The following is a 44,399-nucleotide window of genomic DNA, read 5'->3' as shown; positions in this document are numbered from 1 at the left end:
GTGCAGAGTCTGTTCTTGCTTAGCACTCAAAGTCACTGGATAGCGAAGAGGACGGCTCATACCTCACTATGACAAATTCAAAAACGCTGTACTAGGCCTCTACAAGCCCACTCCGCCGCAGCAGCGCCTCCGCATCCGGGTCCCGCCCCATGAAGTCGCGGTACAGCTCGGCGGCGTCCTTGCTGTTTCCCTTGCTCAGAATCGTGTCCACGTACGCCCGCCCCGTTTCGCGGTTGAAGATGCCCTCCTGCGCGAAGCGGGAAAAGGCGTCGGCGTCGAGGACTTCCGCCCACTTGTAGGAGTAGTACCCCGCTCCATACCCGACCGGGCTGGAGAACAGGTGCCCGAACTGCGCAATGCGGGCGTAATCCTCCGGCAGCGCGTAGGGGTAAAAGCGGGCCATGATGTCGCGGGCAAAGGTGACCGGATCAGCCCCCACCGCGTCGGAGTCGAAGGTGACGTGCAGCTCCAGGTCCACCGTCCCGAAGGAGAGTTGGCGCATGGTACCGTTCGCTGCGCGGTAGTTGCGGGCTGCGACCAGCTTCTCGAACAGGTCGTCGGGCAGGCGCTCGCCGGTCTGATAGTGCCGGGCGAAGAGGTCCAGCGCCTCGCGCTCCAGCACCCAGTTCTCCATGATCTGCGAGGGCAGCTCCACGAAGTCCCACGCGACGCGGGTGCCGCTGAGGCTGCGGACCTCCACGTTCGACATCGCGTGGTGCAGCAGGTGGCCGAACTCGTGGAACACCGTCTCGACCTCGCGCACCGAGAGCAGCGCAGGAGTGTCGCCCGAGGGCGCCGTCATGTTGCCGCACATCAGGCCGAGGTGGGGCTCGACGCCGTCCTCGCGCGGGCCGCCAGTCAGGAAGGCGTTCATCCACGCGCCCGCCCGCTTGGTGTCGCGGGGGAACCAGTCGGTGTAGAAGGAAGCGAGGTGCGTGCCCGCCTCGTCGCGGATGTCGTAGTAGCGCACCTCGGGGTGCCAGCCGGGGGCCTGCGCTTCCGTGACCGTGATGCCGAAGACGCGGCGGCAGATCTCGAACAGGCCCGAGAGCACGCTGTCCATCGCGAAGTAGGGCCGCAGCGCCTCCTCGTCGAAGGCGTACTTGGCCTGCCGCTGCTTCTCGGCCCAGTAGCCCACGTCCCAGGCTTCCAGGGCCGGGGCGTCTGCGCCGACCTGGTCGCGGTAGAAGGCGTCCAGCTCGGCATTCTCGCGCTCGTAGAAGGGCCGCACGCGGGTTTCCATGTCGCGCTCGAAGGTCAGGGCGCGTTCGCCGCCGCCCGCCATGCGGTCTTCGAGCACGTAGTCGGCGAAGTCGCGGAAGCCCAGCAGCCGGGCCTGCTCGCGGCGCAGCCGCAGAATCTCGCCCACCAGTGGGCGGTTGTCACGGCCCTCCTGCGTGCCCACCGAGTTTTGCGCCAGCCACAGCTCGCGGCGCAGCTCGCGGTCGTCGGCGTAGGTCAAGATGGGCTCCAGGGTGGGCAGGTGCAGGGTCAGGCGGTGACCCTCCTGGCCGTGCTTCTCGGCGTCGAGGCGGGTCGCTTCCTTCACGCGCTCGGGCACCCCGACCAGCCGCTCAGCGGGCACGTACAGCTCAAAAGCGGCGGTGGCGTCCAGCACGTTCTTGGAAAAGTCGTTGGTGATCTGCGCCAGCCGGGTGTTGACCTCCAGCAGCCGGGCCTTCTGGTCTGCGGGAAGGTCGGCCCCCTGACGGCGGAACTCGTCGATGGTGAGTTTCAGGTGCCGCGCCCGCACGGGGTCGAGGCCGCGCCCCGCTTCCGTTTCGGCAAAGCCCTTCAAGGCCGTCCACAGCCCCGGATGCAGGCTGAGGTTGGTGTAGAACTCGGTCACCTTGGGCAGAATCGCCCGCTTGGCGGCCTGCCACTCGGGGCTGGTCACCACGCTGTCGAGGTGTCCGACGATCACGCGCACAGTGTCGAGCTGCTCGGTCAGCGTGTCGAGGTCCGCCATGAAGTCCGCGTAATCGCGCTCGCCCGCCCGCGCCAGCGTGTCGAGGCGCTCCTGCGTCTGCGCGAGCAGCGTGTCCACGGCGGGTTCGGCGTGCTCGGGACGAATCTGGTCGAAGGGAATGCGGAAGCCGACGTTCAGCAGCGGGTTCTCACTCTGAACGGGCGCGGTGGGCGCTTGCGTCATGGCCCTGAGTATAGGCAGCCCTGCCGGGGGAGCACTGCGCCAAACGGCGGATATCCGGCCACCCGCGACCTGTGCTGTTCTGCCCCATGGAACGCGCCGCCCCGCCCGCCCGACTCTCCTTTCAACCTGCCGACGCGGAGGGCTTTGCCGCCGCCGTGAACGCCGCGACCCCCGACGCGCCGATCTCCGCCGCCGACCTGCGCCGCCTCGACGCGGCCCGTGTCCCCGGCGAGCACCACACCCGGCGCCTGGCTTGGGAGGGCGGGGAGGTCGTAGGTGCCCTGGAAAGTGAGCTGCCCCGCATGGACAGTTTCGTGGGCTGGCTGCAACTCGTCGTCCACACCCTGCGCCCCGACGACGCGGTGCGGGAAGCGCTGTGGGCCGAGGCGGTGGCGACCGTCACGGCGGCGGGAGCCCAGACCGCCGTGACCCGCGTGAAGGAGGGCAGCCCCGACCTTCCCTTCCTGCTCGCGCGGGGCTGGCAGGAACACGACCGGATGTGGCCCAGTACCCTCGACCTGCGGGCGCTGGACTTTGCCGCCTTTGCCGACGAGGAGGCGCGGGTCCGGGTGGCCGGGTTCCGCCTCCTCCCCCTGACCGACCTCGGCCCCTGGGATGAGGCGCAGCAGCGGCGCTACTACGACCTCACCATTGCCCTGCTGATGGATGTGCCCAGCGCCCGGCGCATTGAACCGTGGCCCTTCGAGGTGTGGCAGCGACGCTTCGGGAATGGCATTGAGCGCGAGGGGCTGTTCGTGGCCGTCACCCCAAATGGCGAGTGGGTGGGCACCAGCCAACTGGCCCAACCTCTCCCGGCCCGGCCCGGCACCCTGCACAACGGCCTGACCGGAGTGCTTCCTGCGTGGCGCGGGCATGGGCTGGGACTGGCCCTCAAGCTCGCGGCGGCGCGGGCGGCCCTCGCACGGGACTACACCCACTCGCGCACGAGCAACCACCCCGGCAACCGCCCCATGCTCGCCATCAACGGGCGGCTGGGCTTCGTGCGGGAGGCGGCGACGGTGACGCTGATTCGGAGCCTGGAGGCGGTCAGTTAGCCCTGGTTCTCCAGCAGCATCGCGTCCCCCAGCGAGTAGAAACGGTAACCCTCCGCGAGCGCCGCGTCATAGGCGGCCCGAATGCGCTCCTCTCCGGCAAAAGCGGCGACCAGCAGCAGCAGCGTCGAGCCGGGCAGGTGCAGGTTGGTGACCAGCAGGTCGGGCACCCGCACCCGCGTCCCCGGCGTGATGAAGATGCGGGTGTCGCCCTCGCCGGGGCGCACGGTGCCGTCCTCCTGGGCGCTGCTCTCCAGGGCGCGAACGGTGGTGGTGCCCACCGCGGCCACGCGGCGGCCCTCGGCCTTCGCCCGGTTGATGGCGTCCGCCGTCGCCTGCCCGATGGTGTAGCGCTCGGCGTGCATGACGTGGTCCGAAACCGGCCCGGTGATGGGCTTGAAGGTGCCCGCCCCGACATGCAGCGTCACGGCCACGCGCTCGATGCCCCGCGCCTCCAGCCGATCCAGCAACTCCGGCGTGAAGTGCAGGCCCGCTGTGGGCGCCGCCACGCTGCCCGGCTCGCGGGCATAGACCGTCTGATACCGCTCGCGCCACGTCTCGTCCGAGTCGCCCGCCGCGATGTAGGGCGGGAGCGGCAGCCGCCCGATCTCATCCAGATGCGGCTTGATGTCGTACTCGAACCGCAGCAGCCGGGCGCCGTCCTCCAGCACGCCGACGACCTTGGCTCGGTGCTCGCCCAGCCAGAGTTCGTTCCCGGCACGTTTCGCAGGCTTGAGGTAAGCGGACCAGACGTTCGCCTCTTCCTCACGCAGCAACAGCACCTCGATCTGGCCGCCACCCATCCCATTCACAACGGGTTTGCGAGCCATCACGCGGGCCGGAATCACCCGGCTTTCGTTGAAGACGAGGAGGTCGCCGGGCCGCAGGAGGTCGGGCATTTCGCGGAAGATGTGGTGCCCGATTCTCTCCCCGACCATCATCAGCCGCGAGGCGTCGCGCGGTTCGGCCCCGGTCTGGGCGATGCGTGACTCGGGCAGCTCGAAGTGCAGCCGGGCGAGGACGGCGTCGGGATCAGGCCGCACGGTCAGGCCTCGTCACTGCTGGCTTTGGCTCCATTCTTCTGGCGGGCGGGCATCAGCGCCCCGTCGAGGTCGGGCAGGTGGGTGAAGCGGTCGGCCGCGTCGATCAGCCGCTGCGCGGTGTGCTCGCGGAAGGCGATCACCTCGACCCGCTTGCCGCGCTCCTGCAAGACCTCCACGATGTCGGTGAAGTCTCCGTCGCCGCTGCCCAGCACCACCACGTCGAGGTGGTCCATCAGCCGCACCATGTCGGCCACGATGCCCATGTCCCAGTTGCCCTCGTAGATCGCGCGGCCATCCTGCGCGACGTGGTGCAGGGTCAGGTTCATGCGCCGGACCTTGTACCCCAACGCCGAGAGCTTGTAGATGAAGGGCCGAGCGGTCGCCTCGCCCTCGCGCTCGACCGTGTACGAGATCGCGTGGACGAGTTCGCGCCCGGCGACCGCCTCGCGCAGGATCGTCTCGAAGTTGACCGTGCGCTCCAGCAGGTCGCGGGCCGAGTGGTAGAGATTCTGGGTATCGATAAAAACGCCCACGCGGGGGCGGGATACGACGTACTGCATTGAAAGTCTCCTGTTGGGTGGGACTAAAAAAAGAGAGGGCCGAGGGCAAAGCTCCCCAACGTGGAGAGCCGCCGCAGGATAGGACAAATCGGCAGAGGCGTGCGCCCGGTTCAGCTCCGCGCGACCAGCCAGCCCAGCATCAGCGCCAGCGCGACGACACCTCCCGCAACCGCGATAAAGGGCCGCCAGGACGCCCCCTTCTCGGCGACCGGGAAAGCCGCCACGTCCAGCCCAACAGGAACGCGAAGCCGCCGAGCAGGGCAGCCAGCACCAGACGCAGGGCGGAACGGGGAGTCATAGGGCAGTGTCAGCCTGCTCCAGCGCGGGTAGACGACCCCTGCGTCCTCTGCTTGTCCGTGTTCAGCTGAGTGGCCGCTCAGAAGGCTGACGCGGGGGCGGCCTCCTAACCAACCCCCTCCCCTCCCCGGTCCCGCGCGGGTAACGTGGGGGCATGACCAAGCCAGCCACCTCCCCGGCATTGGAACAGGCCCGCGCCGCCTACGACGCCTTCCGGGCCAGGGGCCTGAAGCTCAACATGCAGCGCGGCCAGCCCTCTGACGCCGACTTCGACCTCTCCAACGGGCTGCTCACGGCCCTGGGCGAGAACGACGTGCAGATGGACGGCCTCGACCTGCGGAATTACCCCGGCGGGGTCACGGGCCTGCCCTCGGCGCGGGCGCTGTTTGCCGGGTACCTCGACCTCAAGGCCGAGAATCTGGTCGTGTGGAACAACTCCAGCCTGGAACTCCAGGGGCTGGTGCTGACCTTCGCGCTGCTGCATGGGCTGCGCGGCTCCGGGGGCGGCTGGATTCACGGGCGGCCCAAGATGATCGTGACCGTGCCCGGCTACGACCGCCACTTCCAGCTCCTCGAAACGCTGGGCTTCGAGATGCTGACGGTGGACATGCAGCCCGACGGCCCCGACGTGGAGGCCATCGAGCGGCTGGCGGCGGGGGACCCCTCGGTCAAGGGCGTGCTGTTCGTGCCGACCTATTCCAACCCCGGCGGCGAGAGCATCAGCGCCGAGAAGGCGCGGCGGCTGATGGGCGTGCGGGCGGCGGCCCCCGACTTCACGGTCTTCGCGGACGACGCCTACCGGGCGCACCACCTGTCGGACACCGAGCGCGACGAGCCGGTCAATCTGGTCACGCTGGCCCGCGACGCCGGGCACCCCGACCGCGCCTTCGTCTTCGCCTCCACGTCCAAGATCACCTTTGCGAGCGCGGGCCTGGGCTTCGTGGGCACCAGCGAGGACAACGTGAAGTGGCTGTCAGGGTACCTCAACGCCCAGAGCATCGGCCCCAACAAGGTCGAGCAGGCACGGCACGTCAAGTTTCTGGAGGGCTACCCCGGCGGGCTGGAAGGGCTGATGCAGGCGCACGCCCACTTGATCGCCCCCAAGTTCCACGCGGTGGACGAGGTGCTGCGGGCCGAGCTGGGCACGGAGGGCGAGTACGCGACGTGGCGGGTGCCGCGCGGCGGGTACTTCATCAGCCTGGATACGGCCGAGCCTGTCGCGGCGCGGGTGGTCGAACTGGCGGACGCGGCCGGGGTCAGCCTCACGCCCGCCGGGGCGACCTATCCGGGCGGGCAGGACCCCACCGGGCGCAACCTGCGCCTCGCGCCGACGCGCCCCCCGCTGGAGGAGGTCCGCGCAGCGATGCAGGGCCTCGCGGCGTGCATCCGGCTGGCGACGGAGGAAGTGCGGGCGGGGCGGGGCTGAGGCTGGAGGGACCCCTCACCCCGTTGCTTCGCAGCGCCCCTCTCCTCTGGTAGAGGAGTCAAACAACCTTCTCCCTAGAGAAATGGCCTCGCGTAGCGAGGGGGAAGGGGTTCTCTGTCATTCCACCCTGGAAGTCACCCGCCCTTGCGCTCCCACCCTCCCCGCGCGACCATGGCGGGGAGATGCCCACCCGTTATGCCGGAACCCCCCAAGACCGCGCCGCGCTCGACGCCTACATCAAGCTGTGGCGGGCCGCGCACGCGGTCGAGACGACGGCGCACCGGCACCTCGCGGAGCACGGCCTGACGGTGAGCCAGTTCGGGGTCCTCGAAGCCCTGTACCACCTCGGGCCGCTCAGCCAGCGCCAGCTCGCGGAGAAGATTCTGCGCTCCAGCGGCAACCTCACGCTGGTCATCGACAACCTCGAGCGCGACGGCCTGGTGCGCCGCGAGCGCGACGCCCACGACCGCCGGGTCACCAACGTCTTTCTGACCGAGCCGGGCGAGGCCCTGATCACGCGGGTGCTGCCGGACCATGTGCGCGGCATCCGTGAGGTCTTCGCCGGACTCACCCCCGACGAACTCGGGCAACTTGCGGCCCTCTCCCGCAAGCTGGGGCGCTCGCTGATGGGCGAGGCGGCCGACCTGACGCCGACGGCCCGGCGCTGACTTCCTTCCCCAGCCAAACCCCACCCGGCTCACCCAAAATCGTTCAACATTGAACTATAATGGGGACATGACGACGTTCTCCCCCATTCCCGGCACCAGCCCGGTCCAGGGCCTGCATCACGTCACGGTGATGGCCTCCGACCCGCAGCGCAACATCGACTTCTACTCGCAGACGCTGGGGCAGCGGCTGGTCAAGGTGACGGTCAACTTCGACGACCCCGGCACCTACCACCTCTACTACGGCGACCTGACCGGGCAACCGGGCACGATCATGACCCACTTTCCCTGGCCCGGCGCCAAAAAGGGGGTGCGCGGCAACGGCGAGGTGGTGGCGACCGCCTACAGCGCCCCGCGCGGCAGCGAAGGGTACTGGGAGGCCAGATTGCGCGAGCAGGGCTTCGCGCCGATCCGCTCGGAACGCTTCGGGCAGTCGGTCCTGACGGTGGACGACCCCGACGGCACCTGGGTCGAACTGGTGTTCGAGGACGGTGGGGCGGTGCAGCCCTGGCCCGCCAGCCCAGTCCCGGCTGAGCATGAGCTGCGCGGCTTTCACTCGGTGACCGCGTGGGTGCGCGACACGGGCGCGGTGCGCGAGTTGCTGGTGGGGCACCTGGGCTTCACGGAGGCCGGGAGCGAGCCGGACCCCGAGGGCACCCGCACCCGCTTCCGGGGCAGCGGCGACGGTGTGGGCCTGTACGTGGATGTGGTGGAGCGCCCCGGAAAGCCGCGCGGCACCTTCGGCGCGGGCAGCATCCACCATGTCGCCCTGCGGACCCGCGACGACGCCGAGCAGGAGGCGTACCTGACGGGCCTGACCGAAGTCGGCTACCGACCCACGCCTGTGCAGGACCGCCAGTACTTCCACTCCATCTACTTCCGCGAACCCAACGGCGTGCTGTTCGAGATCGCCACCGACGCGCCCGGCTTCCCCGACGACGAGGCGGTGGAGGAACTCGGCAAACACCTGAAGCTCCCCGCGTGGTACGAGGACCGCCGCGCGACCATCGAGGCCCACGTTCCGAAAATCGTGAACCGCGAGTATGGCACCACGCTGGGCTCCCGTGAACTGGGCGCCGCCGTGCCCGTCACCGAGTCGGGGGAACCGGGCATCGAGGTGCACACCGCTGGGCGGCCCCTGGGGGAAGCGCGGGTGGCGGCAGTGCTGCTGCACGGGCGGGGGGGAACGGCCCCGGACATCCTGGGCCTCGCGGACGAGCTGAACCTCAGCGCCTTCGCGTACCTTGCGCCGCAGGCACCGGGGAACACGTGGTATCCGCTGTCCTTCCTGGCCCCGGTGGAGCAGAACCAGCCGCACCTCGACCGGGCGCTGGCAACCGTGGACGCCGTGCTGACCGAGCTGGAGCGCCAGGGCATCCCGCCGCAAAAGGTGGTGCTGGGCGGCTTCTCGCAAGGCGCCTGCCTCGCGCTGGAGTACGCCAGCCGCTCCGGGCGGCCGCTGGGGGGCGTGGTGGCGCTGAGCGGTGGGCTGATCACGCTGGACAGGGCGGGCGACCTGTCGGGGGTCCCGGTCTTCATGGGCGTGGCGCCCGACGACGCCCACATCCCCCTCTCGCGCTTTCAGGAGAGCGCCGCGCACCTGCGCTCGCGGGGGGCAGCGGTGGACGACCGGGTGTATCCGGGCCTGGGGCACTCCATCAACAAGGACGAGCTGGACGCGGTAAGGACAATCATGCAGCGGGTGGTGGGGCAGGTGTAAGGGAAGGGGGCGCGGAAGAGACCACTCCGCGCCCCCTTCCGTTCCGCCCCTACCGCAGCCGCGCCGCCACCGGCACCACGTCCGCGTTCGGTCCCTCGAAACCCGGCGTGTAGGCCCGCACGATGAAGACGGCGCGGTTCCCCTGCACGTAGGCGCGGTCCAGGGCGTAGCGGGCGGCGCACTCACGCCCCGGCGGCAGCGTGCGGTCGCTGTGGATGACCTGATCGCGCACGGTCAGGGTGAACCCGGCTGGCCCCTCTCCGGTCGGCAACATCTCGCCCCAGCGGCAGCTCGACCCCACCGGCCGCACGCTCAGGCTGACGGGCACTGGGACGCTCCAGAGGCGAACAGGCCGAATCAGCGCCGTGCCCGCCTCCACCCCCTCCGTCCAGACCGGGGCCATCACCGGGAAGGTCCGGGCGTAGACGGGCCGGGCCACCCGCGCGGGATTCAGGGCGTGCAGCCTCAGCACGCCCGCCTCCTGCCGCAGCAGCCGGGCCACGACTGGGGCCGGGTCGGGCGAGTCCGCCTGGGCCTGGGCGCGGCGCAGCACTGCCCCCGTGGTTGTGCTGAGCACCCACAGCCGGGCCGCCCCAAAGCCGCTGCCGTCCAGACTCCCGGCCTCCACGACGAGGGCGCGGGTGCCGTCTGGAGAAAACACAACCCGCTCCACGTCCAGGCGGTTGCCCGCCCCGGCCATGCCCAGCAGGGCCAGCCCCAGACCCGCGAGCAGGCGGCGCACCGCATTCACCGGAAGCGCACGGTGCCCAGTACCCGCTTGAAGAGGGCGTCACTCTTCGCGAAGCGGGCGGCGCTGTCCGTGACCTGGAAGGAATAGAGGTTCTTGGCCCCATTGCCGAACCACACCCGGATTCGCAACTCGCCGCCGCTGTGCTTGAGGGAATAGACGCGTTCAGAGCCGCGCACGCCGCCGTAGGTGCTGTTCTTGCCGCCGATCAGGCGCAGACTTCCGCCCGCCCCCTTGACACCCGCCTCGAAGTTGCGGAACTCGGTGCCGATGTCGGGGACCTTGCTCCCCTTGTTCAGGAACAGGAAGCGCATCTGCGTGGCGGGCGGCTTCTGCGCCGACACGATGCTGACGCCCTGGGCGCCGTCCCCGGCCTGGAAGCCGTACCAGTCCTTGGGAAGTTGTAGGGTAAAGGGCAGGCGCTTGTCGTCGAGGACCACCAGGGTCTGCGCTGCCGCCGTCGCGGGGAGGCTGGCAGCCAGGGAAAGGAGCAGGGCACGCTTCATGACGTCAGCCTAGCGGGCCAAGGTGAGCGCCGCGCCCCCGGGAATCGTCAGGAATCCTTCTTGTTCGTCTTGCCGCCGCCGCTCTCGCTGCCGTTGCGGCGGCCGTCGCCGTTCTTGTCGTCGGCGCTGGGCTTGTTGCCGCCGGGATTGCGCTTGCCCTGGCCCTTGCCGTCGTTGGAGTTGTGGTGGTCCTGCGGATCAGTGTTGCGGGTCATGCCCCAGCGTGAGGGCTGGGGGCCGGAGGCGGGTGAGCCGGGCCTTGAGCCCCTCCTCAGCGGGCGACGACCGCGAAATAGACCGGCCCCGCGCCCGCCGCGTGCAGGGCGTCGCGGCAGGCGATCAGGGTGGACCCGGTGGTGAGCACGTCGTCGAGCAGCAGGACCGGGCCAGCGGGGAGCCGCCGCCCATCCGCCTGAAACGCTCCGGCCAGGTTGGCCCCGCGCTCGGCCGCGTGCAGCCGGGCCTGCTGAGCCGTGGCGCGGGTGCGGCGCAGGGCGGGCACGCAGGGGACGCCCAGTTCGGCGGCAATCGCCTGCCCCAGCAACTCGGCCTGATTGAAGCCGCGTTCGCGCTCACGGGAGGCGTGCAGCGGAACGGGCACAACCGCCCGCACCCCCCATTCCGGCGGCACGCCCGCCGCCAACCTCTCTCCCAGTGCCCCCGCAAGGTCCCGCGCCCCGCCGAACTTCAGCGCCCGCGCCGCCCGGCGGGTCACGCCCCGGTACGGTCCCAGCGTGACGAGGTGGGGCATGGGCCGGGGCGAGAGTGGTGAATGCGTCTCCACACGCGGCCTGAGCGCGGCGCGGCAGGCCGGGCACAGCCCGCGCTCGCGGCCCAGTTGCGCCTCGCAGCCGGGGCAGGGGCGGGGCAGCAGCGCCCGCAACAGGTCGCCCAGTCCCGTCACCCTGTCCTCCGCGTCATCCCGCCTGCCCTGACCGGGCAAGTTCGTCCACGAAGAGGGGCGGCGTGGTCGCCTCCACCCGCGCCCAGACGCCCGCGAGCGCGTCGGGGTCCAGCATGGGCGCGGCCAGGGTCAGGCAGCTCAGGTGGTGGGCACAGACCAGCCGCACGCCCGTCTCACCCAGCCGCTCGCGTTCCTCCGGGCTGAGCAGGCCCGCGAAGGCGTGCGCGTCGCCCAGCGCCGGGTGCCCGCCCTGCCGCAGCGCCGCCCGCAGAAAGGCGGCCACCTCCGCCGGGTTGAGCCAGAAGCCGAACATCAACTCGCCCGAGAGGGCGTCGAGTTTGCCCATCCCCCCCGGGGGCAGTTCGCCGCGCACCAGCCGCCGGGCGAGGTCCTGCCGCTCGATCCGCCGCGCCGCGTAGCCCGCCAGCGTGAGCACCTCCCCCGCCGGGGCCACCCGCCCCCCGACCGCCCGGCGCAGGCGGTGGGCCAGGACGTAGCCCTGGTACTCGCGCAGCATCTCCGGCACGCCGCCCGTCGCGGAATGGGGTGGGGTCACCGCGCCATTCTGCCGTCGCCCCCTCCCACCGGACCGTGAGCCAGACTGCGCCCCGGACAGACCACGGGACAAAGGCCACTCGCCCGCTCCCATCCCCGCCAGTACCCTGGGGGGGTACCCCAGCGTTGTGGCCGTAGGTGGCCATCCGCCCCCGACCGCGTGCCCCCACGCGGCGGGCAACTTCTCTCCCCTTTTCCCTGGAGCGTGATTCCACGATGCAGCTTGTCCGGCAGGCCCACCCTTTCGAATACCGCGACCACCACGGCATCGACCGTTTGGGAAGCGCCGACCTGTGGCGCAGCAAGGGCGGAGATCGGGCGGTGCTGGTCCTGCGCGGCCTGCCGCCGGGCGAGGCTGAGGCCCACGGCGTGCGGGCGCTGTGGACGCTGGACACCACCCTGCTGCCTTACCTGCTGCGGCCCGACGTGCGCCTGAATGTCTTCGTGCTGCACCGGGAAGCGGATGGCGCCATCAAGGCGCGGGCGCTGGTGCTGCCGCTGAGCGCCTGACGGCGGCCGGGCGCCCTCACTCCAGCACGTATTTCACACCTTCCTCGAACAGCACCCGCGCCACCTCGGTGCGGGGCAGCACCACGTTGCGTCGCCACGGCACCCACTCGGTCTGCCCGGTGGACGAGCGCAGGTAGCCGTGCAGGCCGACCTCCACGGTGCGGGCCTCGCCGTGCAGCCAGGCGGCGAGCACTGCCCGCAAGGCGTCGGGGTCGCGCAGGGGACCGGTCAGGCGGGCCGACGGCACCGGAGCGCCAGGCTCGTCGTGCCGGGCGTAGAGGTCCACCGTGAAGCCCTCGGCAGCGGCGAGGACCGCGAGCGCCTGCTCGCGCGGGAGGGCCTGAGCAAAGGCGACGTGCAGGTCGAGGTCGAAGCCGCGCGTGCCCTTGTCGGTGCGGCTGGAGGTGGGGGGGCGGGTCATGGGGGTAGGGTAACGGGTCTGCCCCCGCTCAGCGCCCCAGTCCCTCACCGAAGGCCACCTCTGCCGCCCATTCCGGCCGGTCGATTAGCGGGTTGCGGTTTCCCTGTTTCTCCCAGATCGCCGCGTTGCGGTGCCGTTCCCAGTCGCCGGGCGGGTCGGCGGCGTGCCACGCGAGCAGGGTCTGGAGGTGCCGTTCCGCGTACTGCCGCACCACGCCGGGATACCTCAGCAGGAAATAGAGGGTCGCGCGGGCCGCCGCCCCCTTGCCGTGCGCGGGCTCGAACTCGCCGGGCTCGCGCCGCCCGCAGTCGCTGCGGAGGGCCTCGCCGTAGTCGGGAAAGTCGAAGTAGGGGGTATTGCCCCGGAACGAGTTGCAGTCCGGCTCGCAGGCGAAGAGGTGGTGCAGGTCCCCGCGCATAGGCTCGCGCTTGCCGAACCACGACTGCGGCACGACGTGCTCGCAGTTGTAGGGCAGCGCGGCTTCCAGCGCCTCCGCGTCCAATCCCCCGCGGGCGGCCAGGGCCAGACGCCGCTCCTGCGCGGCGCGGTCGGCGGCGATGAACTCCCCCGGCGCGTGCTCGCGGGCCGAGTAGAGGCTGCGCAGCTTGCCGTCCGGCCAGAGGTCCACCCAGGGATAGAGGTCGTCAGCCGGGTCGTAGCCTAGGGTCCGGGTGTGGGTGCGGGTCACGAGGTCGGAGAGGGCCTGAAAACGGGCCTGGGGGGTACCGCCTTCCGGCAGTCCGGCGTAGTACGCTGCCGCCTTCTCCCCATCCGCCGGATCGAGGTAGGGGCGGGAGGGGATGGGCGCCGGGCGACTCGCTTCCCCACCCCCCACCCGCAGCCGCAGGGTGACGGGCACCGTCGCCACCCCATCCGCCCCCACCGTGACGTTTCCGAGGTCGAGGACGGGAGCAGCCCCGGCGCTCTGCCGCTCGGTCGCCACCGAAGGCCGCTGGGCCGCCAGCACGCCCGCGAGCAGGGAACTCGAAGCCCCCTCCGCCCGCGCCCGCAGGTCCTCCACGATGCGGCTGATCCGCACCCCCTCGTTGGCAATCCAGTCGATCAGGGTGTCCGGGTCGCCGGGCTGCACGGGCTGCCCGTCACGCCGCAGGGTGCGGCCCTGGGCGTCCTTGCGCGGCACGCCGCTATGGTGCAGGGCCACGACCTCCCAGGCGTCGTTGAAGACGGGGCTGCCGCTCGACCCCGGCGCGGTGTCCGTCTCGTAGTGCAGGAAGTCGGGAAGCAGGTCCACGAGGCGGTTCTCGCGCAGGGCGATCTGCTTGGGCTCGCCGGAAGGGTGCTGGATGATGCTCAGCGCCTCGCCCACCAGCACCTTGCCCACGCTGCCGAAGAGGGGCAGCCACCCGAAGGCCGACGTGTCGCCCCCCACCGCGACGAGCGAATAGTCCAGCGCCTCCGAGGTCAGGAAAAGCGTGTCGGGGTCGAGGTTCAGCGTCACCCGGTCGCGCAGGGTGCCGTCGGGCCGCAGCTCGTAGTCAAACTCGATGACGGCGGTGCGGGCCGTGGCCGCGTCCTCCAGCACGTGGTGGTTGGTGAGCAGGGCACCGGGACCGCACAGCCAGCCTGTCCCGTAGCCCCGCGTCCGTCCCCGGCTGTCGCGCAGCACGACGCGCCCCACCGCCCGCGACGCCGCCCGCGCGAGGTCGAGGTAAGCGACGCCCACCAGATCGTTGGCCCCCAGCACGCGCTCCAGCGGCAGCCGGGTGTCTTCCGGGAGCCGCGCCGCGACCGCCAGCCCATCGGCCTGCCCTTCCGCCACCGCCCGCGCCTCGGGGAGGGGCACGCCCAGGCGGGTCAGGCGGGCTTCCACCCGCGTCTCCGTGTCGGCGGCGAGGGGACCGCCCGCGCTCAGCCGCTCCAGGGTCTGCGCCCGCTCGGGGTCGCGGCGGATGTAGCGGGCCTGCGTCTCGTCGAGCAGCTCACGCGGAATGTCCATGTGGGCCAGGGTAACGGGTGGCGATGGGGAAAACCTCAGTCCTGCCGCCACCCGGCGCGGACACCCGGTTCGTTGACGGCCGTACACCATGCCCGGTAGGGCCACCCGGCCGGGGTCGTCCAACGGCTGAGCAGGCGGCCGGAAGCAGAGCGGAACCTGACCGGATCGCGGCTGTACTCGGCCAATTCCTGGTCCTCGCAGGCGGCCACGGCATCGGGGCTGAAGCGGCGCCCCGTGAGGACCGTCAGGAACTCGGCGGCCAAGCGGTGTCCCTGGGGCGACAGGGTGTTGAGTTCGGTATTGACGATGGGACCCGGCCCGGCAGGCAGATAGAGCCGCGCAGTGCTGACCCACCCGGCGGGCCTCACGCCCACATCCAGCGTCCAGCCGTCCCGCAGCCGGTAGCGGCGGAGGGTGCCGTCGAATGCCCCCACGACATCGCGGGCGTTCTCCCGCACCTCCACCAACTCGCACCCCCACGCCCGGCAAAACGCCGTCTGTGCCACGTCGACCCGCTGGCCGAGCCAGGAGGGAGGCGTCGCCACACCGCCAGCGAGAGCCCCACCACCCAGCAACGCACCCAGCGCCAGCACCGACCGCAAGCGCCCTTTCATCTCCGGCAAGCTACACAAAAAAGGGCCAGGCCACCTGATATAAGTTCCGGTTGAACAGTTACAAAAACTGTTCAACCCGAGCGGAGCGAGTGGGAATAAAACAGTTGCCGGGAAAGGAGTTATTGAACCGGCGCCTTCCCGGTTCGATAACGGATTGGACGGCAACCGTATGACCTGACACCGCCGTGATCCTGAGCAAGGCGCAACCGGGGGCGAGAGGGCTTACCTCAGGGCTTGAATCAGGGCCGCCAGCCCACTGAGCACCGCGCCGAACGCCACGAGGATCGCGGCGAATTCAGCAGGCTTCAGTGGCTTCCGGCGGGGGTTTTTGGTACGCTTTTGCTGGTTAGGCAAAGCGACCACCCCCTTTCCGAAGCGCCCGGATCGTGACTCCGGGCGCTTCCACGCTCCGTCTCGTTGTTCCCCCTCGCTTTTCCCCGGTTGTCATGCGCCCCGTCCCTTACCGGACCTGTCAATGGTAAGCGAAAGCCGGAGCCTCCATACCCGCAAACTCCGGCTGCGGTTCCCGCCGATTACGCCGTCGCCACTTCCCGCACGGGGACACCCAGCACCTCACGCCCGCCGAGGTAAGGGCGCAGGGCGGCGGGCACGCGCACCGTCCCGTCGGCCTGCTGGTGGTTTTCAAGCAGCGGTACCAGGATGCGCGGCGAGGCGATGCCGGTGTTGTTCAGCGTGTGGGCGTACACCAGCCGTCCCGACTCGTCGCGGTAGCGCAGGCCGGTGCGGCGGGCCTGCCAGTCGCCCAGGTACGAGCAGGAGTGCGTCTCGCGGTACTTCTCCTCGCTGGGCACCCAGGTTTCGAGGTCGTACATCAGCACCTTGCCCGCGCCCATGTCGCCCGTGCAGTTCTGCACGACCCGGTAGGGCAGCTCCAACGCCCGCAAGAGCGCCTCGGCGTTTTCCAGAATGCGGGCGAACCAGCCCAGCGCTTCTTCCTCGTCGGCCCGCGTCATCACGTACTGCTCGACCTTGCGGAACTCGTGGACGCGAATCAGCCCGCGCACGTCGCGCCCCGCCGACCCGGCCTCCGAGCGGAAGGCGGCGCTGATGGCGGCGTAGGCGATGGGGAGTTGGTCGCCCGAGAGCTGCTCGCCCGCGTACAGGCTGTTGACCGGCACCTCGGCGGTTCCGGCCAGCATCAGCTCGTCACCTTCCACCTTGTAGACCTGATCCTCGCCGCCAGGGAAGTGACCCGACCCCACGAACGTCTCGGGGCGCACCAGCGCGGTGGTCGAAAGGGGCGTGAGGCCGCGCCCGCGCAGGAAGTCCATGGCGAACATCAGCACGGCCATTTCCAGCATCACCGCGTCGCCCTTGAGGAGATACGAGCGGCTCCCGGACACCCGCGCCACCCGCTCGGGGTCGCTCCACCCCTGGCGCTCCAGCAACTCGACGTGGTCGAGGGGGGTGAAGGCGAACTCGGGCACCTGTCCCTCGCGGCGCAGCTCCACGTTCTCCGAATCGTCCTTACCGACTGGAACGGACGGGTGGGGCAGGTTGGGTACCCGCAGCAGCAGCCCGCGCAGCCGCTCCTCGGCTCCGCGCAGTTCCGGTTCCAACGCCTTCAACTCTTCCCCGAGGTCCTTGCCCTTCTGAATCAGGGCCGGGCGCTCGTCGGGGGACGCCTTGGGGACGAGCTTGGCGTTCGCGTTGCGCTCGGTCTGGAGGGCCTCGACGCGCTGGCGCGAGGCGACGACCTCCCGGTCGAGGTTCAGCAGCTCGCCCAGGTCGAGGGCGACCCCCTTCACCTCGATGGCGTGGCGAACGGCTTCGGGGTTTTCGCGGATGAATTTGAGGTCCAACATCAGTCGGTCTCCACTGTACGCGGGACTCGGACGAAGCCGCCCTCCATCTCGGGGGCGAGGGTCGCCACGACCTCCGGCGCGAAGACTTCACCGGGCACGTCGTCGCGCAGGACGTTGACGAGGGTGACGGGGCGCTGCATCTCCTCCACTCCGGCGGTGTCCACCGCCCGGAGTTGCTCGAAGTAGCCCAGGATGCGGCCGAGGTCGCCGCGCAGGGCTTCCTGTTCCTGGGGGGTGAGGTCCAGCCGCGCGAGGCGGGCGAGGTGCCCCACCTCCCCTGCGTCCAGCGGCGCCGAGCTGACGGGATCAATCATGAACGCGAGTATACGGGCGCTCATGCACGGTCAGCGGCCACGGGCGAGGCTGGAGCCATGACCCGGACCTTCCTCCTGTCTCTGGCCCTGGGCGCGGGTACCCTCGCCGCCGCGCAGAGTGTCAACGCCATTCCCGCCACGCCGCTGAGCGCCCCTACGCAGACAGCCCCGGTGCAGACCCAGACCGCGCCGGAACGCGCCGCCACCTACCCATCGGGCTACACCACCGAGCAGCTTCAGGCGGCGCAGCGGGCGCTGGCAGGGCTGCCCGGCCTGAGTGCGCTGGAACTCGACCCCACCCAGGGCCGCGTGCGCGTGACGGTGGGCACCGCCGTGCAGCGGGTCGCGGTGCTGCAACGGCTGACGCAGGCCGGATTGCCCACGGGTGTGGTGACCTTTGCCCCCAACGCGCCGGGAGCGACGGGCACGGTGACCGAGACGCCGACGCCGGAAGCTCCGGCCAACGACCGCGTCTACCCTTCCGGCTACCGTCTCTCGCAGTTGCAGCAGGCCCAGTCTCTGCTCACTGGTCTTTCCAGTCTCTCGACCGTGGGGGTGAGCGACCGGGGCGTCGTGGAGGTCAACTTCAATCTCTCGGCGACCGACCGCGCCGAAGTGCAGCGCCGCCTGAGCGCGGCGGGACTGCCTGCGGGCATCGTGACGTTCACCGCACCCACGACAAACATCACCACCCCCAGCGTCACCCCCACCCCCGGAGGCCGCGTGAGCGTCACCGAACTCGCCAGCGGCACCAACGCCGCCGTGAACACCCCCGCCGTGCAGGTTGCCAGCACCCAGGCCGCGCTGAATGCCCTGTACCGCGTCGCCTACGGCAACCAGACGGGAACGCCCGCCGTGCCCGCCCTGCGCTCCGGTGAAACGGTGGTCGGCGTCTTCCTGGGGCAGCGGCCCACCGGGGGGTACGGCGTCCAGGTCACGGGCGCCAGCGTTCAGAACGGTGTCCTCACCCTGACGGTGGACATCCGCGCTCCGGGGCCGGGCGCGATCACCACCCAGGCCCTCACCAGCCCCTGGACGTTGGTGCGCGTGCCGGGCACCTTCACCCGCGTGCAACTTGTGAACGTGGCCGGACAGCCGGTCCAACTCGGCACGGGCACCGGCGGCGGCCAGACCCGCTGATCCCCGTCTCCTCCTCCCCCACCCCACCCGCCCCGGCGCGTGGGGTTTTTTGCTGGCGGCTGGAAGCGGGCGGATGAACACTGGCGGCTGGCCCCTCCTCCACCTTTCCCCCGACGCAACCCCCCGCCCACTTCCGGCGTACTGTGGGACATGAGTGCTGACAAGCCCGGCCCCCTGACCCCGCCCGACGCCCTGCTGCAAGCGCCCGAGGCGGTGGCCCCGGTGAAGGCGCAGGAGGCTCCGGAGATGGTGCCTCTCTCGGCCGAGGACCGCACCCGGCTCGACGCGATGGCGCGGGCCTTTGTGGAGGACGTGCTGCACGTCGGAACGCATAGCCCCGACTTCAAGCGTAAGCTCGACGCGGTGCATGACCTCGGCGTGCCGGAGCAGCGGGCGGCGGCGCAGGTGTCCAGCCGGATGCTGGAGCGGCCCCTGCGGGCGACCAAGGCAGGCTCGCTCGCCGAGGGCAGCGACATCCTGAAGGGCCTGACCGACCTGCGGCGCACGGTGGAAGACCTCGACCCCGGCCGCACGCCCACCGCGCGGGGCTTTCTGCGCAAGCTGCCGGGCGGGCGCAAGGCCGTGAACGCGATGGACCGCTACCAGAGCGCCCAGAGCCACCTCAACGCGATTCTGGAAACGCTCTACCGCTCGCAGGACGAGCTGCGGCGCGACAACGCCAGCATCGAGACGGAAAAGGTCCACCTCTGGGAAACCATGCAGAAACTGCGCCAGTACGCCCACGTGGGGACGGCGGTGGACGAGGCGCTCACCACGCGGCTGCACACCCTGGAGCAGACCGACCCCGAAAAGGCCCGCGTGGTGCGCGAGGAGCTGCTGTTCGCGGTGCGGCAGCGGGTGACGGACCTGCTCACGCAACTCGCGGTGGCGATCCAGGGCTACCTCGCCCTCGACCTCGTGCGGCGCAACAACCTTGAACTGATCAAGGGGGTGGACCGGGCGACCACCACGACGGTGAGTGCGCTGCGGACCGCCATCATGGTCGCGCAGGCGCTGGGGACCCAGCAGGCGGTGCTGGGGCAGGTCACGGCGATCAACGACACCACCGGCAAGATGATCGGGTCGACCGCCAGCCTGCTGCGCCAGCAGTCCACCGAGATTCAGCGGCAGGCGGGCAGCGCGACGGTGGACCCGCAGGTCATCCAGAACGCCTTCCGCGAGGTCTATGGGGCGCTCGACGCCATCAGCACCTACCGCACCCAGGCCCTCGACCGCTTCCGCGACACCATCCAGGTGCTGGGGCGTGAAGTCTCGCAGGCCCAGACCTACCTCGACCGCGAGCGCCAGACGGCCGCGCGGGACGTGGCGCAGGGGCTGAACGTGACGGAGAAGGGCGACCTGAAGTTGTGAGGGACCGCTGGAAGCTTGCCCTGGTCCTGCTGATCTTGATTCTCGGCATCGTGAGGGCCTCGGAAACGTTCAACGACTGGCAGGCGGGCGAGTCCTGGGTCTTCAATGCGGTGCTGAGCGTGGTGTACCTGATCGGAGCTGGAGTCATGATCTGGCGTGAAAGCCGGGGGCGGGGGTGAACATCCGCACCGAACTGCTGCGCCGTCTGGCTGACCGCTTGGAAGCCCAGCCCCCCGCCCCCGTCCTGCGCGTGGCCGTGGACGGCGTGGACGGCGCGGGCAAGACGACCTTCGCGGACGAGCTGGCCGAAGTTCTGCAGGCGAGAGGCCAAACCGTCATTCGAGCCTCGATAGACGGCTTTCACGCTCCCAGGGCCGTGCGCTACCGCCGGGGGCGCACCTCGCCGGAGGGGTTTTACCGGGATTCCTACGACCTTGCGGGACTGCGGTCGGCACTGCTGGACCCGCTGGGGCCGGGTGGGTCGGGGCGCTACCGAACGGCGATCTTCGACCACACCACCGACTCACCCGTGCATCAATCGGAGGAGGTCGCCCCTCCCGGCAGCCTCCTGATTCTCGACGGCCTCTTTCTGCATCGCCCAGAACTGCGGGACGTGTGGGACGACTCGGTCTTCCTGCGCGTCCCCTTCGGGGTGTCGGTGCCGCGTGGGGCGGCGCGGGGGCCGGGGTACGGTTCGCCCGACCCTCACGCGGAGTCCAACCGGCGCTACGTGGAGGGGAATCGCCTGTATTTCCGCGAGGCCGACCCGGAGGGGCACGCGGGCGTGGTGGTGGACAACACCGATCTGGCCGCGCCCTTCTTCGTGCGGCTCTCACCTGTGGGCATTCCGGGTGAGGGCACTGCCCCAGCCGGGTAAAGCGAGTCGGGGTGGCGAGGACCGGGCCGCCTGTCCAGAATCGGGGCGAGGTCCGACATGTCCTATCCCCTTTTCCTGAACCGCCGGGACGCGGGCGAGCAGCTCGCCGCCCGGCTGCGCGAGCGGGGTCCCTGGCCGGACGCCACCGTGCTGGCCCTCCCGCGTGGGGGCGTCCCCGTGGGCGCGGAGGTGGCGCGGGCGTTGGGGGCTCCGCTCGACGTGTTTCTGGTCCGCAAACTGGGTGTGCCCGGTTACGAGGAGGTGGCGATGGGCGCGGTCGCCTCCGGGGGCGTGCGCTACCTGAATGGCGACCTGATTCGCCGCGCGGGGGTCAGGCCGGACGCGATTGAGGCGGTCGAGGCCCGCGAACGCGCCGAACTCGCCCGGCGGGAGCAGGTGTACCGGGAGGGCCGAACTCCCGTTCCCGTCACCGGTCGCACCGTGATCCTCGTGGACGACGGCATCGCGACCGGGGCGACCCTGCGGGCGGGCTTGCAGGCGCTGCGTGCCCTCTCCCCCACCCGCGTCGTCGTGGCCGTGCCCGTCGCCCCACCCGAGACGGCCCGCGCTCTGGAAGCTGAGGCCGACGAGGTGGTCTGCCTCCACACCCCGCCCGACTTCATGGCGGTGGGGCAGTTCTATCGCGACTTCGCCCAGACGACCGACGACGAGGTGCGCGAGGCCCTGACCCGCGCCGCCCGCCCCCAGGAGTGACCATGACCGACCCTCTCCAAACCGCCGCCCGGCCGCTGACCGGCGCCTCCCACGACTACGACGCTCTGCTGGAGCGCATCGGGGAGGCCCGCTTCGTCCTGATCGGGGAAGCCTCGCACGGCACCCACGAGTTCTACCGCGAGCGGGCACGGCTGACCCGGCGGCTGATCGAGGAGAAGGGCTTTACCGCCGTCGCCGCAGAAGCCGACTGGCCCGACGCCTACCGGGTGGGCCGCTGGGTGCGCGGCCAAGGGGACGACGGGAACGCAATAGAGGCCCTGAGCGACTTCACCCGCTTCCCCCGCTGGATGTGGCGCAACGAGGATATGGCCGGGTTCGCCCGCTGGCTGCGCGATCACAACGCGCGACACCCAGGACGGGAGGCGGGCTTCTACGGTCTCGATCTCTACAGCCTGCACCGCTCGGTCGCGGAAGTGGTGCGCTATCTGGAAGGGGTGGACCCCGAGGCGGCGGGCCGCGCCCGGAGGCGCTACGCCTGCTTCGACCACTTCGGGGACAACCCGCAGGCCTACGGGTACGCCACCGAATACGGCCGCCAGGAACCCTGCGAGGACGCCGCCGTTGCGCAACTCCTCGAACTCCAGCGCCGCGGGCCGGACCCCGCTCACGGGCCGCTGGGGGGCGACGAACTTTTCTACGCCGAGCAGAATGCCCGCCTCGCCAAGAACGCCGAGAGCTACTACCGCTCCATGTTCCGGGGCCGCGAGGAATCGTGGAACATCCGCGACTCGCATATGGCGGAGACATTGGGGGCGCTGGTCGAACTCGGTGAAGCGCAGGGGCGACCGCAGAAGGTCGTCGTTTGGGCGCACAACTCGCACTTGGGGGATGCCCGCGCGAGCGAGATGGGGTGGGCGCGGGGCGAGCACAACCTCGGGCAGCTCGTGCGCGAGCGGTGGCCCCTTGAAACCTTCATCCTTGGGCAGACCACCCACCACGGCCACGTGACCGCCTCGGACGACTGGGACGAACCCGCCCGCACCAAGCGGGTGCGGCCCGGCATAAAGGGCAGCCTGGAAGAGCGGCTGCACGCGGTCGGCGGCGACTTCTGGCTGGACCTGCGGGCGCCGGACGTGGCCGACGTGCTGGACGAGGAGCAACTTCAGCGCTTCATCGGCGTGATCTACCGCCCCGAGACCGAGCGCTGGAGCCACTACGTCCACACCCGCCCGGCGCGGATGTACGACGCCCTCCTGCACTTTGACCGGACGACGGCGCTGGTGCCGCTGGACGCGACCTCCGGGGTGGAGGACGAAGGGGAAGTGCCCGACACCTTCCCGGCCGGGCTGTAGGGGTCAGCCTCCCCGCGCCTCCACCTCGGCCTGCTTCTCGCCCCAGGCGGTCATCTTCGCCTCCAGTCGGACTTCCAGGTCGTGCGCGGCCTGCCCCAGCGCCACGAAATCGGCGTCGGGGGCGGCGGCGGCGAGGGCAGCCTGGGCCTCCTCCAAGTCGGCCTCCAGTCGGGCGATGTCGGCTTCGATCGCCTCCACTTCGCGCTTGAGGTGCCATAGGCCCTTGCCCTTCGGAGCGGGTGCAACCCCTGGCTTCGGCGTGGGTTTGGATTCCTCCACCACAGCGGGTCGGTGCTTTTCACGGTAATCGGCCCAGCCGGGGTACTCGTAGAAGTGCCCGTCTTCGATCAACCAGATGCGGTCGGCCAGGCCCTCGATAAAGGCGCGGTCGTGGCTCACCATGAGGAGGGTGCCGGAGTAGGCCGTGAGCGCGTCCTCCAGCGCCTCGACCATCTCCATGTCGAGGTGGTTGGTCGGCTCGTCGAGGACGAGGAGGTTGTGGTCCTCCTGCGCGAGCTTGAGGAGGGCCAGCCGCGCCCGCTCGCCGCCCGAGAGGATGCGGGCCTGCTTGTCGTGCTGGTCGTAGGGAAAGAGGAAGGTGCCCAGCAGGTTGTGGGCCTCGAAGTCCTTTTGCACGTACTCGCGGGCCACGTCATAGAGGGTCTGGGAGGGGTCCACCCCGCGCAGCGCCTGATCGTAGTAGCCCACGCTGACGCGGGCACCCGTCAGCACCCGGCCGCGCGGGTCGTCGGAGGGGTCCATGCCCAGCAAGGCCCGCAGCAGGGTGGTCTTCCCTGCCCCGTTGCGCCCGATGATCGCCACCCGGTCGCCCCGGCGAAGCTGCACATTCACGTCCTCGAACAGGGTACGGCCCCCCAAGCGGCGGGTGAGGTGCCGGGCGTCGAGCACCACGTCGCCGCTCTCGGGCGCGTGGAAGGTGATGCGGGTGGTGCGTTCCTCGGGGGGCGGGGCGCTCGTGGCGCGGGCCTGCATCCGGTCCACGCGGGCCTGCATCGCCTTGGCGCGGCGGGCGAGCTTGCTCATCCCCAGGCCCCAGATTTTCATGCGGTCGGCGCTGGCCTGGAGGGAGGCGATCTGCCGAGCGTCCTGCGCGTGCTGCGCGGCCTGCTGCTCCTGTTCGGCGGCCAGCGTCTCGCGGAAGGTGGTGTAGCCGCCCTTGTACACGCTCAGCCCACCGCTGCGCAGGTAAGCCGTTTCATTGGTCACGGCGTCGAGGAAGGCGCGGTCGTGGCTGATGACCAGCACCGCGCCGGGGTAGCGCGAGAGGAAGCCCTCCAGCCACTCCACCATCACGATGTCGAGGTGGTTGGTCGGCTCGTCGAGGAGCAGCACGTCGGGGTTTTCCACCAGCAGCGCGGCCAGGCCCAGGCGGGTGCGCTCGCCGCCGGACAGCCCCACCACCGGGTCGTGTTCACGGCCCCGGAAGCCGAAGGCCAGGGTGACGGCTTCCTTGCGGCTGCGGCGCTCGAATCCGCCCCGTCGGACGTAGTGCTCCAGCACGGCCTCGTGGTGCAGGACGCTTTCAGGGGTGCCGCTCGCCATCGCCTCTGCCGCCTCACTCAGCTCGGCCTCCAGCGCGTCGAGGTCGTGGAAGGCAGCTTCCAGCACGCTGTCCACAGTCGCCTCCGGCGGAAAGGTGGGATCTTGCTGAAGCGCACGCACGCGCACCCCCGGTGCCCGGCGCACGGTGCCGCCGTCGGGCCGGGCCTCGCCGGTCAGTAGGCGCAGCAAGGTGCTCTTGCCCGCCCCGTTGCGGCCCACCAACCCCACCCGGTCACCGGGCTGCACGGCGAAGGTGATCTCCGACAGCACGGTGAGGGGGCCGTATTCCTTGGTGGCGTCCTGCAAGGCGACAAGCACGGCGGGCAGTATAGGGCGGGCTTCCCACGGGCGCGGTCCTTCGTGGTGTTTTGCCGGGTGCCCGGCGGAGGTGACCCGGTAGACTGGCCGGGTGAGTCTGCCACCCGTGCCCCGCCCCTCCCTGCCTCTCCGCACGGCCCTGCTCGCGGCGCTGCTGGGACCGGCGGCGGACGCGGCTTCCGGCCCCTCCCCCCTCGTCAAGGCCGAGCAGCTTCAGGGCCGTGCCGAAACGCTGACCGGTGGGCGATGGGTGCCCCTGCGGGTACCCGCGACGGTCACGGCAGGCCTGCGGACAGGGGGCGACGGCGCGGTGTGGACCACCCTTCGCAATGGGACGACGGGGAAACTGCTTCTCGGCCCGGCTTCGCGGCTGCGGGTGACGGGCGGGCGGGCCGAGCTTCAGGAGGGCCGCTTCCTGCTGCTGGGGCCGCTGAACCTGACCGCGCTGGGGCAACCCTTGACGCTGGACGCGGGGGCGCAGGCACGCGCCGACCTGGGCGTGGGGGGCCTTAAGCGGGTCGCGGTGCTGGCGGGTGGGGCGCGGGTGACGGTCGCGGGCAAGGCCACGCGGCTAAAGGCCGGGCAGGCCGTCGCGCTGGGCACGGGCCGGGTGACCGCCTTCCGGGAGGAGGAGGCCCCCTGGTACGCCCCCCGGCTGACGGGCACCGGACGGGCCAGCGTGCAGGCCACGCGCGGCCCGGTGTACGTCACGGCGGGCGGCACGCGCACGGTCGCGCGGGTGGGGACGGCGCTGGAGCCCGGCACCCGGCTGAGCACCGGGGCGGGCGCCTGGGCCGAGGTGGGCTTCCTGGGCGGCGGGTACCTGCGGCTTCAGGAGAACAGCGAGCTGACGGCCACGCCGGGGCCGGAGGCGGGCACGACCACCCTGGGCCTGCTGCGGGGGCAGGCTTGGAACGTGGTCCGCAGCGGGGCGGGGCAACCCGCGCTGGTGGGGAGCGGGTTGCGGGGCAGCGCCTTTGCGGTGGGGGTCACCGGCCTGCGGAAGACCTTCGGGGTGTTCGCGGCGGCGACTGGGAATGCGGCGACCCCCCTGCCCAACGCGGCACTGGACGCGCAGGCGCAGACGCCCCTCGTCCTGCGGCTGGACCCGGTGAGCAGCCCGGCGCGGTCCCTGACCCTGGGAGTGACCACCCAGCCCGGCGCCACCGTGAGTGCCGTGGTGGGAAGCCGGGTGCTGGCGCTCGCACCCGTGGCCGGGCAGCCGGGCCGCTTCCAGCTCTCCGGGGGCAGCCTCCCCGAGGGCGAGGCGCGGGTGGAGGTCCGGGCCGACTGGCGCGGGCAGCGGCGCACCCGGCGGGTCACGATCGTCGTGGACCGCACGCCGCCTGGCCTCGCCGGGCTGCGGGCCGAGCGCGAGGGGAGGCTGCTGCGCGTGACAGGCACCCTGCGCGACCTCGGCACCGCCCAGAGCCGCGCCGGACGCCTCACGCTCACGCTGCGGCTGGGCACCGAGACCCAGACCCGCCGGGTGGCCGTGGGGCCGTCCGGGGTGGCGGTGATAGACCTCCCCCTCCCCGCCCCACCGGACGGCACCCCGGTGCGGGTCACCGTGCGCGACGAGGCCGGAAACGAGGCGTATGCGGTCCTTCCCTGAGCGCGGCCGGGGAGGCGGGGAACGGCCCCTCTCCCGACTGACGGTTCCTGCTGCCGCGCTGCTGGGGCTGGGGGTGGGGCTGCTCTTTCCGCAGAACGGGCGGCTGTGGGACAGCCTCAACCGCGCCCTCCCCGCGCCCCCGGACGGGCGGGTGGTGGTCGTGGGGGTGGACGACACCTCGCTGCGCGACTACGGCCCCCCCACCGTCTGGCCCCCCGAGCTGTACGCGCAGGCCCTGAATACGCTGGATCAGGCGGGCGTGCAGACGGTGGGCCTGGACCCCCGGCTCTCGGCGCTGGCGCGGACGCCGGACCTCGCCTGGGTGTTCGCCCGACCCAACGTGGTCCTGTCGAGCACGCCCGGCGAACCGCTCGCACCCCTGGAAGGCCAGCGCCTTCCCACCGGCGTGGTGACCCTGGACCCCGACGCGAGTGGGGTGGTACGGCGCTTCCGGACAGCCTACCCCGACCCCTCGGGCGAGTTGCTGCCCAGCTTCTCGCGCCAGCTCGCCGTGAGCGCGGGGCAGACGGTGCCGCTTGACCCCCAGCCCCGGCTGCTGCGGCAGTTTCGGCGTGACGCCAGCCGCCTCGCCGCCATCCCCTTCCGGGACGTGGTGAACGGCAACGTGCGCTTCGGAGACCTCCAGGGGCGGGTGGTGATCCTGGGGGTCACGGCCGCCAGCGAGCCGGACACCACCCTGCTCGACCCCGCCGGACAGCCCACTCCGTTGCCCGTGCTGCAGGCCCAGGCCGTGTCCACCCTGCTCGCGCCGCCCCCCACCCGGCTGCCGGGCTGGCTGGTCGTCCTGCTCGCGGTCGCGGCGGCGGCACTGGCCGCGTGGCTGGGCGGGCTGTGGGGCTTCAGCATCGCGCTGGGCACGCTGGGGCTGGCGGCCCCGCTGTGGCTGGTCAACCTGTGGTTCCCCGGCGTGACCGTCTCGGTCGCCGCGATTCTGGGCATGGCGCTCGTCGCGCTGGAACGCTGGTGGACCCTCCGGACGCTGGGCACCCGCGATCCGCTCACCGGCATGGGCAACCGCCTCGCCTTTACCCGCGCCGTCGAGCACCGCTGGCCGGGCCGCGCCGGGCGCCCGCTGGGGCTGCTGCTGGTGGACCTCAGCGGGTTCCGGGCCGTGAACGAGAAGTACGGGCGCGGCGCCGGGGACGAGGTGCTGCGGGACCTCGCCGCCCGCCTCCAGGCCCAGAAGCGCCGGGGCGACCTCGTCTTCCGCTGGGGACCCGACGAGTTCGCCGTGCTGCTCGACAACGTCGGTCCTGCCGAGATCGGCATTCTCTCGGACAACCTGACCGCCTCGCTGGACGGCCTGAGCTACCGCGACCTCCCCCTGCGGGCCTCGGTGGGGGCGGCGACCACCAGCCCGGAGACCTCCACCCCCGCCGATCTGCTGGAAGCGGCCAGCCGCAGCCGCTACCGGATGAAGTACGGGCAGGCGCAGCGGGAGTAGACGCCAATATAAGGAAGAGGAGCGAAGGCATCTGCTTTCGCTCCTTCCTCTTGGTGACTTCCTTACCTCCCCGCCAGCAGCTCCCAGATCGCCGGGTCCGCCACCCAGCCGTACCACAGGTTGGGCAGCAGCCCCAGCACGGTGATTCCGGCGACGCCCAGCGCCACCGTCAGGTTGGTCGCCGGGCGCTGGCCGTGCGCGTACTCGCGGGCGGGGGTGCGGTCGGGCATGAACAGCAGCATGGCCGGGCGCAGGTAGTACACCAGCGCAGCCACGCTTGCCAGCACCGCGAGAATGCTCAGCCAGACGTACCCGTTCTGGAAGGCCGCCTGGAACGCGAGGTACTTGCCGAAGAAGCCCGCGAAAGGCGGCAGTCCCGCGAGGCTGGCGAGGCACACCGCCAGCGCGATGGCGTAGCCGGGGTGCCGGTAGTACAGTCCGCGCAGGTCGTTAATCTCCATGCCCGCTTCCGTCCGTTGCAGCGCCGCGACCACCGCCAGCGCCGCCGCCGTCATCAGCGTGTAGATCAGCAGGTAGTAGCCCAGCGCCGCGCCGCCCAGCCCCGGCGTGCCCAGCAGGGTCATCGCCACGAAGCCGGTGTGTGCCACCGCCGAGTACGCCAGCATCCGCTTGAAGTTGTTCTGAAACAGCGAGGCCGCGTTGCCGACAATCAGGGTCGCCGCGATCAGGATCTGCAGCGCCGAGGCCCAGAAGGGCGCGTTATGCAGCGCCCCGCCGAACACGCGCAGCATCCCCGCGAAGGCCGCGACCTTCACCACCGTGCTCAGGAAGAGGCTGACCGAGGTGGGCGCCCCGGAATACACGTCGGGCGTCCACTGATGGAAGGGGGCCAGCGCCACCTTGAACCCGAAGCCCGCCAGCAGCAGCAGCGCCCCGCCCACGAGGAGGCCGAGATTGCCGGGCGTCAGGCCCGCCGTGGCTTCCGCGATGCCCCCGTAGCTCAGGCTGCCCGTCGCCCCGTACACCAGTGCGAGGCCGTAGATCAGGATCGCGCTGCCCACCGACCCCAGCAGGAAGTACTTCAGGCCGGATTCCTCGGCACGGCGCGAGTCCTGCAGGGTCGCCAGCACGTAGCTCGCCAGGCTCATGACCTCCAGCCCGATCAGCATCACGATCAGGTCGCCGGAGAAGGCGATCAGCAGCGTGCCCGTGATCGCGTACATCAGCATCGCGTCGAATTCGGGAAAGCTCACGCGGGCGCGGTAGGCCGTGTCCAGGCTCACCAGCAGGGTCATCACGCTGCCCACCACGATGGTCAGGCCCAGCAGGATGGCGGCGTTGTCGGCTTGCAGGCCGCCGCCGAACGCGGTCGCGGGAAGTTCGCCGGGGCCGCTCCACAGCAGGCCCATCGCCAGGCCGCTGAGAATCAGCAGCGCGAGGTTGATGTAGGTCAGGGTGCGCCGGGGCAGGTGAAAGCCCAGCACCGTGCTGGACACGGCCCCCGCCAGCACCAGCAGGATGGGCAGCAGCGGCGCGAGGGCGATATCAGGGGCCGTGAGCATTCAGCTTCCTCCCAGGGCAGAGAGCACCCCGCGCACGGCGGGTTGAATCAGGTTCAAGGCCGGGGCCGAGTACACCCCGAACAGGACGGCGACGGCCAGCGGGATGCCCAGCACCAGCCACTCGGTCTGCCGCAGGTCCGCGACCCGCACCGACCCCAGCGGGCGCCCCTGCCAGAAGGTCGTCTGGAAGGCCGTCAGCGCGTAGGCGGCGGCGGCGATGGTGGAGAGTCCGGCAATAAAGGCCAGCCACGGCGCGACCTGATAGGCCCCCAGCAGCACGCTGAATTCCCCGATAAAGCCTGCCAGCCCCGGCACCGCGATGGAGGCGAACCACAGCGCCATCGTGAGGCCGCTCAAGGCCCCCGCCTGCGTCATCACGCCGCCCACGCGGGTGTCCACGCTGCCGATGCGCTCCTGCAACATCCCCACACCCAGGAACAGCGCCCCGGTGTACACGTTCTGAAAGGCCAGCAGGTACAGCGCCCCCACGGTGGCCGTCTCGTTCAGGCTGAAAATGCCCAGCCCCACGATGCCCATGTGGGATAAGCCCGCGTAGGCCAGCAGCCGCTTCCAGTTCGTCTGCCGGAAGGCGATCCAGGCCCCGTACAGGGCGGTGAAGGCCGCGAGCGCCATCAGCACCGGGCGCAGTTCCAGCGAGGCTTCTGGGAAGAGGGGCAACGCGAAGGCGAACAGCCCATAGCCGCCCACCTTGTACAGCGTGCCCATCAGGTCGGGGATGCCGCTGGCGTGGTTCTGCTCGTGAAAGTCGGGGAGCCAGGCGTGCAGCGGCCACAGCGGGAGCTTGACCGCCATCGCCGCGAGGAAGCCCAGGTACAGCCACGTCTGCGCGGCGCCCTCCACCGGGTTGGCGACGAGGTCGCGCAGGGCGAAGGTCGGGCTGCCTCCGTAATAGCGCACCCCGATGATGGAGAGCAGCATCAGCAGGCTGCCCAGCAGCGTGTACGCCGCGAACTTGACGAGCGCCCGCATCCGTCCCGGCCCGCCGTAGATCGCCAGCATCAGCAGCGAGGGCAGCAGCGCCGCCTCAAAGAACACGTAGAACAGCACGAGGTCGCGGGCCGCGAACAGGCCCAGCAGCGCCGACTCCATCGCCAGCACCAGCGCGAGCATGGTGCCGGGGTTCTCGATCCGGCGGGCCGCGTAGATCACGGCCACCAGCGTCATCAGCGCGGTGATCAGCGCGAGGGCGAGGCTCGGCCCCGCGAGTTCCACCGAGTAGGTCGCGCCCAGCGCTGGAACCCAGGGGACGCTGGAGAGCGCCGCTCCCCCGTCGCGCCACAGCCACAGGCCCAGGCCCAGGGTGAGCGCGGCGACAAAGCCCGCCACCTCCTCGCGCCACGTGCGCGGCGTGACGAGCAGCAGGAGGGCGCCCAGCAGGGGCAAGAAAATCATCAGGTGAATCACGCGCCGCCTCCAATCGTCCGCAGCGCCCAGTAGCCCAGCAGCAGGGCCGTGCCCAGCAGCATGGACACCGCGTAGGTCCGCACGAAGCCGCTCTGCCAGCGCGAGAACAGCCCGCCGGGGGCCGCGCTGTTGCGGGCCACACCCGACAGCGTGCCGTCCACGCCCCGGTCCACCGCGTCCAGCCCGGCGGCGAGCGCCCGGCTCGGGGCCGCGACCAGCCCGTCATACACCCGGTCGAGGTACAGCGCGTTCGTGCTCGCCGCCCCCAGTGGCCCGGAGGCCAGGTTGCGGCGGCGGTGCTCGGAGTAAGCCCACAGCAGCCCACCCACCCCGGCGGCCACGGCCAGGATCGTCAGCAGCCACTCGGTCGCCACCGGAATCTCGTGGGCGTGAACCGGAATCGCCCGGCCCAGGTAATCGTCGAAAGCGTGGCTGCCCCCCAGAAAGGTCGGCACGTTGAGGAAGCCGATCAGGGTGGCTCCCGCCGCCAGGATGCCCAGCGGCACCTTCATCAGGCCATCGGCCTCGTGGGGGTGCGCCACGTTGCCCCGGTATTCGCCGCGCCACACCAGGAAGTACCAGCGGCCCATGTAGTAGGCGGTCAGGAAGGCCACGCCCAGCCCGATCACGTAGAGCCCCGGACTCGCTTCAAAGGCGGAGACCAGAATCGCGTCCTTGGAGAAAAAGCCGCTCCAGATGGGAATCCCGGCAATCGCCAGCACGCCCATCAGCGCGGTGATATGCGTGAAGGGCATGAACTTGTGCATCCCGCCCATGCGCCGCACGTCCTGCTCCTCGTGCAGCGCGTGAATCACCGCGCCCGCCGAGAGGAACAGCAAGGCCTTGAAAAAGGCGTGCGTCAGCAGGTGGAACACGCCCGCCGAGTACGCGTGCAGGCCCACGGCCATGAACATGTACCCGAGCTGCGAGACGGTGGAGTACGCCAGAATCTTCTTGATGTCGTGCTGGTTGAGCGCCGAGAGTGCCCCGTACAGCGCGGTCAGGCCACCGACCCAGGCCACCCAGGTGGACGCATTCGGCGCGAGGTCGTACAGGAAGTGGCTGCGGGCGATCAGGTACACGCCCGCCGTGACCATCGTGGCCGCGTGGATCAGCGCGGAGACCGGCGTGGGACCCGCCATCGCGTCGGGCAGCCAGGTCGTCAGCGGCAACTGGCCCGACTTGCCCACCGCGCCCACCAGCAGGAAGAGGCAGGCGAGTTCGATTCCAGCCACCGCGACCTGTGCTCCCTCCACCCGCTGCGCCAGCTCGGGAATCACCAGCGTGCCGTACAGCTTGTAGATCAGGAACATCCCCAGCATGAAGCCGAGGTCCCCGATGCGGTTCATGATGAAGGCCTTGCGGGCGGCGTTGGAGTTCGCCACGCCCTCGCGGTCGCTGGCCTCGCGCACATCCTTCTGGGACGCCTCCGAGTTGCGCCCCGAGAACCAGAACCCGATCAGGAGGTAGGAGGCCATGCCCACCCCCTCCCAGCCCACGAACATCAAAGGGTAGGAGTCGGCCAGCACCAGAATCAGCATCATCGCCACGAAGAAGTTCAGGAACGCGAAGAAGCGCGTGAACGCCCGGTCGTGGCCCATGTAGCTCACCGAGTACAGGTGAATCAGGAAGCCCACGCCCGTGATGATCAGGGCCATCAGCGCGGAGAGCTGGTCGTACCAGAAACCGACCGCCAAGTTCGCGTTGAGTGCCATATTGGGCAGCCACGTCCACAGCACCTCGCGGGCGGGCTCGTCGCCCTGACCGAGGTAGCGCATCACGGCGATGACGAAGCTCGCCAGCACCGTGCCGGACGCGAGCCAGCCGCCCGCCTTGCCGGGAAAGAGGCGGGGAAAGAGCATCAGCAGCGCGAAGCCGATCAGGGGCAGCAGGGGAAGCAGATACAGGGGCACGCGCACTCAGCCTCTCAGGCCAGCAAGCTCGTCCACGTTGGTGGTCTCGCGCTTGCGGAAGATGGCGACGATGATGGCGAGGCCGATGGCGACCTCGGCGGCGGCCAGCGTCATCACGATGAAAACGGCCGTCTGCCCGGCGAGGTCGCCCCACGACCGGGCAAAGGCCACCAGCGCGAGGTTGGCGGCGTTCAGCATCAGCTCGACACTGAGGAAGATCATGATCGCCGTGCGGCGGGTCAGCACCCCGATCATCCCGATGGCGAAGAGCAGCCCCGAGAGGGCCACGTAGTAGGCGGTCGGTGCCAGGTCCATCAGGCCCTCACCCCGCCTTCGGGCGCGGTGCGTTCGGGCGCCTCGCCGGGCAGGGCCACGCCCTCGGCATCGGTCAGCCCGTCGGGCTGGGGCACGGGCCGCTTGACCAGCGCCACCGACCCCACGATGGCGACCAGCAGCAGGATGCTCACCGCCTCGAAGGGCAGCAGGAAGCGCGTCAGCAACGTCTCGCCCACCGCGCCCGCCGTGCCGCCGCGCAGCACCGCTGCGCTTTCAGCGAGGGGCCGGGGATCGCGGTAGGAGAAAGCGATAATCGCCAGCGCTCCCGCCAGAATCACCCCGCCGAGGCCCGCCAGTTCGCGCACGAAGGGTACCGGGTCGCGCCCGGTGATGGGCTGGTTGGCGCCCAGCAGCATGATCACGAAGAGAAACAGCACCAGGATCGCCCCGGCGTACACGATGACCTGCACCGCCGCCAGAAAGGACGCGCTGAGGCTGGCGAAGAGCCCCGCCACGCTCAGCAGGGTGCCCACCAGCCCCAACGCCGCGTGAACGGCGTTGCGGGCCGCGACCGTAATCACCGCGCCGACGAGGGCGAGCGCCCCCAGGAGGATGAAGGCGATCATGGCTGCCCCCCGGCCGGAGTGAAGTTGAGGTTCGTTGCCTGCGTCATGTCGGGTACTCCACCCCTTCCAGTTCCTTGCGGGCGCCGCCCTCCACCCGGAAGCCCCGGCGCAGGGGCTTGCCGGTGCGGGCAGCCTCGCGGCGCTGCGGCAAGGAGCCGTCCACGCCGACGAGCATGTCTTCCTTGCCGTACACGAGGTCGCGGTAGCGGTAGTCGGCCATCTCGAACTCGTTGCCCAGCACCACCGCCCCCGTCGGGCAGGCTTCCTCGCACAGCCCGCAGAAGATGCAGCGCAGCATGTTGATCTCGTAGACCTTCGCGTAGCGCTCGCCGGGGCTGGTGGGGTTGAGGGGATCATTCTCGGCCGCCTCCACGTAGATCGCGTAGGCGGGGCAGACGGCGGCGCACAGCGAGCAGCCGATGCACTTTTCCAGCCCCGTGCCGGGGTGCCGGGTCAGCACGTGCCGTCCCCGGAAGCGCGGCTGGAGGGTGGCCCGCTCCTCCGGGTAGCTCACGGTCACGGGCTTCTGAAACAGCTTGCCCAGGGTCACGCCCATGCCCTTGGCGATGTCGAGCACGCTCATGGCTTCCTCCTCCTTCGGGTGGAGAGGACCATCAGTCCCCTCCCAGCGGCCGCGCGGGCAGCGTGTCGTCCGCGCCCCGGCGTCCAGTCGGTTTGTTCCACAGCCCGCGCACCCGGTCGCTTAGGGCGAACAGCGCCAGCAACCCCAGCAGGCTGAGTCCCGCCAGCGGCCACAGCCCCAGGTCCCGCGCGAAGGCGAGGTAGGCGGCAGTCAGCATGGTGTTGGCGAGCGCGAGCGGCAGCAGCAGCTTCCAGCCGAAGCGCATGAGTTGGTCGTAGCGGAAGCGCGGCAGCGTGGCCCGCACCCAGATGAACAGGAAGAGGAAAAAGGCGATCTTGACAACCAGCCAGATGATCGGCCAGCCCGAGATGCCGGGAATCAGCCCTTCCAGGAAGACCGGCCCCCGGTACCCGCCGAAAAAGAGGGTCGCCATGATGGCCGAGGCCGTGATCATGTTGACGTACTCGGCCATCTGGAAGAGCGCCCACTTGATCGCGGAATATTCGGTGAGGTAGCCCGCCACGAGTTCCTGCTCGGCTTCCGGCAGGTCGAAGGGGGTGCGGTTGGTCTCCGCGAAGGAGGACACCAGAAAGAGGGCAAAACCCAACGACTGAAACAGGATCATCCAACCGTTGGCGGCCTGCCACTCCACGATATTCGGAAAGGCGGTGCTGCCCACCAGCATCAGCAGGCCCAGGATGCTCAGGCCCATGCCGAGTTCGTAGGAGATCATCTGGGCGCTGGAACGCAGGCCGCCTAGGATGGGGTATTTGGACCCGGACGCCCAGCCCCCCAGGAAGATGCCGTACACGCCCATCGACGTGATCGCCAGCAGCGCGAGGATGCCCGCGTCGAGCTGGTAGACCCACGGGTCCTCCCCGAACAGCGAGCCCGCCGGACCCGCCGGGATGCCCCCGAAGGCGGTCAGCGCCATCCCGATGGCGACGATGGGCGCCACGGTGTAGACCAGCTTGTCGGCCAGTGTGACGCGCAGGTCTTCCTTGAAGATGCTCTTGACCGCGTCGGCCAGGGGTTGCAGGAGGCCGCCCGGCCCCACCCGGTTCGGGCCGTGGCGAATCTGCATCCGGGCGAGCAGCCGCCGCTCGATCAGGGTCATGTAGGCGAAGGTGGTCAGCAGCGCGAGGGCGACGAGCACGCCCTTGAGCAGCGTGATCAGCAGTGTGGCGAGCCAGTCGGGCATCAGTCGTCTCCTCCCGGCTGCGGCGAGGGCGCCATCGGCAGTTCCCACAGCTCGGTGCGGGCCTCGCGGCCCAGGACGCCGCTGCCCCGGCGCTCCGGGCGCGGCACCATGCGCGGCTTCCAGAGTTGGGGCGTATAGGCCAGCTCGGTGGCCGCGTCCTGCGGGGGCCGGGGCGGTTGAAGGACACCACCTGCGGGCACGTCGGCCAGCCGCAGTCCGTAGCGGCCCTCCAGCCACGTCTGGGCTCCGCGCAATCCGCGCACCGGGGGCCGGAGGCCCAGCGCCTCGGCCACCGCTACGAGGGCGCGAATCAGGTCGGCCCCCTCGCCCGCCCGCAGCGGGGCTTGCGTGAGCGCCAGCAGGCGGCCTTCGAGGTTCACGGTGGTGCCGCGCTTCTCGTAGTTCGTGACGGCGGGCAACACCACGTCGGCCATCTGCGCCGTCGCGGTGAGGTGCGTGTCGTGCACGACCGTGAAGCCGCGGGCGCGGCCCGGCAGGCCCTGGGCGGCGGGGTCCAGGCGCGAGAGGAACGCCGCCCCCACCCCGTCCAGCCGCGCGTAGGGCAGCCCCCCCGCGCCGGGCACGAGGTTAAGGCCCCCCAGCCCCCGGCTGTTCGCCCCGGCGGGAATGGCGAGCACCTTCGCGCCCACCCGCCCCGCGAGGCTGTTCAGCGCCGCCGAGAAGGCCGCGTCGGCCCCGTTCAGCACGTCGGCACCCAGGATCAGCACGGGCTTCTCGGCCCCTTCCAGCAGCCGCAGCGCCGCCTGGAGTTCGGGGGTGTCGGGGCGGGCGAGGCGGGTCAGGGCGTTCGGCCCGCTGGCCGGCACCCGAATCCCCGCGTGCTCCCACAGCCGCGACTCGCGCCCGATCACGGCGAGCTTCTCGGGCTGGCGGGCGGGGCGTTCGGTGAGGCGCAGGTCCGCGATGGCGGTGCCGTGCGCGAACCCGGCGGGGAGCAGGCCGCCGCGCAGGGCCTCCAAAATCCGCAGCTCGACGACCGGGGCTTCCTCGCCCAGGTCGGCCCCCAGCACCACGAGAGCGTCGGCGGTCGCCACGTCGGTCAGGGTGGCGGTGCCCATCGGGGTGTGGGCGTAGCGCGGCCAGTGGTCGAGGGAGGCGGTGCCGATGGCCTCGGCGAGGGCGACGAGCGCCGCCCCTTCCTCCAGCGTGGAGTCGGCATTCAGGTACAGGCCCACGTTCCCGCCGTGCCCCAGGAAGCCCTGGCGCATCGCGTCCACGGCCTGGTCCCAGGTGGCCTCGCGCAGCTCGCCGCCGACCCGCACCAGCGGCAGGGTCAGCCGCTCCTCGGTCGCGAACACGTGCCCGAAACGGCCCGCGTCGCAGATCCACATCTCGTTTACGTCGCGGTTCTCGCCCGATACGACGCGCTCCAGGCGGCCGTTGCGGGCGTCCACGACGATGGAGCAGCCCACCGGACACAGCGTACAGGTGGTCGGCGTGTGGTCGTACTCCCAGTTGCGGCCCCGGAAGCGGGCCACGTTGTCGAGCAGCGCCCCCACCGGGCAGATGTCCGCGATGTTGCCCTGGAAGCCGACCGGGAGGCCGCCTTCCTCCGTGTCGATAAAGGTATGCCCGCCGCGCTCAATGAAATCGAGCACCTCTTGCCCCGGCACTTCCTCGAAGTAGCGCACGCAGCGCTTGCAGTGGATGCAACGTTCCTGGTCGAGGATGATGAAGTCCGACAAGGCGTAATGCTTGTCGGCGTGACGGCGGTCGAACCCGTAGCGGCTGGCCCCGTACCCGTACTCGAAGGCGCGGTCTTGCAGCTCGCAGGCGCCGCCCTTGTCGCAGGTGGGGCAGTCGAGCGGGTGGTTCAGGAGCGTGAACTCCATCATGCCCGCCTGCGCCTTGGCAACCACGTCCGAGGTCTTGGCGGTGCGGATGTGCATGCCGTCGGTCGCTTGCATCGTGCACGACGCCATCGGCTTGGGCATCCAGAAGATCTTGGGCTGCCCGGTCGCCTCGTCGAGTTCGAACTGGCCGTCTTTGCCCTTGCGGGGCGTTCCAGCTTCCACCAGACACATCCGGCAGGCCCCCACGGGCGAGAGGTACGGGTGGGCACAGAAATACGGCACGTCGCGCCCGGCGTGAAACACCGCGTCGATCGCGCTGGTGCCCGCCGGGAGGTCGACGGCGATGCCGTCGATGGTGACTTTCATTCGTTCCTCCAGCGATTGCGGGCCGGGTAGGTCGGCTGGCCGGTCTGCACCAGCACGTCGTACTCGTCGCGGAACAGCTTGATGGAGCTGAGGACCGGCCCCAGGCAGGCGTCGGCCAGGGCACAGAAGGAGCGGCCCCCGATGTTCTCGGACATGTCGAGAATCAGCTCCACGTCGCCGGGCATGCCGCGCCCGCGCACGAGCTTCTCGTACATCTTGACCATCCAGCCACTGATGCCCTCGCGGCAGGGGGTGCACTTGCCGCAGGACTCGTGGGCGTAGAAGCGCACGAGGTTCCACGTCACATCCACGATGCAGTCGGCCTGTGGGATGAGGGTGACCCCGCCCGTGCCCAGCATGGACCCAGCGGCGGCGATCGCCTCGTAGTCCATCGGGGTGTCCAGCGTGGCCTCGTCCCAGCGCAGCATCGGGCAGGAGGACCCGCCGGGGATGATCGCCTTGATGGGTTCCAGCGGCCCACCCGCCCAGTCGTAGATCAGCTCGCGGAAGGTGGTCCCCAGCGGCAACTCGTACACGCCGGGCCGCGCCACCGGGCCGGAAATCTGGAAGAGCTTCATGCCTTTGGACTTCTCGGTGCCCATCGAGGCGTGCCAGTCGGCGCCGTACTTCAGGATTTGGGTGGCCGCGCAGAAGGTCTCCACATTGTTGATGGTCGTGGGGAGGCCGTACAGCCCGGCGGCGGCGGGAAAGGGCGGCTTGAGGCGAGGGTTGGCCCGCAGGCCTTCGAGCGAGTTCATCAGCGCGGTTTCCTCCCCGCAGATGTACGCCCCGGCTCCCCGGTGCACGTAGAGCTGAAAGTCGAAGCCGCTGCCCAGCACGTTCTTGCCCAGCAGCCCCGCCGCCCGCGCCTCCTCGATGGCGGCCCACATCCGCTCGGCGGCGTGGACATATTCGCCCCGGATGTAGATGTAGCCCACCGAGGCCCGCATCGCGTACCCGCCGATCAGCATCCCCTCGATGAGTTGGTGGGGGTCCTCGGAGAGCAGGTAACGGTCCTTGAAGGAACCCGGCTCGGATTCGTCGGCGTTGCAGATGATGAAGTGCGGCTTGCCGTCGTTCAGCGGCATAAAGGACCACTTCAGCCCGGTAGCGAAGCCCGCGCCGCCGCGTCCGCGCAGGCCCGACTTCTTCACCTCGTCGATGACGGCGTCGGGACCCATCGCAAAGGCGCGACGGACGCCCTCGTAGCCGCCGTGCTCGCGGTAATAGTCCAGCGTCCAGCTCCGGTCCTGGCCCACATGCGCGTACAGGCTGGGGGCGAAGCGGGGGTCTTTCCCGCTGGTGATCGCCCGGGGGGCGGGGTCCGCGACGGTCATGCCTCACCTCCGGCCCGCGTGGGCATGGGCAGCGGCCCCCGGTCGTGGATGCTCGCGCCCACGCGCTCGCCCGTCGCCGTCATCTGCCGTCCGTCCTCTCGCACGGTGACGGGGACGGGGTTGTCGGGTGGGGGCGGCGCGTCCTGGCGCAGGGCGGCAATCAAGCGGTCGCACTTGCCGCGGGTCACGTTCTCGTAGTAGCCCTCGTCATTGATCTGCACGACGGGCGCGGTGCCGCACGACCCCAGGCACTCCACCTTCTGCACGCTGAAACGCCCGTCCGCGCTCACGTCGCCGGGCTGCACATCGAGGTGGGACACGAGGTGGTCCCACAGTTCGTCGCTGCCCGCCAGCGCACACATCAGGGTCGAGCAGACCTGCAGGTGGTACCGCCCGGTCGGGAGGGTGTGGTAGGTCGAGTAGAAGCTCATCACGCTGCGGACCTCGGTGGCGGTGGTGCCGCAAAGCTGGGCGATCTCGGCCATCCGCGCTTCCGAGACGAAGCCCTCGGCGTCCTGCACCTCGCGCAGCAGGGGCATCAACGCCGAGCGGCGGCCCTGCGGGCTGTCCGGGTAGCGCGAGAAGATGTCCGCGACGAGGGGATGTTTGTCTGCGAAGTAGGTCAAGGGGGCCTCATCTCCTTGCTGAGAGGCACTCGGCCAGCCGCGAGTGCGGGCGGCCGAAGGCTCATGATTCACCGGTCTACGTCCCCCAGCACCGGGTCGATGGTCGCCAGAATGGTGATCAGGTCGGCGAACTGCGCTCCGATGCAGGCGTATTCCAGCGCTTGCAGGTTCACGAAGCTGGGCGCACGGATCTTGACCCGGTACGGCATTGAGCCGCCGTCCGAGACGATGTAGTACCCGACCTCGCCCCGCGCCGACTCGGTGGGCACATAGACCTCGCCCCGAGGGGGGTGGAAGCCCTCGGTGACCAGCTTGAAGTGATGGATCACCGCCTCCATGCTCGTCTCCAGCTCCTGCCGGGGCGGCAGGCTGATCTTGCGGTTGGGGTCCTTGACCGGGCCGGGTCGCAGCTTCTTCAGCGCCTGCCGGATGATCGCCGCACTCTGGCGCATCTCCCACAGCCGCAGGTTGAAGCGGGCGAGGCTGTCCCCGTCGGGACTGGTGATGACCTCGAAGTCGTACTCCTCGTAGCCGCTGTAGGGGTTGTCCTTGCGGTGGTCGAGCGGCACGCCCGAGGCCCGCAGGTTCGGCCCGGTCAGCCCGAGGTCGAGCGCGACCCCCGCCGGAATCACGCCGACTCCCCTGGCGCGGTCGATGAAGATGGGGTTCCCGGCGAACAGGGTGGTGTACTCGTCCACGCCGCGTTCGAGCTGTTCGAGGAAGCGGGCGACCGCCTCCGGCCAGCCGTCCGGGATGTCGCGGGAGAGCCCACCCACCCGGAAGTAGCCCTGGTTCATGCGGTAGCCGCACACGGCCTCGAAGAGGTCCACGACCGTCTCTTTCTCGCGGAAGGCGTAAAAGAAGGGCGTGAGCGCCCCGAGGTCCAGCAGGCCCGTCCCCACGAAGACGAGGTGCGAGTGGATGCGCCCCAGCTCATGTAGGATCACCCGCACAACCTTGGCCCGCTCAGGAACCTCGGCCCCCAGCAGCTTTTCCACGCTCAGGACGTAAGCCAGCTCGTGCCCGAAGGAATGCAGGTAGTCGGTGCGCGGCGCGTAGGTCACGCCCTGGTGGTAGGTGCGGTGCTCGAAGGTCTTCTCGAAGCCGGTGTGCAGGTAGCCCATGTGGGGCGTGACCCGCACCACCCGCTCGCCGTCCATGTCCACCACGAGGCGCAGCACCCCGTGCGTCGAGGGGTGTTGCGGCCCCACGTTCAGCGACATGATCTCGGTGTGCAGCAGCGTGCCGCCCTCGGCGGGGGCCTCGGCCGCAGGGCGCAGGGGTTCGACGGTCATCGTGGTCCCTCCGGCATCACGGGCGGCACCCGGTCCTCGCCCTGGCCCCGGCGCAGCTCGCCGCGCCAGCCGGTCAGCCCCCGGCTTTCCCCGGTCAGCCCGGCGCGGAAGGTGGGCGGGTCGATAAAGCGGCCCTCGCGGAAGAGGGTGGGCGTCTCCCCCAGCGGGAAATCCTTGCGCAGCGCGTGGCCCTCCATATCATCGGGGGTCAGGATCTTGCGCAGATCAGGGTGCCCGTCGAAGACGATGCCCAGCAGGTCGTACACCTCGCGTTCCAGGTAGTTGGCAGCCCGCCACACTGGGTAGAGGCTGTCCACGCTCTGACCGTCGTCGAGCCACACCCGCAGGAAGAGGCGCAGGTGCTCGTAGGGGTGGTAGATGTTGTACAGCACGGCAAACCGGGCCGGGCGGGGGTCGGGGTAGGCGAGGTAGTCCACCCCCACCGCGTCCATCAGCATGAAGCCGCGCTCGGCCAGCGCCCGCGCCACGTCCCGCACGCGCGGGGCAGGCACGACCACGGTGGGTTCGAGGCTGTCGTCGGGCGTCAGGCCAAAATTGGCGATGACCTCGGTGACGGCCTGCCGCATGGCCTGGCTTCGGTCGAGGGCGGTCATCGGGTCCACGCCTCCACCATCGGGAGTTCGGTGCCGCGTTCGTCGAAGGCCTCGCCGCGCACCTTCTTCTGAAGCTGCATCACGGCGTAGATCAGCGCTTCCGGCCGGGGTGGGCAGCCCGGCACATAGATGTCGACCGGCACCACGTGGTCCACGTTCTGGACAATCGCGTAGTTGTTGAACATCCCGCCCGAGGAGGCGCACGCGCCCATCGAGATCACCCACTTGGGGTCGGGCATCTGGTCGTAGACGCGGCGCATGACCGGGGCCATCTTCTTGGAGAGGCGCCCCGCCACGATCATCACGTCGGCCTGCCGGGGCGAGGCGCGGAAGACCTCCGAGCCGAAGCGGGCCATGTCGTTGCGCCCGTTGGTCGAACTCATCATCTCGATGGCGCAGCACGCCAGCCCGAAGGTCGCGGGCCACAGGCTGTTGCTGCGGCCCCAGGCCACCAGCTTTTCCAGGCTGGAAAAGAGGATGCCCTCGGATTCCAGCTCCTGCCAGTCGCGGTCGAACAGTTCTTTCAGGGCCATGTGGGAACCTCGGCGGGGAGGGAAAGCGGAGGTGGGGTGGCCGCAGACTCGGGGGCGGCCCCTCTGCTGCGCAGCTTTGCAAGTCGCCTTTCTTGATTCGGTGACGTAGGAGTACCCGCTCTTGTCAGGTCCACTCCAGCACCCCCTTCTTGAGGATGTAGTAGTAGCCCACCAGCAGCAGCGCCACGAACGTCAGCGCCTCCCAGAAGGCGAAGGGCACCAGCTTCTGGTACGCCACCGCCAGCGGAAAGAAAAAGGCCGTCTCGATGTCGAAGACGATAAAGAGCATGGCGACGAGGTAGAAGTGCACCGGGAAGCGCTGGCCGGTGCCCACGCCCCCATGTTCGGGGTCGTTGCCGCTCTCGTAGGCCATCAGCTTGGCGCGGCTGGCCTTTTTCGGTCCCAGCAGCGCCGAGACGAGGACGGCCAGCACGCCGATGCCCAGGGCGATCACCAGCATGACTACGAAATTCGCGTACTCGATGGGAAGCTCCCTTCTGCCCCTCCTCTCCCTTTCCCAAAACACTCGTGAAAAATCGCACGAATAGCCTGAAAAAAAGAGATTGGGGACTGACGAACCGAATCCTAAGCCGACTTGTGGTACGCCTCATGTTCTAGCACGAGAAGGCGCGGCACGTGGTAGGCGAACATGCGGTGAGGGCCGGAGGGAGGCGGGTTCGCGCGGTTCCAAACCGGGGCGGCACCCGGCAAATCGGCCACCCGCACTTCCCCGGTGGTGTCCGCTCGATCCTTTGAGAGGAGCCTTACACTTCGGGAACTAAAGCCTGCGTCTGGAACGCCGAACGGCAAGGCTCCTGTCGCAGCCTATCTCCGGTTGGGCTACAAATTGAAACTCAACGTGGCCTGCACCAGAACGTCACTTAGCGGTGCAGCCTGCCTGCGGTGGGCTGGCACCCTCCTTCAGCTCAGCAGTTCGACGAAGTCCTCTTCTTCCTCGCTGTCCACGGCCAGCGGCAGGGTCAGGGTGAAGGTGGTGCCCACCCCGCGCTCGGACTCGACCCAGATGCGCCCGCCGTGTTCCTCGACGGCGAGTTTGCAAAAGGCCAGGCCCATCCCGGTGTCGAAACGGCCGTGCAGCGTGAGGCGCGACTGCTCGAAGGCGGCGAAGAGGTTGGGGAGGTCTTCTTCCGGGATGCCCTCGCCGTCGTCGGCGACGCTGATGTGGGTCTGGTCGCCGTCTTGCGCCACGCGGATACGGATGCTGCCCCCGGCTACGGTGTGCTTCATCGCGTTGCTGATCAGGTTGGCGAGCACCCGGCGCAGGATTTCGGGGTCGGCGCGGGTGGGGCTCAGGCCGGGGGCCACCTGCACGTCCACCAAGCGGTCGCGCAACCCGCTGCCCACGTCGCCACGGGCCTGCGCGATCACGTCCATGAACATCGGGCTGAACACCAGCTCGGGGCGCAGGCGCATTTTGCCCGCCTGCATCTTGCGCACGTCGAGCATGTTCACCGAGAGGTGCAGGAGGTGCTGCGTCTCGTCGCGGGCGATCCTGAGCAGCTCGCGCAGGTCCTCGGGCACCCGGCCGTCGTCCTCCACGACCTCCAGCAGCCCCAGCACCGCCGTGATGGGGTTCTTGAGGTCGTGCACGAGCATATGCACGAGCTGGTCGCGCACCCGCTCCTCGTGTTCCCAGTCGTCGAGGCGGCCCTGAAGTCGGGCGATGCGGGTCTGGGTCTCGGCGTGGGCGGCGGCGCGGGCGAGCAGGGCACGCACTTGCAGGGCCAGCCCGGCGGGGGGCGTCGCGTCGCTGACCAGGGCGTCGGCCCCCGCCGCGAGCAGGGCACCCAGCCCCGCCTGGCCCACCGCCAGCCAGTGGGTTCCGGCGAGTTCGGCGCGTTGGCGCAGCAGGGGCAGCACCTCGACCAGGGGCACCCCCGGCGTGCGGTCGTACAGCAGCGCGACGGCGGGCGGCCGGACGTGGGCCTCGCGCAGCAGGGCCTCGGCTCCCGCCACATGCACGACCTCGGCCCCTGGCAACGCGGCGGCGAGGTCGTCTGCCTGCCGGGACTCGGGCGATACGACAAACACCACGGGAAGAACACTCGTCATGACTCGCCGGGCAGTCTAGCCGCTGCCCCCCAGGGCCGCTGCCGGATTTGCCGCAGGAACGGGAAGACGTGAGAAAACCCCTCCCCCGCAGGAGAGGGGCTACGGGCATCCCCGCCCCTACCCCTTCACGCTCCCCGCCAGCAGCCCGCGCACGAAATAGCGCCCCAGCAGCACGTACACCAGCAGGGTGGGCAGCGCCGCGAGAATCGCGCCCGCCATCGGCAGGTTCCAGCTCACCGCCTGCCCACCCGCGAGCTGCGAGAGTGCGTAGGTCACGGGCTGCGATGACGTGTTCGTCAAGGTAGCGGCGAACAAGAATTCGTTCCAGATCTGGGTGAATTCCCAGATCACCACGACCACGAAGGCGGGCACGCTCAGCGGCAGGATGATCCGGCGGTAGATGCCCCAGAACCCGGCCCCGTCGATGGTCGCGGCCTCCACCAGCGCGTCGGGCACCTCGGCGTAGTAGTTGCGGAAGATCAGCGTGGTGATGGGCAGGCCGTAGACCACGTGCGCGAGGATCAGCCCGCCCAGGCTCCCGTACAGCC

Annotated in this window: 43 protein-coding genes (1 of these 43 only partly in view); 13 read left to right on the top strand and 30 right to left on the bottom strand. The window is 70.2% G+C overall.

What is annotated here, in order from left to right:
• Positions 1–91: 91 nt before the first annotated feature.
• Positions 92–2,152 (bottom strand): M3 family metallopeptidase, encoded by a 2,061-nt coding sequence (locus L1280_RS14660; protein ID WP_253583056.1) that lies wholly within the window; start codon positions 2,150–2,152, stop codon positions 92–94.
• Positions 2,153–2,238: 86 nt separating this feature from the next.
• On the opposite strand from L1280_RS14660, the gene L1280_RS14655 reads away from it, so the two are divergent.
• Positions 2,239–3,207 carry a GNAT family N-acetyltransferase gene (locus tag L1280_RS14655; RefSeq protein WP_253583055.1) on the top strand — a complete coding sequence of 323 codons (969 nt, stop codon included), beginning with the start codon at positions 2,239–2,241 and terminating at the stop codon, positions 3,205–3,207.
• Here L1280_RS14655 and queA read toward each other — a convergent pair.
• Positions 3,204–4,247 carry a tRNA preQ1(34) S-adenosylmethionine ribosyltransferase-isomerase QueA gene (gene queA, locus L1280_RS14650; protein ID WP_253583054.1) on the bottom strand — a complete coding sequence of 348 codons (1,044 nt, stop codon included), beginning with the start codon at positions 4,245–4,247 and terminating at the stop codon, positions 3,204–3,206. The two genes, L1280_RS14655 and queA, sit on opposite strands and share 4 nt — an antisense overlap.
• A gap of 2 nt (positions 4,248–4,249) precedes the next feature.
• On the bottom strand, positions 4,250–4,807 hold the full coding sequence (locus tag L1280_RS14645) for an NYN domain-containing protein (protein WP_253583053.1): 558 nt from the start codon (positions 4,805–4,807) through the stop codon (positions 4,250–4,252).
• Between the two features lie 451 nt (positions 4,808–5,258).
• Here L1280_RS14645 and L1280_RS14640 point away from each other — a divergent pair, with 451 nt between their 5' ends.
• From L1280_RS14640 to L1280_RS14630, 3 genes are all read left to right on the top strand, one after another.
• Positions 5,259–6,530, top strand: a complete 1,272-nt coding sequence (locus L1280_RS14640) for an aminopeptidase (RefSeq protein ID WP_253583052.1) — start codon at positions 5,259–5,261, stop codon at positions 6,528–6,530.
• 182 nt (positions 6,531–6,712) lie between these two features.
• The gene (locus L1280_RS14635; protein ID WP_253583050.1) at positions 6,713–7,198 is read left to right on the top strand and encodes a MarR family winged helix-turn-helix transcriptional regulator; all 486 of its coding nucleotides are present in this window, start codon (positions 6,713–6,715) and stop codon (positions 7,196–7,198) included.
• Between the two features lie 67 nt (positions 7,199–7,265).
• Positions 7,266–8,915, top strand: coding sequence for a VOC family protein (locus L1280_RS14630; RefSeq protein WP_253583049.1), 1,650 nt, complete (start codon positions 7,266–7,268; stop codon positions 8,913–8,915).
• A gap of 49 nt (positions 8,916–8,964) precedes the next feature.
• Here L1280_RS14630 and L1280_RS14625 read toward each other — a convergent pair whose 3' ends face one another.
• Genes L1280_RS14625 through L1280_RS14605 form a run of 5 tightly spaced genes read right to left on the bottom strand, consistent with a single transcriptional unit; the run spans position 8,965 to position 11,629 of the window.
• The gene (locus tag L1280_RS14625; RefSeq protein ID WP_253583048.1) at positions 8,965–9,666 is read right to left on the bottom strand and encodes a DUF2259 domain-containing protein; all 702 of its coding nucleotides are present in this window, start codon (positions 9,664–9,666) and stop codon (positions 8,965–8,967) included.
• Entirely contained in the window at positions 9,663–10,169 is a 507-nt protein-coding gene (locus L1280_RS14620) for a hypothetical protein (protein ID WP_253583047.1), read from the bottom strand. Before L1280_RS14620 ends, L1280_RS14625 begins: the two co-directional genes overlap by 4 nt.
• 47 nt (positions 10,170–10,216) lie before the next feature.
• Positions 10,217–10,384 (bottom strand): hypothetical protein, encoded by a 168-nt coding sequence (locus tag L1280_RS14615; RefSeq protein ID WP_253583046.1) that lies wholly within the window; start codon positions 10,382–10,384, stop codon positions 10,217–10,219.
• A 56-nt stretch (positions 10,385–10,440) separates the two neighbouring features.
• Positions 10,441–11,064 carry a ComF family protein gene (locus L1280_RS14610; protein WP_253583066.1) on the bottom strand — a complete coding sequence of 208 codons (624 nt, stop codon included), beginning with the start codon at positions 11,062–11,064 and terminating at the stop codon, positions 10,441–10,443.
• Between the two features lie 22 nt (positions 11,065–11,086).
• Positions 11,087–11,629 carry a hypothetical protein gene (locus L1280_RS14605; protein ID WP_371922923.1) on the bottom strand — a complete coding sequence of 181 codons (543 nt, stop codon included), beginning with the start codon at positions 11,627–11,629 and terminating at the stop codon, positions 11,087–11,089.
• A gap of 215 nt (positions 11,630–11,844) precedes the next feature.
• On the opposite strand from L1280_RS14605, the gene L1280_RS14600 reads away from it, so the two are divergent.
• Complete coding sequence (locus L1280_RS14600; protein WP_253583044.1) at positions 11,845–12,138, top strand: hypothetical protein; 294 nt, start codon at positions 11,845–11,847, stop codon at positions 12,136–12,138.
• Positions 12,139–12,154: 16 nt separating this feature from the next.
• Here the strand turns inward: L1280_RS14600 and L1280_RS14595 are convergent, their stop codons facing one another.
• From L1280_RS14595 to gatC, 5 genes are all read right to left on the bottom strand, one after another.
• A complete protein-coding gene (locus L1280_RS14595) occupies positions 12,155–12,559 on the bottom strand; it encodes a hypothetical protein (protein WP_253583041.1) in 405 nt (134 codons plus the stop codon).
• A gap of 28 nt (positions 12,560–12,587) precedes the next feature.
• Positions 12,588–14,516 (bottom strand): endonuclease, encoded by a 1,929-nt coding sequence (locus L1280_RS14590; protein ID WP_253583040.1) that lies wholly within the window; start codon positions 14,514–14,516, stop codon positions 12,588–12,590.
• Positions 14,517–14,551: 35 nt separating this feature from the next.
• On the bottom strand, positions 14,552–15,130 hold the full coding sequence (locus L1280_RS14585) for a hypothetical protein (protein WP_253583038.1): 579 nt from the start codon (positions 15,128–15,130) through the stop codon (positions 14,552–14,554).
• A 533-nt stretch (positions 15,131–15,663) separates the two neighbouring features.
• Positions 15,664–16,956: a serine--tRNA ligase gene (gene serS / locus L1280_RS14580; RefSeq protein WP_253583036.1), complete on the bottom strand. Its 1,293-nt coding sequence runs from the start codon at positions 16,954–16,956 to the stop codon at positions 15,664–15,666.
• Entirely contained in the window at positions 16,956–17,270 is a 315-nt protein-coding gene (gatC, locus tag L1280_RS14575; protein WP_253583033.1) for an Asp-tRNA(Asn)/Glu-tRNA(Gln) amidotransferase subunit GatC, read from the bottom strand. The genes serS and gatC overlap by 1 nt, the downstream gene beginning before the upstream one ends.
• 57 nt (positions 17,271–17,327) lie before the next feature.
• Between gatC and L1280_RS14570 the strand changes: the two genes are divergently transcribed.
• From L1280_RS14570 to L1280_RS14545, 6 genes are all read left to right on the top strand, one after another.
• Complete coding sequence (locus L1280_RS14570; protein ID WP_253583031.1) at positions 17,328–18,410, top strand: protease complex subunit PrcB family protein; 1,083 nt, start codon at positions 17,328–17,330, stop codon at positions 18,408–18,410.
• A 150-nt stretch (positions 18,411–18,560) separates the two neighbouring features.
• A complete protein-coding gene (locus L1280_RS14565) occupies positions 18,561–19,781 on the top strand; it encodes a toxic anion resistance protein (protein WP_253583029.1) in 1,221 nt (406 codons plus the stop codon).
• Entirely contained in the window at positions 19,778–19,960 is a 183-nt protein-coding gene (locus tag L1280_RS14560) for a hypothetical protein (protein WP_253583026.1), read from the top strand. The genes L1280_RS14565 and L1280_RS14560 overlap by 4 nt, the downstream gene beginning before the upstream one ends.
• Positions 19,957–20,658: a uridine kinase gene (locus L1280_RS14555; RefSeq protein ID WP_253583025.1), complete on the top strand. Its 702-nt coding sequence runs from the start codon at positions 19,957–19,959 to the stop codon at positions 20,656–20,658. Before L1280_RS14560 ends, L1280_RS14555 begins: the two co-directional genes overlap by 4 nt.
• A 57-nt stretch (positions 20,659–20,715) precedes the next feature.
• Positions 20,716–21,372 (top strand): phosphoribosyltransferase, encoded by a 657-nt coding sequence (locus L1280_RS14550; protein WP_253583024.1) that lies wholly within the window; start codon positions 20,716–20,718, stop codon positions 21,370–21,372.
• 2 nt (positions 21,373–21,374) lie between these two features.
• The gene (locus L1280_RS14545) at positions 21,375–22,685 is read left to right on the top strand and encodes an erythromycin esterase family protein (protein WP_253583022.1); all 1,311 of its coding nucleotides are present in this window, start codon (positions 21,375–21,377) and stop codon (positions 22,683–22,685) included.
• Positions 22,686–22,688: 3 nt separating this feature from the next.
• Here the strand turns inward: L1280_RS14545 and abc-f are convergent, their stop codons facing one another.
• Positions 22,689–24,566, bottom strand: a complete 1,878-nt coding sequence (gene abc-f, locus L1280_RS14540) for a ribosomal protection-like ABC-F family protein (RefSeq protein WP_253583021.1) — start codon at positions 24,564–24,566, stop codon at positions 22,689–22,691.
• Positions 24,567–24,657: 91 nt separating this feature from the next.
• Here abc-f and L1280_RS14535 point away from each other — a divergent pair, with 91 nt between their 5' ends.
• Together L1280_RS14535 and L1280_RS14530 are read left to right on the top strand one after the other, a co-directional pair.
• Positions 24,658–26,181, top strand: a complete 1,524-nt coding sequence (locus L1280_RS14535) for a FecR family protein (protein WP_253583019.1) — start codon at positions 24,658–24,660, stop codon at positions 26,179–26,181.
• A complete protein-coding gene (locus L1280_RS14530) occupies positions 26,165–27,646 on the top strand; it encodes a diguanylate cyclase (protein ID WP_253583017.1) in 1,482 nt (493 codons plus the stop codon). Before L1280_RS14535 ends, L1280_RS14530 begins: the two co-directional genes overlap by 17 nt.
• A 62-nt stretch (positions 27,647–27,708) precedes the next feature.
• On the opposite strand, the gene L1280_RS14525 is transcribed toward L1280_RS14530, so the two are convergent.
• From L1280_RS14525 to L1280_RS14450, 16 genes are all read right to left on the bottom strand, one after another.
• Positions 27,709–29,169 carry an NADH-quinone oxidoreductase subunit N gene (locus L1280_RS14525; RefSeq protein ID WP_253583016.1) on the bottom strand — a complete coding sequence of 487 codons (1,461 nt, stop codon included), beginning with the start codon at positions 29,167–29,169 and terminating at the stop codon, positions 27,709–27,711.
• Positions 29,170–30,594: an NADH-quinone oxidoreductase subunit M gene (locus L1280_RS14520; RefSeq protein WP_253583015.1), complete on the bottom strand. Its 1,425-nt coding sequence runs from the start codon at positions 30,592–30,594 to the stop codon at positions 29,170–29,172.
• A complete protein-coding gene (gene nuoL / locus L1280_RS14515) occupies positions 30,591–32,507 on the bottom strand; it encodes an NADH-quinone oxidoreductase subunit L (RefSeq protein WP_253583063.1) in 1,917 nt (638 codons plus the stop codon). The genes L1280_RS14520 and nuoL overlap by 4 nt, the downstream gene beginning before the upstream one ends.
• Before the next feature lie 6 nt (positions 32,508–32,513).
• Positions 32,514–32,816: an NADH-quinone oxidoreductase subunit NuoK gene (gene nuoK, locus L1280_RS14510; RefSeq protein ID WP_253583061.1), complete on the bottom strand. Its 303-nt coding sequence runs from the start codon at positions 32,814–32,816 to the stop codon at positions 32,514–32,516.
• A 5-nt stretch (positions 32,817–32,821) separates the two neighbouring features.
• Positions 32,822–33,409 (bottom strand): NADH-quinone oxidoreductase subunit J, encoded by a 588-nt coding sequence (locus L1280_RS14505; RefSeq protein WP_253583014.1) that lies wholly within the window; start codon positions 33,407–33,409, stop codon positions 32,822–32,824.
• 43 nt (positions 33,410–33,452) lie between these two features.
• Positions 33,453–33,992, bottom strand: a complete 540-nt coding sequence (gene nuoI, locus L1280_RS14500; RefSeq protein WP_104990194.1) for an NADH-quinone oxidoreductase subunit NuoI — start codon at positions 33,990–33,992, stop codon at positions 33,453–33,455.
• 31 nt (positions 33,993–34,023) lie between these two features.
• The gene (gene nuoH, locus L1280_RS14495) at positions 34,024–35,193 is read right to left on the bottom strand and encodes an NADH-quinone oxidoreductase subunit NuoH (RefSeq protein WP_253583012.1); all 1,170 of its coding nucleotides are present in this window, start codon (positions 35,191–35,193) and stop codon (positions 34,024–34,026) included.
• Positions 35,193–37,373: an NADH-quinone oxidoreductase subunit NuoG gene (gene nuoG / locus L1280_RS14490; protein WP_253583011.1), complete on the bottom strand. Its 2,181-nt coding sequence runs from the start codon at positions 37,371–37,373 to the stop codon at positions 35,193–35,195. Before nuoG ends, nuoH begins: the two co-directional genes overlap by 1 nt.
• Positions 37,370–38,710 (bottom strand): NADH-quinone oxidoreductase subunit NuoF, encoded by a 1,341-nt coding sequence (gene nuoF, locus L1280_RS14485; RefSeq protein ID WP_253583010.1) that lies wholly within the window; start codon positions 38,708–38,710, stop codon positions 37,370–37,372. The genes nuoG and nuoF overlap by 4 nt, the downstream gene beginning before the upstream one ends.
• Positions 38,707–39,336 (bottom strand): NADH-quinone oxidoreductase subunit NuoE, encoded by a 630-nt coding sequence (nuoE, locus tag L1280_RS14480; RefSeq protein ID WP_253583009.1) that lies wholly within the window; start codon positions 39,334–39,336, stop codon positions 38,707–38,709. The genes nuoF and nuoE overlap by 4 nt, the downstream gene beginning before the upstream one ends.
• 68 nt (positions 39,337–39,404) lie before the next feature.
• The gene (nuoD, locus tag L1280_RS14475; protein ID WP_253583008.1) at positions 39,405–40,631 is read right to left on the bottom strand and encodes an NADH dehydrogenase (quinone) subunit D; all 1,227 of its coding nucleotides are present in this window, start codon (positions 40,629–40,631) and stop codon (positions 39,405–39,407) included.
• Entirely contained in the window at positions 40,628–41,245 is a 618-nt protein-coding gene (locus L1280_RS14470) for an NADH-quinone oxidoreductase subunit C (RefSeq protein WP_253583007.1), read from the bottom strand. Before L1280_RS14470 ends, nuoD begins: the two co-directional genes overlap by 4 nt.
• A complete protein-coding gene (locus L1280_RS14465; protein WP_152868131.1) occupies positions 41,242–41,778 on the bottom strand; it encodes an NADH-quinone oxidoreductase subunit B family protein in 537 nt (178 codons plus the stop codon). The genes L1280_RS14470 and L1280_RS14465 overlap by 4 nt, the downstream gene beginning before the upstream one ends.
• A 124-nt stretch (positions 41,779–41,902) precedes the next feature.
• A complete protein-coding gene (locus L1280_RS14460) occupies positions 41,903–42,238 on the bottom strand; it encodes an NADH-quinone oxidoreductase subunit A (RefSeq protein ID WP_253583005.1) in 336 nt (111 codons plus the stop codon).
• Positions 42,239–42,699: 461 nt separating this feature from the next.
• Entirely contained in the window at positions 42,700–43,851 is a 1,152-nt protein-coding gene (locus L1280_RS14455) for a sensor histidine kinase KdpD (RefSeq protein WP_253583002.1), read from the bottom strand.
• A gap of 117 nt (positions 43,852–43,968) precedes the next feature.
• Positions 43,969–44,399, bottom strand: partial view of a carbohydrate ABC transporter permease gene (locus L1280_RS14450; protein WP_253583001.1) — the 3' portion only. Its footprint extends 439 nt past the window's final position; 431 of the gene's 870 nt are visible here — the last part of the coding sequence; its start codon lies beyond the right edge, outside the window; its stop codon occupies positions 43,969–43,971.

Source organism: Deinococcus sp. HSC-46F16 (assembly GCF_024171495.1).
Lineage (GTDB): Bacteria > Deinococcota > Deinococci > Deinococcales > Deinococcaceae > Deinococcus.
The sequence above is the reverse complement of the archived record's forward strand: the minus strand, read 5'-3'. Positions and strand labels throughout refer to the sequence as shown.

Excerpts from the sequence above, each read along its gene's own strand:
- L1280_RS14660 (WP_253583056.1), bottom strand. The coding sequence starts at position 2,152 with ATGACGCAAGCGCCCACCGCGCCCGTTCAGAGTGAGAACCCGCTGCTG.
- L1280_RS14655 (WP_253583055.1), top strand. The coding sequence starts at position 2,239 with ATGGAACGCGCCGCCCCGCCCGCCCGACTCTCCTTTCAACCTGCCGAC.
- L1280_RS14645 (WP_253583053.1), bottom strand. The coding sequence starts at position 4,807 with ATGCAGTACGTCGTATCCCGCCCCCGCGTGGGCGTTTTTATCGATACC.
- L1280_RS14640 (WP_253583052.1), top strand. The coding sequence starts at position 5,259 with ATGACCAAGCCAGCCACCTCCCCGGCATTGGAACAGGCCCGCGCCGCC.
- L1280_RS14635 (WP_253583050.1), top strand. The coding sequence starts at position 6,713 with ATGCCCACCCGTTATGCCGGAACCCCCCAAGACCGCGCCGCGCTCGAC.
- L1280_RS14630 (WP_253583049.1), top strand. The coding sequence starts at position 7,266 with ATGACGACGTTCTCCCCCATTCCCGGCACCAGCCCGGTCCAGGGCCTG.
- L1280_RS14620 (WP_253583047.1), bottom strand. The coding sequence starts at position 10,169 with ATGAAGCGTGCCCTGCTCCTTTCCCTGGCTGCCAGCCTCCCCGCGACG.
- L1280_RS14615 (WP_253583046.1), bottom strand. The coding sequence starts at position 10,384 with ATGACCCGCAACACTGATCCGCAGGACCACCACAACTCCAACGACGGC.
- L1280_RS14600 (WP_253583044.1), top strand. The coding sequence starts at position 11,845 with ATGCAGCTTGTCCGGCAGGCCCACCCTTTCGAATACCGCGACCACCAC.
- L1280_RS14595 (WP_253583041.1), bottom strand. The coding sequence starts at position 12,559 with ATGACCCGCCCCCCCACCTCCAGCCGCACCGACAAGGGCACGCGCGGC.
- L1280_RS14590 (WP_253583040.1), bottom strand. The coding sequence starts at position 14,516 with ATGGACATTCCGCGTGAGCTGCTCGACGAGACGCAGGCCCGCTACATC.
- L1280_RS14585 (WP_253583038.1), bottom strand. The coding sequence starts at position 15,130 with ATGAAAGGGCGCTTGCGGTCGGTGCTGGCGCTGGGTGCGTTGCTGGGT.
- serS (WP_253583036.1), bottom strand. The coding sequence starts at position 16,956 with ATGTTGGACCTCAAATTCATCCGCGAAAACCCCGAAGCCGTTCGCCAC.
- gatC (WP_253583033.1), bottom strand. The coding sequence starts at position 17,270 with ATGATTGATCCCGTCAGCTCGGCGCCGCTGGACGCAGGGGAGGTGGGG.
- L1280_RS14570 (WP_253583031.1), top strand. The coding sequence starts at position 17,328 with ATGACCCGGACCTTCCTCCTGTCTCTGGCCCTGGGCGCGGGTACCCTC.
- L1280_RS14565 (WP_253583029.1), top strand. The coding sequence starts at position 18,561 with ATGAGTGCTGACAAGCCCGGCCCCCTGACCCCGCCCGACGCCCTGCTG.
- L1280_RS14550 (WP_253583024.1), top strand. The coding sequence starts at position 20,716 with ATGTCCTATCCCCTTTTCCTGAACCGCCGGGACGCGGGCGAGCAGCTC.
- L1280_RS14545 (WP_253583022.1), top strand. The coding sequence starts at position 21,375 with ATGACCGACCCTCTCCAAACCGCCGCCCGGCCGCTGACCGGCGCCTCC.
- L1280_RS14530 (WP_253583017.1), top strand. The coding sequence starts at position 26,165 with ATGCGGTCCTTCCCTGAGCGCGGCCGGGGAGGCGGGGAACGGCCCCTC.
- L1280_RS14525 (WP_253583016.1), bottom strand. The coding sequence starts at position 29,169 with ATGCTCACGGCCCCTGATATCGCCCTCGCGCCGCTGCTGCCCATCCTG.
- L1280_RS14505 (WP_253583014.1), bottom strand. The coding sequence starts at position 33,409 with ATGATCGCCTTCATCCTCCTGGGGGCGCTCGCCCTCGTCGGCGCGGTG.
- nuoI (WP_104990194.1), bottom strand. The coding sequence starts at position 33,992 with ATGAGCGTGCTCGACATCGCCAAGGGCATGGGCGTGACCCTGGGCAAG.
- nuoH (WP_253583012.1), bottom strand. The coding sequence starts at position 35,193 with ATGCCCGACTGGCTCGCCACACTGCTGATCACGCTGCTCAAGGGCGTG.
- nuoG (WP_253583011.1), bottom strand. The coding sequence starts at position 37,373 with ATGAAAGTCACCATCGACGGCATCGCCGTCGACCTCCCGGCGGGCACC.
- nuoF (WP_253583010.1), bottom strand. The coding sequence starts at position 38,710 with ATGACCGTCGCGGACCCCGCCCCCCGGGCGATCACCAGCGGGAAAGAC.
- nuoD (WP_253583008.1), bottom strand. The coding sequence starts at position 40,631 with ATGACCGTCGAACCCCTGCGCCCTGCGGCCGAGGCCCCCGCCGAGGGC.
- L1280_RS14470 (WP_253583007.1), bottom strand. The coding sequence starts at position 41,245 with ATGACCGCCCTCGACCGAAGCCAGGCCATGCGGCAGGCCGTCACCGAG.
- L1280_RS14465 (WP_152868131.1), bottom strand. The coding sequence starts at position 41,778 with ATGGCCCTGAAAGAACTGTTCGACCGCGACTGGCAGGAGCTGGAATCC.
- L1280_RS14460 (WP_253583005.1), bottom strand. The coding sequence starts at position 42,238 with ATGCTGGTGATCGCCCTGGGCATCGGCGTGCTGGCCGTCCTCGTCTCG.
- L1280_RS14455 (WP_253583002.1), bottom strand. The coding sequence starts at position 43,851 with ATGACGAGTGTTCTTCCCGTGGTGTTTGTCGTATCGCCCGAGTCCCGG.